Origin of the sequence: Inconstantimicrobium porci, from assembly GCF_009696465.1 — a bacterium.
GTDB lineage: Bacteria > Bacillota > Clostridia > Clostridiales > Clostridiaceae > Inconstantimicrobium > Inconstantimicrobium porci.
Genome location: NZ_VULX01000004.1, coordinates 1 through 57,671 on the forward strand (window position 1 = coordinate 1; position 57,671 = coordinate 57,671).

At 32.2% G+C, this 57,671-nt stretch carries 51 protein-coding genes and 1 other annotated feature (1 of these 52 running past the window's edge); of the genes, 33 read left to right on the forward strand and 18 right to left on the reverse strand.

All coding sequences use genetic code 11. The annotated features are described in order from the left end of the window. The first annotated feature begins 155 nt into the window (after positions 1 to 155). From FYJ33_RS04550 to FYJ33_RS04610, 13 genes are all read left to right on the forward strand, one after another. Entirely contained in the window at positions 156 to 1,862 is a 1,707-nt protein-coding gene (locus FYJ33_RS04550) for an ABC transporter ATP-binding protein (protein ID WP_154530587.1), read from the forward strand. Positions 1,863 to 2,093: 231 nt separating this feature from the next. Then, positions 2,094 to 3,830, forward strand: coding sequence for a ferredoxin hydrogenase (locus FYJ33_RS04555; RefSeq protein WP_154530588.1), 1,737 nt, complete (start codon positions 2,094 to 2,096; stop codon positions 3,828 to 3,830). A 202-nt stretch (positions 3,831 to 4,032) separates the two neighbouring features. Further along, the gene (yjeM, locus tag FYJ33_RS04560) at positions 4,033 to 5,520 is read left to right on the forward strand and encodes a glutamate/gamma-aminobutyrate family transporter YjeM (RefSeq protein ID WP_154530589.1); all 1,488 of its coding nucleotides are present in this window, start codon (positions 4,033 to 4,035) and stop codon (positions 5,518 to 5,520) included. A gap of 130 nt (positions 5,521 to 5,650) precedes the next feature. Beyond that, the gene (locus tag FYJ33_RS04565; RefSeq protein ID WP_154530590.1) at positions 5,651 to 6,517 is read left to right on the forward strand and encodes an SDR family oxidoreductase; all 867 of its coding nucleotides are present in this window, start codon (positions 5,651 to 5,653) and stop codon (positions 6,515 to 6,517) included. A gap of 327 nt (positions 6,518 to 6,844) precedes the next feature. Then, the gene (locus FYJ33_RS04570; RefSeq protein WP_328598655.1) at positions 6,845 to 7,618 is read left to right on the forward strand and encodes an SDR family NAD(P)-dependent oxidoreductase; all 774 of its coding nucleotides are present in this window, start codon (positions 6,845 to 6,847) and stop codon (positions 7,616 to 7,618) included. 20 nt (positions 7,619 to 7,638) lie between these two features. Continuing rightward, entirely contained in the window at positions 7,639 to 8,457 is an 819-nt protein-coding gene (locus FYJ33_RS04575) for a Cof-type HAD-IIB family hydrolase (RefSeq protein WP_154530591.1), read from the forward strand. Positions 8,458 to 8,646: 189 nt separating this feature from the next. Then, positions 8,647 to 8,967: a PadR family transcriptional regulator gene (locus FYJ33_RS04580; protein ID WP_154530592.1), complete on the forward strand. Its 321-nt coding sequence runs from the start codon at positions 8,647 to 8,649 to the stop codon at positions 8,965 to 8,967. Positions 8,968 to 8,974: 7 nt separating this feature from the next. Continuing rightward, complete coding sequence (locus tag FYJ33_RS04585) at positions 8,975 to 9,505, forward strand: DUF2812 domain-containing protein (RefSeq protein WP_154530593.1); 531 nt, start codon at positions 8,975 to 8,977, stop codon at positions 9,503 to 9,505. Between the two features lie 9 nt (positions 9,506 to 9,514). After that, positions 9,515 to 10,255 carry an ABC transporter ATP-binding protein gene (locus FYJ33_RS04590; RefSeq protein ID WP_154530594.1) on the forward strand — a complete coding sequence of 247 codons (741 nt, stop codon included), beginning with the start codon at positions 9,515 to 9,517 and terminating at the stop codon, positions 10,253 to 10,255. Beyond that, a complete protein-coding gene (locus tag FYJ33_RS04595; protein ID WP_154530595.1) occupies positions 10,255 to 11,442 on the forward strand; it encodes an ABC transporter permease in 1,188 nt (395 codons plus the stop codon). Before FYJ33_RS04590 ends, FYJ33_RS04595 begins: the two co-directional genes overlap by 1 nt. 52 nt (positions 11,443 to 11,494) lie before the next feature. Continuing rightward, positions 11,495 to 11,713, forward strand: a complete 219-nt coding sequence (locus FYJ33_RS04600) for a hypothetical protein (RefSeq protein ID WP_154530596.1) — start codon at positions 11,495 to 11,497, stop codon at positions 11,711 to 11,713. A gap of 672 nt (positions 11,714 to 12,385) precedes the next feature. Beyond that, positions 12,386 to 13,585 (forward strand): tyrosine--tRNA ligase, encoded by a 1,200-nt coding sequence (gene tyrS, locus FYJ33_RS04605; RefSeq protein ID WP_154530597.1) that lies wholly within the window; start codon positions 12,386 to 12,388, stop codon positions 13,583 to 13,585. 111 nt (positions 13,586 to 13,696) lie between these two features. Next, positions 13,697 to 14,491 (forward strand): HAD family hydrolase, encoded by a 795-nt coding sequence (locus FYJ33_RS04610; RefSeq protein WP_154530598.1) that lies wholly within the window; start codon positions 13,697 to 13,699, stop codon positions 14,489 to 14,491. A 204-nt stretch (positions 14,492 to 14,695) separates the two neighbouring features. Here the strand turns inward: FYJ33_RS04610 and FYJ33_RS04615 are convergent, their stop codons facing one another. Then, a complete protein-coding gene (locus FYJ33_RS04615) occupies positions 14,696 to 15,166 on the reverse strand; it encodes a hypothetical protein (RefSeq protein WP_154530599.1) in 471 nt (156 codons plus the stop codon). A gap of 134 nt (positions 15,167 to 15,300) precedes the next feature. On the opposite strand from FYJ33_RS04615, the gene FYJ33_RS04620 reads away from it, so the two are divergent. The 3 genes from FYJ33_RS04620 to carB all read left to right on the forward strand — a co-directional run bounded on the left by FYJ33_RS04620 (position 15,301) and on the right by carB (position 20,312). Beyond that, entirely contained in the window at positions 15,301 to 15,483 is a 183-nt protein-coding gene (locus FYJ33_RS04620; protein ID WP_154530600.1) for a hypothetical protein, read from the forward strand. Positions 15,484 to 16,046: 563 nt separating this feature from the next. Continuing rightward, positions 16,047 to 17,096, forward strand: coding sequence for a glutamine-hydrolyzing carbamoyl-phosphate synthase small subunit (gene carA / locus FYJ33_RS04625; RefSeq protein ID WP_154530601.1), 1,050 nt, complete (start codon positions 16,047 to 16,049; stop codon positions 17,094 to 17,096). Between the two features lie 12 nt (positions 17,097 to 17,108). Then, a complete protein-coding gene (gene carB / locus FYJ33_RS04630) occupies positions 17,109 to 20,312 on the forward strand; it encodes a carbamoyl-phosphate synthase large subunit (RefSeq protein ID WP_154530602.1) in 3,204 nt (1,067 codons plus the stop codon). A gap of 55 nt (positions 20,313 to 20,367) precedes the next feature. Here the strand turns inward: carB and FYJ33_RS04635 are convergent, their stop codons facing one another. From FYJ33_RS04635 to thiS, 9 genes are all read right to left on the reverse strand, one after another. After that, the gene (locus FYJ33_RS04635; RefSeq protein WP_154530711.1) at positions 20,368 to 21,063 is read right to left on the reverse strand and encodes an ABC transporter ATP-binding protein; all 696 of its coding nucleotides are present in this window, start codon (positions 21,061 to 21,063) and stop codon (positions 20,368 to 20,370) included. Continuing rightward, positions 21,063 to 22,322: an ABC transporter permease gene (locus FYJ33_RS04640; RefSeq protein ID WP_154530603.1), complete on the reverse strand. Its 1,260-nt coding sequence runs from the start codon at positions 22,320 to 22,322 to the stop codon at positions 21,063 to 21,065. The genes FYJ33_RS04635 and FYJ33_RS04640 overlap by 1 nt, the downstream gene beginning before the upstream one ends. 13 nt (positions 22,323 to 22,335) lie before the next feature. Continuing rightward, on the reverse strand, positions 22,336 to 23,469 hold the full coding sequence (locus tag FYJ33_RS04645) for an ABC transporter permease (RefSeq protein ID WP_206046613.1): 1,134 nt from the start codon (positions 23,467 to 23,469) through the stop codon (positions 22,336 to 22,338). Between the two features lie 58 nt (positions 23,470 to 23,527). Next, the gene (locus FYJ33_RS04650) at positions 23,528 to 23,860 is read right to left on the reverse strand and encodes a hypothetical protein (RefSeq protein ID WP_154530605.1); all 333 of its coding nucleotides are present in this window, start codon (positions 23,858 to 23,860) and stop codon (positions 23,528 to 23,530) included. 216 nt (positions 23,861 to 24,076) lie between these two features. Continuing rightward, complete coding sequence (locus FYJ33_RS04655; RefSeq protein WP_235900773.1) at positions 24,077 to 24,637, reverse strand: thiamine phosphate synthase; 561 nt, start codon at positions 24,635 to 24,637, stop codon at positions 24,077 to 24,079. Further along, positions 24,624 to 25,781, reverse strand: a complete 1,158-nt coding sequence (gene thiH, locus FYJ33_RS04660) for a 2-iminoacetate synthase ThiH (RefSeq protein WP_154530607.1) — start codon at positions 25,779 to 25,781, stop codon at positions 24,624 to 24,626. Before thiH ends, FYJ33_RS04655 begins: the two co-directional genes overlap by 14 nt. A gap of 13 nt (positions 25,782 to 25,794) precedes the next feature. Continuing rightward, entirely contained in the window at positions 25,795 to 26,571 is a 777-nt protein-coding gene (locus tag FYJ33_RS04665) for a thiazole synthase (RefSeq protein WP_154530608.1), read from the reverse strand. Positions 26,572 to 26,829: 258 nt separating this feature from the next. Next, positions 26,830 to 27,462, reverse strand: coding sequence for a sulfur carrier protein ThiS adenylyltransferase ThiF (thiF, locus tag FYJ33_RS04670; protein ID WP_268891444.1), 633 nt, complete (start codon positions 27,460 to 27,462; stop codon positions 26,830 to 26,832). Between the two features lies 1 nt (position 27,463). Continuing rightward, a complete protein-coding gene (gene thiS, locus FYJ33_RS04675; RefSeq protein ID WP_154530609.1) occupies positions 27,464 to 27,661 on the reverse strand; it encodes a sulfur carrier protein ThiS in 198 nt (65 codons plus the stop codon). 330 nt (positions 27,662 to 27,991) lie between these two features. On the opposite strand from thiS, the gene FYJ33_RS04680 reads away from it, so the two are divergent. Further along, a complete protein-coding gene (locus FYJ33_RS04680) occupies positions 27,992 to 28,267 on the forward strand; it encodes a YciI family protein (RefSeq protein WP_154530610.1) in 276 nt (91 codons plus the stop codon). Here the strand turns inward: FYJ33_RS04680 and FYJ33_RS04685 are convergent. Both FYJ33_RS04685 and FYJ33_RS04690 read right to left on the reverse strand, forming a co-directional pair. Further along, positions 28,264 to 29,382, reverse strand: coding sequence for an HD-GYP domain-containing protein (locus tag FYJ33_RS04685; protein ID WP_154530611.1), 1,119 nt, complete (start codon positions 29,380 to 29,382; stop codon positions 28,264 to 28,266). The genes FYJ33_RS04680 and FYJ33_RS04685 overlap by 4 nt on opposite strands. 128 nt (positions 29,383 to 29,510) lie before the next feature. After that, the gene (locus FYJ33_RS04690; protein WP_154530612.1) at positions 29,511 to 31,412 is read right to left on the reverse strand and encodes a type I glutamate--ammonia ligase; all 1,902 of its coding nucleotides are present in this window, start codon (positions 31,410 to 31,412) and stop codon (positions 29,511 to 29,513) included. A 257-nt stretch (positions 31,413 to 31,669) separates the two neighbouring features. Between FYJ33_RS04690 and murI the strand changes: the two genes are divergently transcribed. From murI to FYJ33_RS04720, 6 genes are all read left to right on the forward strand, one after another. Continuing rightward, positions 31,670 to 32,446 (forward strand): glutamate racemase, encoded by a 777-nt coding sequence (murI, locus tag FYJ33_RS04695; RefSeq protein WP_154530613.1) that lies wholly within the window; start codon positions 31,670 to 31,672, stop codon positions 32,444 to 32,446. Between the two features lie 62 nt (positions 32,447 to 32,508). Then, the gene (locus tag FYJ33_RS04700) at positions 32,509 to 33,021 is read left to right on the forward strand and encodes a peptidylprolyl isomerase (RefSeq protein WP_154530614.1); all 513 of its coding nucleotides are present in this window, start codon (positions 32,509 to 32,511) and stop codon (positions 33,019 to 33,021) included. A gap of 220 nt (positions 33,022 to 33,241) precedes the next feature. Continuing rightward, positions 33,242 to 33,601 (forward strand): DUF3783 domain-containing protein, encoded by a 360-nt coding sequence (locus FYJ33_RS04705; protein WP_154530615.1) that lies wholly within the window; start codon positions 33,242 to 33,244, stop codon positions 33,599 to 33,601. 5 nt (positions 33,602 to 33,606) lie between these two features. Then, positions 33,607 to 34,290: a helix-turn-helix domain-containing protein gene (locus FYJ33_RS04710; RefSeq protein WP_154530616.1), complete on the forward strand. Its 684-nt coding sequence runs from the start codon at positions 33,607 to 33,609 to the stop codon at positions 34,288 to 34,290. Positions 34,291 to 34,627: 337 nt separating this feature from the next. After that, entirely contained in the window at positions 34,628 to 38,167 is a 3,540-nt protein-coding gene (locus tag FYJ33_RS04715) for a S8 family peptidase (RefSeq protein ID WP_328598656.1), read from the forward strand. A 61-nt stretch (positions 38,168 to 38,228) separates the two neighbouring features. Next, on the forward strand, positions 38,229 to 39,548 hold the full coding sequence (locus tag FYJ33_RS04720) for a peptidoglycan-binding domain-containing protein (protein ID WP_154530617.1): 1,320 nt from the start codon (positions 38,229 to 38,231) through the stop codon (positions 39,546 to 39,548). Between the two features lie 330 nt (positions 39,549 to 39,878). Here FYJ33_RS04720 and FYJ33_RS04725 read toward each other — a convergent pair whose 3' ends face one another. Together FYJ33_RS04725 and FYJ33_RS04730 are read right to left on the reverse strand one after the other, a co-directional pair. Next, positions 39,879 to 40,799, reverse strand: coding sequence for a radical SAM protein (locus FYJ33_RS04725; protein WP_235900774.1), 921 nt, complete (start codon positions 40,797 to 40,799; stop codon positions 39,879 to 39,881). A 264-nt stretch (positions 40,800 to 41,063) separates the two neighbouring features. Beyond that, on the reverse strand, positions 41,064 to 42,134 hold the full coding sequence (locus FYJ33_RS04730; RefSeq protein ID WP_154530618.1) for a YkvI family membrane protein: 1,071 nt from the start codon (positions 42,132 to 42,134) through the stop codon (positions 41,064 to 41,066). A gap of 456 nt (positions 42,135 to 42,590) precedes the next feature. Here FYJ33_RS04730 and FYJ33_RS04735 point away from each other — a divergent pair, with 456 nt between their 5' ends. The 3 genes from FYJ33_RS04735 to FYJ33_RS16810 all read left to right on the forward strand — a co-directional run bounded on the left by FYJ33_RS04735 (position 42,591) and on the right by FYJ33_RS16810 (position 45,720). Next, entirely contained in the window at positions 42,591 to 43,535 is a 945-nt protein-coding gene (locus FYJ33_RS04735; protein WP_154530619.1) for a TIGR01212 family radical SAM protein, read from the forward strand. Positions 43,536 to 43,643: 108 nt separating this feature from the next. Then, positions 43,644 to 44,753, forward strand: coding sequence for an ABC transporter ATP-binding protein (locus FYJ33_RS04740; RefSeq protein WP_154530620.1), 1,110 nt, complete (start codon positions 43,644 to 43,646; stop codon positions 44,751 to 44,753). 13 nt (positions 44,754 to 44,766) lie between these two features. After that, entirely contained in the window at positions 44,767 to 45,720 is a 954-nt protein-coding gene (locus tag FYJ33_RS16810) for a PucR family transcriptional regulator (protein ID WP_154530621.1), read from the forward strand. Between the two features lie 95 nt (positions 45,721 to 45,815). Here FYJ33_RS16810 and FYJ33_RS04750 read toward each other — a convergent pair whose 3' ends face one another. The 3 genes from FYJ33_RS04750 to FYJ33_RS04760 all read right to left on the reverse strand — a co-directional run bounded on the left by FYJ33_RS04750 (position 45,816) and on the right by FYJ33_RS04760 (position 48,248). Next, entirely contained in the window at positions 45,816 to 46,529 is a 714-nt protein-coding gene (locus FYJ33_RS04750; RefSeq protein ID WP_154530622.1) for a hypothetical protein, read from the reverse strand. Positions 46,530 to 46,656: 127 nt separating this feature from the next. Continuing rightward, positions 46,657 to 47,832 carry a class I SAM-dependent rRNA methyltransferase gene (locus FYJ33_RS04755; protein ID WP_154530623.1) on the reverse strand — a complete coding sequence of 392 codons (1,176 nt, stop codon included), beginning with the start codon at positions 47,830 to 47,832 and terminating at the stop codon, positions 46,657 to 46,659. Between the two features lie 191 nt (positions 47,833 to 48,023). After that, a complete protein-coding gene (locus tag FYJ33_RS04760) occupies positions 48,024 to 48,248 on the reverse strand; it encodes a (2Fe-2S)-binding protein (RefSeq protein WP_154530624.1) in 225 nt (74 codons plus the stop codon). Positions 48,249 to 48,485: 237 nt separating this feature from the next. Continuing rightward, positions 48,486 to 48,756 (forward strand) — a binding site (T-box leader). Positions 48,757 to 48,838: 82 nt separating this feature from the next. Here FYJ33_RS04760 and ileS point away from each other — a divergent pair. From ileS to FYJ33_RS04780, 4 genes are all read left to right on the forward strand, one after another. Further along, positions 48,839 to 51,952, forward strand: coding sequence for an isoleucine--tRNA ligase (gene ileS, locus FYJ33_RS04765; protein WP_154530625.1), 3,114 nt, complete (start codon positions 48,839 to 48,841; stop codon positions 51,950 to 51,952). Positions 51,953 to 51,986: 34 nt separating this feature from the next. Next, on the forward strand, positions 51,987 to 52,289 hold the full coding sequence (locus FYJ33_RS04770; protein WP_154530626.1) for a GNAT family N-acetyltransferase: 303 nt from the start codon (positions 51,987 to 51,989) through the stop codon (positions 52,287 to 52,289). Positions 52,290 to 52,655: 366 nt separating this feature from the next. Beyond that, a complete protein-coding gene (locus tag FYJ33_RS04775) occupies positions 52,656 to 53,654 on the forward strand; it encodes a LacI family DNA-binding transcriptional regulator (protein ID WP_154530627.1) in 999 nt (332 codons plus the stop codon). 245 nt (positions 53,655 to 53,899) lie between these two features. Beyond that, entirely contained in the window at positions 53,900 to 55,270 is a 1,371-nt protein-coding gene (locus FYJ33_RS04780) for an MATE family efflux transporter (protein ID WP_154530628.1), read from the forward strand. Positions 55,271 to 55,549: 279 nt separating this feature from the next. Here the strand turns inward: FYJ33_RS04780 and FYJ33_RS04785 are convergent, their stop codons facing one another. Continuing rightward, on the reverse strand, positions 55,550 to 55,735 hold the full coding sequence (locus tag FYJ33_RS04785; RefSeq protein ID WP_154530629.1) for a hypothetical protein: 186 nt from the start codon (positions 55,733 to 55,735) through the stop codon (positions 55,550 to 55,552). Between the two features lie 344 nt (positions 55,736 to 56,079). Here FYJ33_RS04785 and FYJ33_RS04790 point away from each other — a divergent pair, with 344 nt between their 5' ends. The 3 genes from FYJ33_RS04790 to FYJ33_RS04800 form a co-directional block, all read left to right on the forward strand. After that, the gene (locus tag FYJ33_RS04790; RefSeq protein WP_154530630.1) at positions 56,080 to 56,655 is read left to right on the forward strand and encodes a nucleoside recognition domain-containing protein; all 576 of its coding nucleotides are present in this window, start codon (positions 56,080 to 56,082) and stop codon (positions 56,653 to 56,655) included. A 12-nt stretch (positions 56,656 to 56,667) separates the two neighbouring features. Beyond that, positions 56,668 to 57,198 (forward strand): spore maturation protein, encoded by a 531-nt coding sequence (locus FYJ33_RS04795; RefSeq protein WP_154530631.1) that lies wholly within the window; start codon positions 56,668 to 56,670, stop codon positions 57,196 to 57,198. A gap of 150 nt (positions 57,199 to 57,348) precedes the next feature. Then, on the forward strand, positions 57,349 to 57,671 hold the 5' end (the start) of the coding sequence (locus FYJ33_RS04800; RefSeq protein ID WP_154530632.1) for an ABC transporter ATP-binding protein. 403 nt of this gene lie beyond the right edge of the window; 323 of the gene's 726 nt are visible here — the first part of the coding sequence; its start codon is at positions 57,349 to 57,351; its stop codon lies off the right edge, out of view.

A 57,671-nucleotide genomic window follows, 5' to 3' on the forward strand; every position in this document is an offset into this window, starting at 1 on the left:
TTAGTATATCCATTAATATTAGTATTATCCAAACGGACATAGATAATTCAGGAAAATTTGAGTGATAAAGAAATCTTGGCTCTGTAGAGCCTTGATATATAAGGGCTAAGAATTATGCTTAACCCTAAAAATAAAAAATAGACGAGGTGATTATATTGTTAAGAAAGTTTATTGAATTCTACAAACCGTATATAAAGTTATTTACGCTTGATTTTATAGCGGCATTTCTTGCAGCAGGATGTGATCTTGTATATCCAATGATTACAAGAAACATAATTAATGATATCGTACCAAATAGAAAATTCAGATTTCTTATAATTTTTGCGGTAGCATTACTTATAATTTATATTGCAAAAGCAGGACTTAATTATTTTATGACTTATTATGGACATGCTGTTGGAGTAAGAATGCAGGCTGATATGAGACAGAAGATGTTTGATCATCTTGAAAACCTTCCATGTGAATATTTTGATAACAACAAGACTGGAGTAATAATGTCAAGAATGGTTAATGACCTTATGGAAGTTTCAGAGCTTGCTCATCATGGCCCAGAAGATATTTTTACTTCACTTGTTATGTTTATTGGTGCATTAATTATACTATGCACAATAAATGTGCCACTAACACTTATAATTTTTGCATTTATTCCTCTTCTTTTATGGTTTACGCTTAGCAGAAGAAAGAAGATGACAGATGCCTTTTTAAAGACTAAGGTTAAGATAGGTGAAGTAAATGCTACACTTGAGAATAGTCTTGCAGGTGTAAGAGTAACAAAGTCATTTGTTAATAAGGAACATGAAATGAAGAAGTTCAAGGTTAACAATATGAAATTTAAGGAAGCAAGAGAATATGCATATAAAACAATGGCGGAGTATTTCTCTGGAATGAACTTCTTTACTGATCTTTTAAGCCTTATTGTACTTGTAGTTGGTGGTGTTTTTACTTACAATGGGTCAATTACTATTGGTGATTTTACAGCATATATTCTTTATATAAGTCTTTTTACTAATCCGGTTAAGAAGCTTGTAAACTTTATGGAACAGTATCAGGCAGGAGCAACAGGCTTTAAGAGGTATATGGAGATAATGGATCAGATTCCTGAAAAGGATATTGAACATGGTAAGGAACTTAAAGATGTTAAGGGGAATATTGATATAGAAAATGTATCTTTCAGTTATGAAAATAATGAGAAAGTACTGCAGAACTTCAGTCTTTCAATACCAGCAGGTAAAATGGTTGCACTTGTAGGTCCTTCAGGTGGAGGAAAGACAACTATTTGTAATATGATTCCGAGATTTTATGAATATGATTCAGGAAATATATATATTGATGGTACAGAAATTCATGATGTTTCACTAAAATCTTTGAGAGATAACATAGGTATAGTTCAGCAGGATGTATTTTTATTCACAGGTACAATTAAAGATAATATAGCATATGGAAATCCTGATGCTACTGATGAAGATATTATGAGAGCGGCTAAGATGGCGAGCCTCCATGAATTTGTAATGACACTTAAAGATGGCTATGATACATACATTGGAGAAAGAGGAGTCAAGCTTTCAGGAGGACAAAAACAGAGAATATCTATTGCGAGAGTATTCCTTAAGAATCCGCCAATATTGATTCTTGATGAGGCAACTTCAGCTCTTGATAACATAACTGAGCATGAAATTCAGATGTCTTTAGAGAAGTTATGTGCTGACAGAACTACTCTTGTAGTAGCTCACAGGCTTTCAACAGTACAGCATGCTGACGAAATAGTTGTAGTTACAGACAAAGGTATAGAAGAAAGAGGAACACACGAAGAACTTATGAAGCAAAATGGAATATACGCAGGATTCCATGTAGTATATAAGTAATTTAAAATTTAAAATGTACAAGGTATAATTTGGCAAGAAATCCGCTAGACTTATGCTCGTGGATTTTTGCATTTTAATGAAGGATACCTTCAAGCCTCTGTGATTTAATCTATAATTTTAAAATCTAAAGTCTAAATTAATAAATGGTAAAGTTCGTGATTTATTTAACAAAATTTGTTATAATAGAAAAGAGTAGAAATTATGAGTAAAAAGTGTATATGAGGTGAGAATATGAAAAAAATAGTAATTGATGGGGATGTTATAGAGACAGATGAAAACATTTCAATTCTGGAACTTGCACGTAAAAACAACATAAGTATACCTTCTCTTTGTTTTTTAGAAGAATGCAATGGTGTTACTAAATGTGCAGTCTGCATAGTTGAAATATCATATGAAGGAAAAACTAAGCTGTCTACATCTTGTACAACAATGGCTGAAGATGGAATGGTAGTTACTACAAATTCTGAAAAAGTTCAGGAAATGGTCAAAAAAAGAATATCAACATTATTAGATAAACATGAATTTAAGTGTGGACAGTGTACTAGAAGAGAAAATTGTGAGTTCTTAAAGCTTGTTATAAAGACTAAGGCAAGAGCAAGCAAGCCATTTTTAGTACAGGATAAGACTCCATACATGGATACAAGAAGCGTATCAATTCAGATAGATAGAACTAAGTGTCTTGAATGTGGGAGATGTATAGATGCCTGTAAGAAAAAAACTGGTACATGCACTCTTCAATTTGAAAGAGTTGATGGCAAGAGAATTGTAACTCAGGTTGAAGGTAAAAAGTTTGAAGATACTAACTGTCTGCTTTGTGGGCAATGTGTTGCTGCATGTCCAGTTGCAGCTTTAACTGAAAAGACTGAATTAGATAAAGTAAAGGAAGCAATAGCTGATCCAAACAAGCATGTAGTAGTTGCTATGGCACCAGCAGTAAGAGCTTCTTTAGGCGAATTATTTAACATGGGATATGGAGAAGATGTTACTGGTAAAGCTTATACAGCGTTAAGAGAACTTGGCTTTGATAAGGTATTTGATATTAACTTTGGTGCAGATATGACAATCATGGAAGAAGCAACTGAACTTATCCATAGAATTCAGGAAGCTGGACCTTTCCCAATGTTCACTTCATGCTGTCCAGGATGGATAAGACAGGTGGAAAATTATTACCCACAGTACCTAAAGAATTTATCAACAGCTAAATCTCCACAGCAGATTTTTGGTGTGGCAACAAAAACATATTATCCAGCTATAGCAAATATAGATCCTAAAGATGTATATACAGTAACTATAATGCCATGTACAGCTAAAAAATATGAAGCAAATCTTTCATATAATGAAACTAATGGGCTAAGAGAGATAGATGCAGTTTTAACAACAAGAGAACTTGCAAAGATGATTAAGGATGCTAAGATTGCATTTGCAAAACTTGAGGATAGCGAAGCAGATCCAGCAATGGGAATGTATTCAGGGGCTGGAGTTATCTTCGGAGCAACAGGTGGAGTTATGGAGGCAGCACTAAGAACTGCTAAGGATTTTGTTGAAAACAAAGATCTTAAGGATATTGATTATACAGAAGTTAGAGGATTTAAAGGAGTAAAAGAGGCAACAGTTAAAATTGGTGACAATGAATATAATGTTGCAGTTATTAATGGAGCTAAAAATCTTTCTGAATTTATAGAGTCAGGAAAAATCAACGAAAAGCAATATCACTTTATAGAAGTAATGGCTTGTCCTGGAGGCTGCATAAATGGTGGTGGTCAGCCACATGTTTCTTCCGAGATAAGAACAAAAAATGATTATAAAAAACTTAGAGCTTCTGTATTATATAACCAGGATAGTTCAAGATCTGTGGCTAAGAGAAAATCTCATCAGAATCCAGCTATAATTAAGATGTATAATGATTATGTTGGAAAGCCTGGGGAAGGAAATGCACATGAACTTTTCCATCATATATATGAAAAATAGGAGATTATTATAATTTTATGCAATTAAGCATATAGTATTTTATTCACATTAAAGGGTAATATTAATTTTGTAATAAATTAATATTACCCTTTGTCTTCTCATAAGTGGCAATAATTATAATATATATAAAATAAAAACACGTGAAAAAAATGTTGAAGTTATGGTATAATTTAAAAAAATAAATAGAATGGGAGAAAATAGTATGAATAATGAACAAAAGACAAGTAAATTAACATTAATACCGTTAATACTTATGATCTTTACATCAGTATTTGGATTTGCTAATATGCCTAGAGCATTCTTCTTAATGGGATATTCAGCGATTCCATGGTATTTAATATCAGCTATACTATTCTTTATTCCTTATGCATTTATGCTTTCGGAATACGGAGCAGCATTTAAGGACGAAAAGGGTGGAATATATTCATGGATGGAGAAATCAGTTGGACCTAAATATGCATTCGTTGCTACATTTATGTGGTATGCATCATATGTAGTATGGATGGTTAATATATGTTCATCAATATGGGTTCCATTATCAAACGCTATATTTGGTAGTGATAAGACTGGAGAATGGGCATTTGGATTCCTTAATTCAACTCAGCTTTTAGGTGTTTTAGGTGTTTTATGGATTATATTTATAACAGTAGTTGCATCTAAAGGTCTTGATAAGATTAAGAAGATTACATCTGTTGCAGGTACAGCAGTATCATTATTAAACATAGTTCTTTTAATTGGAGCAATAGCAGTATTAATAGCAAATAAAGGTCAGGTTGCTGAACCAATAACTTTAAATGCATTTGTTAATTCACCAAATCCATCATATCAAAGTCTTATATCAGTAATATCTTTCATGGTATTTGCTATATTTGCTTTTGGTGGAATTGAAGCAGTAGGAGGTCTTGTTGACCAGACTGAGAATTCAGAAAAAACATTCCCTAGAGGAGTTACAATAGCAGCTATAGTAATATCTGTAGGATACTGCGTAGGAATTCTTATGGTTGGTTTATTTACTAACTGGAATGATATATTAGCAGGTAAGTCAGTAAATATGGCTAACGTTGCTTACGTTGTTATGAACAACCTTGGATATCAGGTAGGTACAGCACTTGGCTTATCACAAGCTGTAGCAGTATCAATTGGTACTTGGATAGCAAGATTTACAGGACTTTCAATGTTCCTAGCATTAACTGGAGCATTCTTTACACTTGCATATTCACCACTTAAGCAGCTTATTGAAGGAACTCCAAAAAAGATGTGGCCAGGAAAAATGGGTGAGATCGAAGATGGAATGCCTAAGAATGCTATGTGGATACAGTGTATAGTTGTTGCTGTAATAGTTCTGCTTGTATCATTTGGTGGAGAAGATGCTCAGGCTTTCTTTGGTAAGTTAGTTCTTATGACAAATGTTGCGATGACAATTCCTTATATGTTTATAGCAGCAGCATTTATTAAGTTTAAGAATAATGACAGCATTGCTAAACCATTTGAAATTTATAAGAACAAGAAGATAGCAGCTGCGCTTTCAATTTTAGTAACTGTAGTAGTAGGCTTTGCAAACTTCTTTACTATAATTGAACCAGCTGTTAATGGAAACATAGCAAACACTATTTGGATGATTGCAGGACCAGTTGTGTTCTCAATAGTAGCAATTGTTATTTTCAACAATTATGCAAAGAAAAACAAATAATTTTTAAATAAGAAGTTCCTCACAGTAATGTGGGGAGCTTTTTTTGCGCTCGAATATCACTTGGCTTTCTGCAAATACTAATAATAATTTAGAATTTAAAATTTATCATTAAAATAAGGAGTGATATAAGATGGATAGTTTTCCTAAGAGTTTTCCTGCTCAACATCAGGATAGTCAGCCAGGGATTGAGTTACAGATGATGCCTCAGCCTGTTTATATAAAAGATGGTTATAATAAAATTACTGATAGACTTAAAGATAAAGTTGCTGTAATTACAGGTGGTGACAGTGGTATTGGAAAAGCTGTATCATTTGCTTTTTCAAAGCAGGGGGCAAAAGTAAACATAGTTTGCACCGAAAAAGAAAAATGTGATGCAGAAGAAACAAAGAAGGAAATTGAACTTGAAGGCGGAACGTGTGATATATATTATGGAGATGTTAAAGATGAGCAGTTCTGTATAAGCGTAATAGAAGGAGTCATCAAGAAATATGCCACAATAGATGTTCTGGTAAATAATGCAGCTGTTCAGTATCCTCAGCAGAAGATTGAAGATATAACAACACAGCAGATGAAGGAAACTTTTGAAACAAATATATTCAGCTATTTCTATTTTACTAAAGCAGCTATGAAATATCTTAAGAAAGGTTCAAGTATAATCAATACAAGTTCAATAACTGCATTTAAAGGCAGCAAGGACCTTATTGATTATTCAGCTACAAAAGGAGCAATAGCTTCATTTACAAGATCACTGGCAACAAATCTTGCAGATAAGGGTATAAGAGTTAATGCTGTAGCACCTGGTCCTATATGGACTCCACTTATAGTATCTTCATTCGATTCAACAAAAGTGTCACAGTTTGGAACTGATAATCCAATGAAGAGGGCAGGTCAGCCAGTAGAAGTAGCAGGAGCATATGTATTTTTAGCTTCATATGATGCATCATACATAACTGGTCAGACAATACACGTAAACGGCGGAGAAATCATCAACGGGTAATAAATTTAGAATTTAAAAATTAAAATTTAAAATTGAGGAAGGAATCAGCATGCTGATTCCTTTATTTTATATGGAGGCGCTGCCTCCAAACCGCTTAATTCTCTAATTGATAATTAAGAAGAGTTTTAAAGAGGAGAATTCTCCTCTTTTTTCGAAACTCCCACGGAGTTTCATCCATAATTTTAAATTCTAAAATATAAATTTTAAATTACTTCTAAACATTTAAAAATATTGAAAAAGTATTTTTATGTTATACCGTAATTAATTGAAAAGGATAATGTATAATAATAAGTAGAGTGAAAAATTATTTATATGATGGGAGATAATATGATGCAGAGCTATACAATTGTAACTGGAGCAAGCTGTGGTATTGGATATGAAATAGCACAGCTTTTTGCTAAGGATAAGAATAATCTGATTTTAGTTGCACGAAATGAAGAAAAATTAAATGAGATAAAAAAAGACTTTGAGCAGAAGTATAAGATAAATGTAATAGTAATAAGGCTTGACCTTAGTGTGGATAATGATGTTGATTACCTATATGAATATGTGGAAAAAAATAAAATCGTTGTGGATAATTTAATTAATAATGCCGGCATAGGAAACTTTGGTGAATTTTATAAAGCAGACTGTACTAAAGATCTTGATATGATAAAGCTTAATGTTTATTCACTGACTAAACTTATGAAATTATTCCTACCTAACATGATAAAAAGAAATAAAGGAGGAATATTAAATGTTGCATCTACTGCTGCATTTGGTGTTGGACCTATGATGTCAGTATATTATGCAACAAAGAGTTATGTATTGTCATTAACTGAATCAGTAAGTGCAGAGGTTAAAGGCACAAACGTTAAGATTGCAGCTATATGTCCAGGACCTGTTGATACTGGATTCCAAGGAAAAGCAGGAGTTAAGAAAGCTAAGATTGCTAAGGGGTATATGATGAAGGCCGATGAGGTAGCTAGAGATGCATATAAGAAGTACAATAAGGGAAAAACTATAATTATTCCTGGGTATAAAAATAAAGTACTGGTACAGAGTTTTAGATTTTTACCAAGGAAGGTTATTGGTATGGCAGCACTTAGGTTAAATAAATAGTAAGAATAGGGGATGTTATTATGGGCTTATTTAGTGGATACTTATTAATTACTGACATGGACGGTACTCTTCTTGATGATGAGAGAAACATATCAAATGAAAACATACAGGCTATAAAGGAATTTATTGCTGAAGGCGGAAGTTTTACTATAGCTACGGGCAGAACTGTGGAATCAGCAAGACGTTATATAGATAGATATTTTAAAGATATACATATTGGAGCTCCTGTTGCTTTGTATAATGGTGGCAAGATATATGATTTCAGCAAAGAAGAAACTGTGTGGGAGACATATGTAAGCGGTCATAGTAAAGATGTCTATAAAAAAATAAAAAAAGACCATCCGGAGTTAGGACTAGAAATTTATTCAGATGAAGTAACATACATATATAATAGATGCAGGTTTACAGATAGATATAAGAATCTACATTACAAAGTTGAATATGATACTGACGACAGCATATTTGATAAGGACTGGACAAAAGCTCTTATTATCGGCGAAAAAGAAGATATGGATAAGTTTGAGGATGTAGCAAGAAATCATTACGATATAAGCAATATTGTAAGGAGTGCAGCTAATTACCTTGAAGTACTTCCAGATGGTACGTCTAAAGGATGCCAGATAGAAAAGATTTGTGAGATAACAGGTTTTGATCTTAATAAGACGATAGCCCTTGGTGATGAGATGAATGATCTTGATATGATCTTAAAGTGTAAATATGGATTTGCGGTGGCTAATGGAAATCCCCATCTTTTAGAAAAAGCAAAGCACAAGACAGTAAGCAATAATGAAAGTGCAATAAAAGCAGTAATAGAATACGTAAGAGAAAAAATAAAATAACTATAAAAACATATTACTTTTGAGATGTTTTTTATGTGATTAGAGCTACTATGTAGCTCTTTTTTTATTATATAACTATATTTCCATATAAATTTTTGCATGTAAGGCATTGACATTAGGAAAAATATACTATATTATATCATCATACGATATATCGCAACTCGATATATCAGATAAGGAAGTGTGAAAATGGCAGATAATTTAGAAAAACATATTCCACTAACCGAGAGCACATATTACATTTTATTATCATTGACTGAGGAGATGCATGGTTATGGAATTATGCAGAAGGTTGACGAGATGAGCAAGGGCAATGTAAAGCTTGGGCCAGGAACATTGTATGGCGCACTCTCTAAACTTCTTAAGCAGGGATTTATAAAAGAAATACAGGATGATACAAGAAGGAAGAATTATGTTCTTACAGAATGTGGAATGGAGCTTGTAAAAATGCAGCATGAAAGAATAAAGATTCTTTATGATAATGGTGTAAAAATCGTAGAGGAGAAGTGACAGGGAAATGGATGAAGGGATTACTGTAAAAAAGTTATTTTGGGCTTGGAATTATGAAAAAGAAGAAAAATGGCTTAGAGAAATGAGCAATAAAGGTTATGAATTTTCTTCATGGAGTATAGGAAAATATAGATTTAAGAAGACTGAACCTAAGGATATTATATATAAACTTGATTATAATCCATTGTGGTGCAGAAATAGTGGCGGTTATATGGAATTTATCAAAGAATGCGGTTGGGAATTCTGTGACAGCATGTGTGGATGGAATCTATACAAGTGTGATGCTGATAAGTGTCTATCTGAAGAAATTTATACAGGTAAAGATAAAATAAAGATAATGCATAGGATTGGAACTTATATAGTGGCCTTATCTTTGTTAGAGGGATTCTTCTTCTTCATGGGATTTATAAAACCAATGATTCAGGGAAAATGGCCAGGAGCGATCGATACAATATTATGGAGCTTTTTAATATTAGAATTTTTATTTATAGATATAAATCTCTATGCAGCTTATAGGAAAAAGAAAAAGGATTTATAGGAGGAATTTATGTTAGAGGTAAAAAATTTATGTAAGGAATTTAAAGAAAAAAAGGGAATTAAAAAGGCTGTTGATAATATCAGCTTTAAACTTGAAAAGGGAGAGATAGTTGGTTTACTTGGTGAAAATGGGGCAGGAAAGACAACTACAATGAGAATGATCTCTACGATGCTTAAGCCAAGCAGTGGAAGCATAAATGTTAATGGCTTTGATGCTGTTAAGAATTCGGCTGATGTAAGAAGAAATATTGGAATCTTATTTGGCGGTGATGTGGGGATATATGACAGACTTACTGCAAGAGAAAATATAAGATATTTTGCAGAACTTAATGACGTTAAAAAAGAAGAAATCAATAAGAGAATTGATGAAATGGCTAAGGATCTTGATATGGAAGAGTATATTGATAAGAGAGTGGGCAAGTTCTCAAGAGGTATGAAACAGAAGGTATCAATTGCTAGAAGTATAATCCATTATCCTGAAGTAATGCTTTTTGATGAGCCTACAACTGGTCTTGATGTTACTGCAGCAAGAACTATTCATGACTTTATAGAAAAATGTAAAAGCGAAGGTAAGACTATACTTCTTTCAAGCCATTCAATGAAGGAAGTTGAGAAACTTTGTGACAGAGTAATTATAATTCATAAAGGAAAACTTGTTGAAGAAGGCACTATTTCAGGATTAAAGGAAAAGTATAACAATAATGATCTTGAAGAAGTATTCGTACAGCTTATTAGTGGGGGGGTAAAATAATGAATCATTTTCTTACAATATTAAAAAAAGAATTACTAGATTTATTAAGAGATAAAAAGACAGTAGTTATGGGTATTCTTCTTCCTATAATTTTATATCCAATAATGATGATTGGTATGGACAAATTAGCTGAGAAAAGTTTTGATGTAAACAAGAAGAATTTCTCAATAGTTGTTCAAGATGATGGAAATTCACAAGTGAGAGAATTGCTTAAGGGTCAAAAAAATATAACTATAAAAGATGAAAAGGATGCAAAAAAAGCACTTAAAGATGGAGATATTTCTTTAATTGTTGAGGTTCCGAAGGATTTTGATGAGAGTGTAAAAAGCCAGAAGATATCAGAAGTTAAGCTTATTTATGATGATAAGTCTCAGGATTCTGCAATGTTAAATAGCATGATTCAGTCAGTTATGAATGAATATGGACAAAAGGTGGCTGAACAGAGATTAAAGGACAAGGGCATAGATACATCTATATTAACTCCATTTACTACTGAAAGTAGTGATATTTCTAAGACAGCATCAGGTAAAGATGATGCAGCATCTGGTATTGTTAAAGGTATGATGATGGTTCTTCCAACATTAGTAGTAATGCTTCTTTTAATGCCTACTATAGGTATAGCTGTAGATCTTTGTGCTGGAGAAAAAGAAAGACAGACTATGGAACCATTACTTTCAACAGCAGTAAATAGAACATCTATAGTATGGGCTAAAATAGCAGCACTTGCAGTTGTTGCAATAATAACATTAGTATGTACACTTGGTGCTATGTCAGTGTCTATCAAGACTATAGGAAATAATGCAGAGATGACGTTTGTAAATGCAAGATTTATTTTATCTACAGGAATAACATGTTTATTCTTAGTGCTAGCTTTTGGTGCACTTCAGATAGCAATAAGTATTTATGCAAGATCAATAAAAGAAGCAAATTCTTATTTATCAGGGGTAAGTGTACTATCAATGGTTCTATGCTATGTACCATTTATGATGGATGCTAAGAGTATACAAATGGTGTTCTTTAATATACCAGTTGTTAATACAACATGTCTTTTAAAAGAGCTTATGGCAGGTATATACAGAACAGATCATCTTCTTATAGTATTAGCTTGGAATGTAGTATATACAGTAGCAGCAGTATTATTTGCAAGATACATGTTCTCAAAAGAAGAAGTAATATTTAGATCATAGATCACATCACAAATTTTTGATTTGACTATTAATTTATTAAGGAGATACCTTTATGAGAAAAAAGTTTAATAAATATATGACAACAGGTTTGTTATTTAATGGTGCTTTTTTAATGACAAGAGAAATTGATGCAATTCCAGAAATAATAAAGGGGTTTTTTGCTGGATTTGCGATATCACTTATGTTATTTGGAATTTATGCTGATTGTCATGATGTATCAAAGTTTCAAAATAAGAAAAGACAGTTTATAAAAAGAATGTTTAATAGATAAATTTTTATTGTGGTATAAAGGAAGGCAATAGAAATAAAAGTAATTGACAAAATAAGTTTATTGGAATATACTAAATTAAAAATTAAGATTTATTAGAGCAAAGAAGAGAAATAGTAGAAGTATATTTCTTTTTAAGAGAGTTCCTGGCTGGTGTGAAGGAATAAAGAAGATATTTTGAATACATCTCAGAGCTAAACACCAAAATCGCAAGAAAGTAGGCTGTTTTCGGATTACCTGCACCCGTTATAGTGCTAGAGTATTTTTATTGCATAGGAAAGTACGTGAAAAATCTATTTTTATATTGTAATTAATTGAAGATAAAAGATTCATAGACCTATGTTAGAGAATATTAAGACGTACTTTCGTCCTTTAGTCATCCAAGGGTTTTAAGACTTATGCAGAGCCGACTTGGAGCTTGCCGACGGAGGATTCGAAATAAGTCTTAAAATCCTTTTTTGTACTCGATAAGGTTGGTTATGGTGACATAATCGATAAACTGAGGTGGTAACACGTGAGATTATACTCTCGTCCTCTGGAATATTTAATTCCGGAGGATGAGAGTTTTTTTGTTTTATAAAATCTTTTTAATTCATATCTTGTGCGCGCAATATTAAGGTATGTATTAAGGCCGGCCTAGAATTTTTATTACAATTAATTTTGGGAGGAATAAAAATGTTAAGTGTAAAAGAACAGTTAGAAATAATATCAAAGGGTACAGATGAAATAATAGGTATGGAAGACCTTGAAACAAAACTTAAGAAGAGTATTGAGGAAAGCAAACCTCTTACTATAAAGCTTGGACTTGATCCATCAGCACCGGACATCCATTTAGGTCACGCTGTTGTGCTTAGAAAGATTAAACAGATGCAGGACATGGGGCATAGAGCAGTAATCATACTTGGCGATTTTACTGGCATGATTGGAGATCCTACAGGAAAGAGCAAGACAAGAAAGCAGCTCTTACGAGAACAGGTGCTTGAAAATGCAAGGACTTACAAGGAACAGCTTCTAAGGGTTCTTGATCCAGAAAAGACTGAAGTTAAATTTAATAGTGAATGGCTTGCTAAGCTTAATTTTTCAGAAGTTTTATCTCTTGCTTCTAAGTGTACTGTAGCAAGAATGATGGAAAGAGAAGATTTTAAAAACAGATTTACAAATGGTCAGAGCATAGGGATCCATGAATTCTTTTACCCTATAATGCAGGCTTTTGATTCTATTCATCTTCATGCTGACATCGAGCTTGGAGGAAGAGATCAGAGATTTAATTTGCTTATGGGAAGAACGTTGCAGAAGGAGTTTGGTCAGGAGTCACAGGCTGTAGTAATGATGCCACTTTTAGAGGGTACTGATGGTGTAAACAAGATGAGTAAGAGTCTTGGTAATTACATTGGAATAGATGAAGATGCTGTAGCTATGTTCAATAAAGTAATGACTATACCTGATAATCTTATTATTAAATATTTTAATCTGGCCACAGATATGCATCCTAAGGATATCTCTAAAATTGAGGAAAGTCTTTCTATGGGCGAAAATCCAAAGAATATAAAAATGCAGCTTGCAAAGGAAATAACTACTTTATACCATGGAGAAACTGAAGCTAAGAAAGCAGAGGAAAACTTTATACAAGTTTTTGCTGAGAGACAGAAACCTCAGGAAATAAGAGCGGTAAGTATTGAAGAAACAGATGACATTCTTTCTGCTATGGTTAAAGGAAAGCTTTGTGCGAGTAGAAGTGAAGCAAGAAGACTTGTTTTAGGAGGTGCTGTAAAGATTAATGATCAGAAGACAACAGACTTTAAAACAGCAGTAAAAAATAATGATATTATTAATGTAGGAAAATTTAAGTTTATTAAGTTAGTTCATAGAGCATAATGCTCTATGCAATATGCGTTGATTTAGGTTTTTGTTGTTTATTTTTTTTATATAATTAAAATATAAAAGATATTTAATTAATACTAAAGAAGGATGAGGATGAGTTAATTTATGAGAAAAGCTGTGTTTTTTGATATAGACGGAACACTTATTGACTGTTTAAACGGCATGAATGATATGTCTGATGAGGTGAAAAAAGCGATAAGAGAGCTGCAGACACAAGGAAATTATGCCTTTATTGCATCTGGAAGACCATATGCATTTTTAAGTGAAGAAATCTTAAAATTTGGTTTTGATGGTTTTGTGCTTGCAAATGGCGCTGAGATAATCATGGACAATAAAATTATCTATGCAGGTGAATTTGATAAAGAGTTTGTAAAGGAAGTTACAGATGAATTTGACAGCTTAGGAATCCAGTACATTTTAGAAGGGGAGCACTATTCATATATAAAGAGAGAGCATAAAGATATGTGGGATTTCTATATGAATATAGGAATCTCCTCTAAATTAATTATGAGTGATTTTGATGTGGACAAACTACATGTTCTTAAAGCAGAAACATTATGTAGTAATAAGGAAATAGAAGATAAGTGTATAGAGATAATGGATAGAAATCCTCAGTATGGTTATTTTCACAGTATTGGAGCTAACACTTTTGAGATATATAATAAGGAAAATACAAAGGCTTCTGCAATAATAAAATTGCTTGAATATCTTGATATATCAAGAGAAAACAGCTTTGCATTTGGAGATGGGACAAACGATATTGAAATGCTGTCAGAAGTGGGATGTGGAATAGCAATGGGAAATGCATCGGATTATGTTAAAAGCTTTGCCCATAAAGTCACAGACACAGTTTATGAAGATGGAGCAGCGAAAGGAATATACAAGTATATATTGGATTAGAAAGACTATTAGTTTCAAGTTAAATAACCCGATAAAAGAAAATTTGTAGATTAGATCAGAAATCAGAACGAAGAGAGCAGAGAAAAGGATGAAACTCCCTAGAGGAGTTTCGAGCCAAGGTATAAGCGAACAAATTCCTTTCTCTCTGATCTCATATCTCTAATCTATCAAATACTGTTTATAGGGCTCATTTTTTATTTTAGATTAATATGAAATGTAGCATTCAATCTTGCTTAGGTCTACTCCGAAGTAGATCCACTTAAAGGCTATAAATCTCCAGCCACTTAGTGATTTTTCGTCACAACTTGTGATGTATGCCCAATATGACCTGCCATTTAGCTGCCATACGTAAGTGAATTTATTGAAACAGTCTTTCATGTTTTCTGTAGTAATATCCTTAACTACACTATTTCCGCTGTTGCTTATTTCTGTTTTTGAAGGTATAAATGGAGGTGGAGATGATTGTGGAGGAATATTAGCAGCAGGAGGAGGTATAACTAAAGTATCCTGATTACCTTCTGATCTATTTGCTGTGAAGTCATCATCATCCATGTATATTGGTGAATAAGTATATGGAATATCTACTTCATATTCGCCTACAGCATCAAAGCCGGTACTATCATTAAAAAATCTGAATTTATTGTTGGAATTTAACTCATTATTTTCATCCAGCATAAAAAACCTTCCTATAATATTTATCTTTATATAATTATGAGGGAATAAGAAAAAGTTGCATGATTTTTATTTATTGAAAATGAAAATTAAGGTTATACTAAATAATAATATTTGAGATAAAAGGAGAGTAATTTATGGATAAGTGGGAATACAAAGTCAAGACTATTAAGCTTGAAGAGATCAATGAAAAAGAAATTGAAGATCTTTTTAATGTAATGGGTGAAGATAATTATGAACTTATATCATCAAATGTAGTTGAATATGATGGTAGTCATACCATGATAAACATCTTTAAGAGAAGGTACAATTATCTATAGAAGCATTGACAAAAAACCGGTTATATATAATAATAAAATAGGCTTCAATAGGACAAAGCGAAGCGAAAGAGGGTAAATATTCTAGTAATGTAATTCCACAGGTTATTTTGCTGAATATTTAAGCTTTTAATAAGAAATCCGCAGTTATTACTGCGGATTTCGGAAGTAGTATCCTTCGTTAAAAAGATACATATTGTAAATTTAATAAAAGTTTCAAGGAAAAAAGTAGTGTATGTCTGATTTTAAGCATACACTACTTTTTTATATTTGTGACTTGACTTAAACATATTTTTACAATATAATTTGATACAAAGAATATTTGGAGCTAAAATGCACTTTAAATTGGTCCCGTGAGGCCAGAAAGGGGTATATGCTATGACATACTTAGCAGTAATATCTGGAAAGATTATAAATTTGTTTAATAATATAATTATATATAAAGAACACTAGGGATTAATTTTTTTATCGATTAATTAACCCCTTAGTGTTCTTTTTCAATATTTATAAGCATTAAACATATTTATGAGTGTATTTTGCTTTATAGTTTAAAAGGAGTGACTACTATGAAAGCAAAACTTATTTTAGAAAATGGCATAGAATTCGAAGGAAAGGCATTCGGATATCTTAAAGAATCAGTTGGCGAAGTTGTTTTTAATACTGGAATGACTGGTTACCAGGAAGTTCTAACAGACCCATCTTACTATGGACAGATAGTTACTATGACTTATCCCCTTATAGGTAACTATGGAATAAATCTTGAAGATGGTGAGTCAGACAAGCCTAAAGTTAGAGGGTTTATCGTAAGAGAAAAATGTGATGAACCAAGTAATTTCAGATGTGAATTTTCACTTGAAGATTACATGAAGCAGAATAAAATTACTGGACTTTATGGCATTGATACAAGAGCACTTACAAAGATTCTTAGAGATAACGGTACTATGAAAGGTATCATAGCACTTGAAGATATGTCTAAAGAAGAAGTTAAGATGAAGCTTGACAGATTTTCAAACAGGGGCGCTGTAAAGGAAGTAACTACTGATAAAATATATAAAGTTAATGGTAGTGGCAAGAAAGTTGCCATTATGGACTTTGGTATAAAGAAGAACATAGTAGATAACTTCTCAAAACGAGGATGCAGCGTAACGGTGTTCCCAGCAGATGCAACAGCAGAAGATATCTTAAGTATTGATCCTGACCTTGTATTCTTGTCAAATGGACCAGGAGATCCACAGGATGTTAAATCAGGAATAGAAACTGTTAAAAATCTTGTAGGAAAGAAGCCGATAGTTGGAATATGTCTTGGACATCAGCTGTTAGCACTTGCTCTTGGCGGAGATACTGCAAAACTTAAATTTGGACATAGAGGATGCAATCATCCAGTTAAAGATTTAGTGCATGATACTGTTCACATAACATCACAGAATCATGGATATTATGTAAGCAGACTTCCTGAAGGCATGGAAATTAGTCATGTAAATGTTAATGATGGTACTGTAGAAGGAATGAGACATAAAACTTTACCGATGTTTTCAGTTCAGTTTCACCCTGAAGCATGTCCAGGACCACAAGATAGTAACTACATTTTTGATGAATTCATGAAATATGCACTTTAGGAGGATGAGAGTATGTCATTAAATAAAGATATTAAAAAGGTATTAGTAATAGGATCAGGTCCAATAGTAATAGGACAGGCTGCAGAATTTGATTATTCAGGAACTCAGGCATGTGAGTCATTAAAAGAGGAAGGAATAGAGGTTGTACTTGTAAACTCAAATCCGGCAACTATAATGACTGATAAGGAAGTAGCAGATAAGGTATATATAGAACCTTTAACATGCGAGTTTGTAGAAAAAGTAATAGCAAAGGAGAGACCAGATAGTCTTCTTGCAGGCATGGGTGGACAGACAGGACTTAATCTTGCAGTTGAACTTTATGATAAAGGAATTCTAGACAAATATAACGTGAAAGTAATCGGTACTTCAATAGCTTCTATAAAAGAAGGAGAAGACAGAGAGCTTTTCAGAGATATGATGAATAGAATTAACCAACCTGTTATAAAAAGTGACATAATAACTGATATGGAATCAGGATTAAAGTATGCTAAGGAACTTGGATATCCTGTTATTGTAAGACCAGCATATACTTTAGGAGGAACTGGTGGTGGTATAGCTGAAAATGAAGAGGAACTTAAAGTTATACTTGAATCAGGACTTCAGTTAAGTTCAATTGGACAGGTACTTCTTGAAAAGAGCGTTAAGGGTTGGAAAGAAATAGAGTATGAAGTTATGAGAGATTCAAAGGGTACATGTATTACAGTATGTAATATGGAAAACATTGATCCAGTTGGAATTCATACAGGAGATAGTATAGTTGTAGCACCAAGCCAGACTTTATCTGATAAGGAATACCAGATGCTTAGAAGTGCATCAATTGACATTATTAATGCAATCGGAATTGAAGGTGGATGTAATGTACAGTTTGCATTAAATCCTGATTCTTTTGAATATGCTGTTATTGAAATTAATCCTAGAGTGTCTCGTTCATCAGCACTTGCTTCAAAAGCAACTGGTTATCCAATAGCCAAGGTGGCAGCAAAGATAGCACTTGGATATGGACTTGATGAAATTAAAAATGCAGTAACACAGAAAACTTATGCATGCTTTGAACCAACTCTTGATTATGTAGTGTGCAAGATTCCAAAGTGGCCATTTGATAAATTCACAGGAGCTGATAGAGAACTTGGAACTAAGATGATGGCGACTGGAGAAGTAATGGCTATAGGAAGCAACTTTGAAGCAGCCTTCTTAAAGGGAGTTCGTTCACTAGAAATAGGAAAATACTCTTTAGAGCATCCAAAGTTTAGAGAATTAAGTATTAAGGAACTTAAGAGAAGAGTAATGTCTCCAGATGATGAGAGAATATTTGCTCTTGCAGAAATGTTAAGACGTGATTACAGAGAAGAAAAAGTTGCAAAGATTACAGGAATAGATATGTTCTTTATCAAGAAGTTTAAGTGGATAGTACAGCAGGAACAGAAGCTTAGATTAAGTCATCTTGATGAAGTTAATAAGGACTGGCTATTAACTCTTAAGAAAAAAGGATTTTCAGATAAAGCTATAGCAGATATGCTCAGAGTCAGCCCAGATGAAGTGTATAGATTAAGAAGTCTCTGGAATATAAAAGTTGTCTACAAAATGGTTGATACATGTGGTGGAGAATTTGAAGCTTTATCACCATACTATTACTCAACTTATGATGAATATGATGAAGTTGAAGTATCAAATAAGAAGAAGGTTATGGTTTTAGGATCAGGACCAATAAGAATTGGACAAGGAATTGAGTTTGACTATGCTTCAGTACATTGCGTAATGGCATTAAGAAAACAAGGAATAGAAACTATAATAGTTAATAACAATCCTGAAACTGTAAGTACAGACTTTAATATATCAGATAAGTTATATTTTGAACCTTTAACTGAAGAAGATGTTTTAAACATAATTGAAAAGGAAAAGCCAGATGGAGTAATACTTCAGTTTGGAGGTCAGACTTCTATAAAGCTTGCTGAATTCTTAAAGGAAAAGAATGTACCAACTTTGGGAACAACTGCTGATCAGATTGATATGGCAGAAGATAGAGAAAAATTTGATGATCTTCTTGAGAGATTAGGAATCTCAAGACCAAAGGGTAAAGGAATCTGGAGCGTTGAAGAAGGACTTAAGGAAGCAGAAAGACTTGGCTTCCCAGTGCTTGTAAGACCTTCATATGTACTTGGTGGCCAGGGAATGGAAATAACTCATGATGAAGAAGAGTTAACATTCTACTTAAGCAATGCATTTGAAAAAGACCATAAGAACCCAATACTTATAGATAAGTATTTAATGGGAAGAGAAATAGAAGTAGATGCAATATCTGATGGCGAAGATGTGCTTGTACCAGGAATAATGGAACATCTTGAAAGAGCAGGAGTTCATTCTGGAGATAGTATAACAATGTATCCAAGCCAGCATATAAGTGATGCTATGAAACAAAGAATACTTGATTACACTAGAAAGCTTGCACTAGGAATAGGCATTAAGGGCATGATAAATATTCAGTTCATAGAATTTGAGGGTAATCTTTATGTAATAGAAGTTAACCCAAGAGCTTCAAGAACTGTGCCTTATATAAGCAAGGTAAGTAAAGTTCCAATAGTTGATATAGCTACAAGAGTAATGCTTGGAGAAAAGCTTAAAGATATTGGATACGGTACAGGCTTATACAAAGAACCACAGTATGTATCAGTTAAGGTTCCTGTATTCTCAACTCAGAAGCTTCCAAACGTAGAAGTATCTCTAGGACCTGAAATGAGATCTACAGGTGAAGTACTAGGAGTAGGAAGAAACATACTAGAAGCTCTATACAAAGGTTTTGTAGGAGCAAATATGTATGATTCTCCTAAGAAGAAAGTTCTTACTACAATCAACAAGCATGATAAAAAAGAATTCCTTAATATAATATCTCCACTTAAGGATCTTGGTTATGAATTCATGGCAACAAAGGGAACTGCTGAAGTGTTAGAATCAATTGGAATCAATGCTAAGGTAGTAAGAAGACTTAATGAAGAACATCCTAATATCATGGATGTTATCAAGCATGGTGAAGTTGATCTTGTAATCAATACACCAACAAAGGCTAACGACTCAAAGACAGATGGCTTCCACATGAGAAGAGCAGCAATCGAAAGAAATATCGGAGTAATGACTGCATTAGACACAGTAAGAGCACTTGTGGAAGTAAAGAAAAACAAGATAGAAGATACAGAAATACCTGTTTTTGATCTTGCAAAATAAAAATATAAAATAAATAAAAAAGGAGCACTTTGTTTTATGTCAAAGTGCTCCTTTTTTACTGATGTATATGTTCATTTATTATATCACTGATTATTTGGCCATCTTTTATTGTTAAAATACGTTTGCAATAAGATGCTATTAATGGGTCATGAGTAATAATAATAATCGTTTTACCTTGATTATTTAGCTTAGTAAGAATATTCATAATATCTTTGCCTGTTTTTTGATCTAAGGCACCAGTTGGTTCATCTGCCAAAATTATTTTGGCGTCACTACATAATGCTCTTGCGATAGCAGCTCTCTGTTGCTGTCCACCTGATAGTTGATTAGGCTTCTTTTTATATTGTTCCTCTATGTGAAGTTCTTTTAGACAGTTCATTACAAGCCCTTTCTTTTTCCTTTTTGTTATCTTTCTAAAGCTTAAAGGAAGTTCAACGTTGTCATAAATAGTGTAATCTTTCATCAAAGCAAAATGCTGAAAGATAAAACTTATACTTTGATTACGAATAATACTTAGTTCCTTATTATTCATAAGACTTATATCGTTATCTTTTAAATAGTATTTCCCTGAAGTTTGATTATCCATACATCCTATTATATTGAGTAATGTGGATTTTCCAGAACCTGAGGGACCCATAATAGCTAAATATTCACCTTTATCTATATTTAGAGAGATATTTTTTAAGGCTTCAGTTTTATAATCATTTTTTCCATATACTTTAGATATATTTTGTAATTTGATTAAGGGCATCATTCCTTACCTCCTATTAATTCTTTAGGACTCAACTTAGAAATTTTTCTAAGTGGAAGTATAGATGAGAGTATAGAGAATACTAATAAGAATATAATTATAAAAGCAGTTGTGTTTAAATCAAATAATTGCATTGTAGATATTCCAATAGATGATTCTCCCCTTAATTTATATAAGGCTATAAGAGAGATTAAAAAAGCAGGTATCATAAGGGTAATAATTTCTCCAATAATTAATGTTTTTATATATTTTGTGCTTCCACCACATACAATTCGTATTCCTATTTCTGACTTTTTGGAATTGATAGAATAGTACATTATTAGAGATAATCCTAAACATGATACTATTGTAAAGAAAACTGCTATGAGAGTAGTAATAAAAATTCCTTGCTTATTCATAGTTCTTATTTGCTGAATCTGATCATTTAAGCTTGTACACTCTATATCTAGATTAAACTTTCTACCTAATGTGCAGATGTTGCTTTTAACATTGCTATCAGAAATACCCTTGTCGTTAATGAAAAAATAAGACTGAGACTTTATCGCTTGATTTAATCCGGATTTTTCTATAATGTATGGAGTTATTATTTTATCATTTAATGAAATAAGTTTATTGGATACTGGATAGGAGTTTTCAAACCATTTGAGATTATCATTGAAGAAACCTACTACTTTATATTTTCTATTATCTAAGCGACTTGTATATATTTGATTTAAATTTATAATTCCTTTATATACTTCACTTACAACCATAGGAATTACAGAATTATTCTTGTAAATGAAATCTTCTTCTTTTAGAGCTTGTCCATCCTTGATTTGTACATTCATTTTTTTATAAATTGAATAATCTACTGTGTAGAGTTCTATTGATGATGGATATTGTTCTTTGAATGTTCCTTTCGTGAATTTTAGTCTCAAATTTTTAAACTTATTATTATTTGACAATTCATCATATTCTGTATTTGTCAGATGGTATGACCCTATATTAGATGAACCTAAATACTTACAGAGGTTATCATCAAGTTTACTAAATGAATCTGCAAATTGCTGAGAGTCAGAACTATTATTAAAACTAATTTGATATATATTTTTGTACTCGTTACCGAGTACAGATTCCATTTGTTTTTGAGGGTAATCTAGCATTCGTATACTGTCATAACTATATACTAGAATAATTACTGTTATTGCTACCTGTATAATTATAAGGATACTGCTTAATTTCTTTTTAAATAATCCTTTAAGGATAGTTTTTATTAACATTATAAATACCTCCCTACATATTAAGCGCTTCTATAGGGCTTACTTTTATGGCTTTTATTGATGGAACAATTACTGTTACTAAAGCTGATGATATTGATATTAAAATTGCACTTATAAAATTAGGTATAGATAATGCAAGGTGACATCCAAAAATATTCTCTGTAAATAAGCTCAATATAAATTGGAAACTTAAACTTAATAATGCGGTTATAAGTGTTATAGACATAAATTCTATAAATAAGGTGACAGATATTTGAAAATCAGTGATTCCAAAAGATTTTTTTATTCCGATTTCTTGTTTCCTTTCATTTATCCAGAAAGAAGATATACTAATCATATTTACTATAGAAAAAATAAGTATTAATCCGGCAATTTTTAATATTTGATCGTTGCTTCCTATTGTGTCTAACAGTACATTTTTTGATTCTTCTGCTCTAGAGGCTTTAGTACTAGAGTCAGGATCTAATTTTTTTAGATTATTATCTATAGATTTTAAATCTGATGCTTCCATTCCATTTTCACTTATAAGAAGTAGATCTGATGATCTCATTTTAAAGTAATCTATTTTGCTGTTGTCTGGAATAGAAGTTATGGGAATAAAAATTGTTTTATCCCACGCGGATGATTTTAGATTATGTCCTATGACTCCAATAACTTTATATTCTTCGTTACCTAGTTTTATTTTTTGTATACCATTATTTTTATACGAAGATGATTCCAGCTGCTTTCCTATAACAGCGACCTTTTCTTTATTTAGTATTTCTCTTGAATTATAGTACCTTCCTTTCATTATTGGAAAGTTTGATATTTCATCAGACTTAGAATATTCTGCAACAATTTCATATTGAGTACTTTTATTATTAACATAAGTAGATATATTGTTAATTCTAACTTTGCTTTTATTTGAGATATTATTAAATGAGTCTATAAAATCATCGAATTTTATGCCTTTAGATAATGATACGTTTATATTAAGGCTATCTTTGTAGATTCCATTGTTTTTTTCAATTATAGAATTTCGCACATTAATTATATTGCTTAATCCGATAGATATAATTAATGTAGAAATAAAAAAGCCTATTATAAAAAACATTACTGTAACTGGATGAGCTTTAATCTGTTTAATAAATAATCGTATTATATTCATATATATCTCCATATTTATAGTACAATGCTAATCTTAAATTAGCCCTGTACAATTTTTTTTAGTTATCTGATAAAGTATGATATGTTATAGCTTTATATTTATTTGAAGCTGATGCTATTGCATGTGAGCTATTAAATCTTTTTGCTACGGCTGTTACATTACTTTCAGCCCACTGATAGCCATCATCAAAACTTCTTTTATTTGTTCCTTCTGCCTCTAAATAACTTGTTACCTTAAGACTGCTATCACCTTTAGAAGTTCTATCGGTTCTAGCTTTTCCGTAATCATTAGACCCAAAATTCCATGTAGTCTTTAATGTACCTACTGCAGCAAAACTACCATAAGAAAAACTTCCAGTAGATAATTCGTTAGCATATACACCTGAAGCCATTACACCTGGTATTAATAATGATGATATTAATGTTTTTTTAATTTTTTTTATTCATAATAAAAACCTCCAATAAAAATATACTGTAAGCTTACAACATCATTATAGACAACTTTTTAAAAAAAGTAAATATATTACAAATAAAAAGTAAGAAAAATTTTACATATTTAATAAAGAAATAATGAGTATATTTAAGTTATTATTATTTAAGCTTACAATTTATGGAGTCATTGCTTCTGACATTATAGCGATTCCTGTACATCCTGAGTCTATTGCTGACTTTTCATTATTTTTGTGTATGCCGCCAAGTCCGTATACTGGAATGCTGACTGAAGAAGCAACGTCTTTTACAAACTGCAGACCTCTTGGTGCTAAGTCTTTTTTACAGTCTGTCTTAAATATGTGACCGGCTGTAATATATGTAGCACCTAGTTTCTCTGCCTCTTCAGCTTCTGCTGCTGAATGGACTGATGAACCTATAATCTTAAAGCTGGAAAGCTTGTCCTTATATTTCTCTAACAGATGTAAAGGCAGGTGAATATTTGGACAGTTTAGTTTTATTGCTGTATCTATAAATGTATGTAGTATGCATGTCTTGTTATATTTGTTGCATATTTTTAAGACTTTTTCTGCAAGAACAGTATATTCATCTTCACTCATATCTTTTTCACGCAGTATTATAGCTTCAGTATTTGTCTTACACAGTTTTTCTATGCGGAGAAGAAAATCTTCTCTGCATAGATGTCTGTTTGTTATGGCTAAAGTTTTATACGTAAACATAATCATTCATAACGGGCTGAAGTCCGTCCTCTTTTATAGCAGATGCTACTTCGTCAACAGAGCGAGGATCAGATATTTCAAACTGAACATCACCATGATCTTTAATGCCATCAGCATGTTCTCCTATGCCGGTATTAACTCCTGCAGATATTTTTGTGGCAGCAATTTTGATTATATTATTACGGAATCTTGCTTTTTCTCTAGTGGAAACTGTAATGCTGGCAAAAGGCATGAATAGGCGATAAGCACATATAACCTGTACTAACTGTTTTTCATGAACATCTTTTGGATTGATTTTGTCGTTATTGATTATTGGACATAATCTTGGACATGAGAATGCAATATCAGCATGAGGATATTTACGCTGAAGAAGATAAGCATGCATTCCTGTTGCAAAAGCATCCTTTCTGAAGTCATCAAGACCTAAAAGAGCGGCAAAACCTACACCTCTCATTCCTCCAAGTATAGCTCTTTCTTGAGCGTTGAAGCGATAAGGGAAGATTCTCTTATGACCTTCAAGATGAAGAGTTTCATATTTATCTGAATTATAAGTTTCTTGGAATACAGTAACAAAGTCAGCTCCACATTCATGAAGATATCTATATTCATCTGAGTTCATAGGGTATACTTCGATTCCTATAAGTTTAAAATATTTTTTAGCTATTTTACAGGCTTCACCAATGTATTCAACATCAGACATGTTCCTACTTTCACCTGTAAGCAGAAGAATTTCCTCAAGGCCTGTCTTAGATATTGCAGCCATTTCCTTATCTATTTCTTCTAAAGTAAGTTTTGCACGCTTTATTTTGTTATGTGAGTTAAAACCACAGTAGATACAGTAATTTTCGCAATAATTTGCGATGTACAAAGGTGTAAACATGCAGATTGAGTTACCAAAATGTTTTCTTGTTTCTTTCTGAGCTCTTTGTGCGATTTCTTCAATGAAGTCAAGAGCTGCAGGAGATAAAAGAGCTTTAAAATCTTCAACTGTTATTGTATCATGGCTTAAGGCGTTTCTTACATCCACAGCTGTGTATTTATCATAATCATAGTTGTTTTTTGCACTGATAACCTTGTCCATAATATCTGAATTTTCAAGTACCTCCATATCGGGAAGGTACTTCATGTGATCGATTCTTTCCATGGCGCTAATCCTCCTAATCTGCTATAAATCCAGTTAATGGTGATGATGCAGAAGCACCTTTATCAAGAACTCTGCCTAGTCCTGAAAGATAAGCAAGACGTCCTGCTTCAATAGCCTTTTTGAAAGCTTCTGCCATCATAGGAATGTCTCCTGATGTTGCTATAGCAGTATTAGCCATAACTGCAGAAGCACCCATTTCCATAGCTTCACAAGCCTGAGATGGACAACCAATTCCTGCATCAACGATAATCGGAAGATCAATTTCGCTTATAAGTATCTTTATGAAGTCTTTTGTACATAGACCTTTATTTGATCCTATTGGGGCACCAAGAGGCATGATTGCAGCAGCACCAGCTTTTACTAGGTCACGTGCAACATTAAGATCTGGGTACATGTATGGAAGAACTGTAAAGCCTTCTTTTGTGAGAATTTCGGTAGCTTTAATTGTTTCGTAATTGTCAGGAAGAAGATATTTTGAATCATGCATTATTTCAATTTTAATCATATCTCCACATCCTAGTTCTCTTGCAAGACGAGCAATTCTTACAGCTTCTTCAGCGTTTCTTGCTCCAGATGTATTAGGAAGAAGAGTAACGTTATCTGGAATATGTTCAATAATGTTGTTATTACCGTTACTGTTGGCTCTTCTGACAGCTAAAGTTACTATTTCAGCACCTGCATTATTAGCAGCAGCATTTATAAGGTCAACACTGTATTTGCCAGATCCAAGAATAAACCTTGAGTTAAATTCATGTTTTCCAATGATTAATTTATCATTTTTATTATTCATTTTTATATCTCCAATCATTATTAATTTAGAATTTAAAATTTATAATGTATAATTCAGGCTGAAATCAGCTTACTGATTTCCACATCTTAATGGAGGCAAATCCTCCAAACTTCCTAATTATATAACTAAGTAATTAGAGATGTTTTAAAGAGGAGAGATCTCCTCTTTTTAGAACTCAGCCGAAGGCAGAGTTCAATCCAAAATTATAAATTATAGATTTTATATTATACATTTTTATGTTATTTGCTAAAATTTTGATTAAACATCTTCGATGCCAAGAATTAGTCGTAGTATCATATTTGCCTGATGATTTGCACAGATTCCTACTCTTGGAGCCATTAGGCTTAAACCACTTTCTATGCCAGATGTTTCATCACCACATAGATAAAAGTTTTTCATTACTTTTCGTGTTTTTATTGTATTGCTGCTTTTATAACCAGCCATTCCTGAAGCAGATACAAGTTTTTTATCTGGATAATGCTCAAGTATATAATTAACAAGCATAGCTTTATTATCTGCTTTATCAAAGGCTTCACATATTATATTGAAGTTCTTGAAAATAGATGGAATATTCTCTTCAGTTACCTTTGTACAGCATGTAGTTATTTTTAAATAAGGATTTATTGATAGAAGTATATCTTTTAGTGCTTCTGTTTTATAAAGACCTAGACTGCTCATTGTATAAGCTTGTCTGTTAAGATTACTCGGTTCTACAACGTCAAAATCTACAAGGCATAGATGTCCTATACCAGCTTTAGTAAGAGCTACAGCAATATTAGAACCTAAACCTCCAAGGCCTGCAATTATAACGCTAGCTGAACTTATTTTGTCATGTACTTCTTTTGTATGTCTTTCAATAAGCATTTCATTCCATTGTTCTTTGCTTAACAATTTAACCGCCTCCTACAAAGTGAACTATTTCTATACAGTCTCTATCACATAGAATAGTATTGCTATATTCTGTTTTAGGAACTATTTTACCATTACGTTCTACAGCAATTCTTGAAATAACATAATTTTTCTCATTAAGATATATAATTAGTGGTTTGTTATCAAATCCATCTATATTTTCACCGTTTATGCTGACCATTACTTCACCTCCTTTTTCTAATAAACTTTTATAGATAAAAAAAACACACAAAGAAGTTATACCCGCGGTGGTATACCCCTTCATGTGTTTTCACAATCTATGATTAGTCTTTGACGTAAGACTAATGGTTACGTATTAAATTTTCTATTTCATAAATTATTATACTATATTTAAAAATTATTTCAATACTTACAAATAAAAACATTGTTGACAATTAAACATATGTTCTATACAATAAGAACATACAAACAAGTGTTCGAAAATAATAGGAATAATATGGGAAGCATAAACATATAAATAATTAAAAAATAAATTTTGGAGGATGAATTTATGACAAAGAGTGCAGGTATATTTGTTAAAATTAATTATAAAATGGATATGGAAAGCAGAAACAGAATAAAAGAAAAAAAGATGAATTACAAAAATAATAATTCATCAAAATATCTTCTATGTGGTGGAACTTACAATAAAAATGGTGGAACATTTATCTTTCAGGCTGATAGCCTTGAAGAAGCTCAACTTATTGTAAGTGATAATCCATTCGTTGATACATCAAGTTATTCATTTGAGATATTAAGTAAAAATAATATTAAGCTTTGCTGTTAAGCTAAGTTATATTCAATATTTGATATTACAAGTGATAAAGATTCACCAAGGTCTATAATAGAACCTTCTTTTCCTTTTTCTTCACTCTTAATAACCTTAACAATAGGTCTTAGAGGATAGTCACAAGGAGTTCCTTGTACAATGGCAATATCACCATTGCTGAGTTTAACCATTGTTCCTTCTGGATAAGGTACAATGACTTTTGAAAAAATATTTACAATATCGAAACGAAACATTTTATCAGCATTTCCAAGTATATATTCAAATGCATCATTAGGACACATAGGCTTTTTATAAGGTCTGTCTGAAGTTAATGCATCGTATACGTCAGCTATTGAAACTACATTGGCAAGAAGATTAATTTGATCAGCACTAATTCCATCAGGATATCCTGTTCCATCATATTTTTCATGATGCTCAAGAATTATTATTTTTGAAACAGAAGAAATAAAGCTGAATTTTGATACATATTCATATCCTCGCTTAGGATGTTTCTTTATTTCATCATATTCCTCAGGAGTAAGTTTTCCTGGTTTTAATAATATTTCTTTAGGAACAAAAATCTTGCCAATATCATGAAGGAGTGCGCCTAGAGCTAGGTCCAGCAGACGGCTTTTGTTTAGCTTTAAACCCATTCCAATAACAATTGATAATACGGCAACATTTACACTATGCTGGTAAGTATAATTATCCATAGTTTTTATATCAACAAGATTTACAAGCACATTTTTGTTTGATAATATGTTATCAAGAAGTTCGTGGGCAACATTATATAATTCTTTTATAATAGAATCCTGTTTTTTTATTATTTCATTACTTTTATAGGATGATGCACATAAATAAGGTTCTAAATATAATTTTTCAAGGTTCATGAAAGAGTCGTGAACTTTTTTTATTGATTTCTGTCTGAGTTCTGGCTTTATAATATCCTGAATTTCACTTGAACTATATTCATCAATTACATAAATACTATATATATTTATTTCCCTCAATTTTTTAATTACACGTTTTGTTAATAATGCACCTGCTTTTAGTAACGGTTTACCCTCATGGTCATAAATGGTTTTGGCCAGATACGTATCTGGTCTTACACATCCTATAGGTATCAATCTCATAAAGTTACATCTCCTTGACATAAATAGCTTTGTAGTTAATTATAAATAAAATTCATATAAATAGAAAGATAAATAATAGGAGCTGTACTATGAGATTTTAATAATACAGCTCCTATTTTAAAACTCTATTAAAAATCTAAAAGATTTTTCTTGTAATCTGAATAAAGATCTCTTAATAACTCCATTTTTTTATAAAGATCTTTCTGAAGAACTGAAGCAGTTTCAAAATCATTTTCTTTTATACTTCTCTTAATTTTAGTAAATAAGCTGTTTGTAGTATTAGTGTCCTTCATTAGATAATTTCTTAAGTCATTGATTTTTAACCAGTTTGATACGTCAAGATCAAGAACTTTGTCTGATGAATGAAGGCATTTACAGCTTCTTACTTCATCTATATAGTTATTAATCATTCTTCCTGAAAGTTCAGTAGCCCATCTTGTTAATGTAGCAATTTTAAAACTGTTTAATATGCTGTCCGTAAAAACATCATTCAATTTTAACACATTTAGCTTATCATTGTAAATATCGAATGCTTTTATATTTTCATAAACAGTTTCTGGTGCAGTTCCAAAAAAATGTTCTCTTTCTTCGTCTGTAAAATCTTCAAATACATCTTTTTCAGTTCTGTATGCACGATCTTTTTCAAGATACTGTGAATCTTCACCAGGTTGTTTTGAAAGTTCAGCTAAAAGGTCAGCCTCAGTTTTGTTGTTGTCTGCAGCATAAAGTATACCATCAAGCATTGATTGATAACATGCAGCAAGCACAAGATAAGTATTTGAATATGGGTTTGGAGATCTAAGCTCAAATCTTGTTGCCATTGGATTGTTAAGATCCCTTATAAGTCCTACAAGTATTGTTCTGTTTCTTGATGGAACTTCAGGGCTTTCACCAAGAGAAGTAACTACGCATATAGGAGCTTCAAAGCCAGGTTTAAGTCTTTTTAATGAATCATTAGTTGCAGATACAAATGGGTTTATGATTTCATAATTTTTAAGCAGTCCCATTATTGAAGCATAGCCGATTGTACTTAAGTATCCTTTTTCATTTGATGCAAATAAGTTTACACGTTTGCCATTCTTGAGTTTTGCGCTAATACCAAAGTGCGTATGTTTTCCGCTTCCAGCAACTCCCGAAATAGGCTTAGCAAGGAAGTTAACATATAATCCATGTCTTCTAAATGTTTCCTTTACGATAGATCTTATAAAAAGTTCATTATCAGCAGCTTGGGCAGCATCTGTATATTTCCAGTCAATCTCAAGTTGTTCCATAACGTGATTGTAATTACCACTGTTATCAAGTTTACCGTTTATTCCTCCAACTTCTTTATGTCCCATTTCTGGTTCAAAGCCATAAGCATCAAGCAAAAGCAGTGTTTCTTCAAGAGCAGTTCTTACGATACCTTTAGTTCTCTGCCAGTACTGTTCTTTTAATGTTTGTGAGAATGATAATTCTTCAACATGCGCTTTATCATTAGGAGTTTTTACCCAGAATTCAAGCTCTGTTGCAGCTGTAAGCTGTAATGATTCGATATCTTCATATTTAAATGGGTAGTCATTCAATAATGAATTTTTTTCTTTAAACAAAGTTAGAATGTTATCAGAAATATTCTTTATAGCATTTGATAATATATTTCTTGAGCAGACAGGAAGGTCGTTATGGTAAAGGTAGCAAGGAATTCTAAGTGTACCTATAGGCTTGTTTATTATTGGGTCAACGAAATCATAATTATAGTCTATGAACCAGACTGATTCATTATCTGTGATCATGTCCACTTTTGCATTATTTAAAGTTGCGATTTCGGGAAGCACAACTGAAGAACCGTCTGTCTGTACAGCTGTTCCATTTATAAATGTATCCATATCATCTATAAACAATTTTATAGGGATTTTTTCATCGGTATCATTTCCTGCAAGATCTACGCCTACAAGAGAAACGAATTTAATTTCAGGGTGATTGTTTAATATTTCTTTAAGGTCGGTAACGTTATGTTTTTCTTTTTTAATTGTAAAAAGTAAATTTTCAAACATAATGATTAGAACTACCAAAACACAGATTTTTAATATATTATGTATTTTATAGTTCTGATTCACATCCTTTCATAGTAAAATAAAGAATCAAATAAAAAATAAATAAAAATTATAAATTAGAATATGTAATTATGTATAGTATTATTATATACATAAATGGTTACAATTGAAAATAAATGATAGAATATATTGTATAATATTTATGAGAGGATAAATGAATAATGGAAATAGTTATAAAATATATGGAGTTGATATAGATGAGAAAGTTATATAAAGATATGCCTATCGGTTTTTTTGATTCAGGCGTTGGTGGATTAAGCGTTATGAGGAAGGCAGTAGTGATGCTTCCTAATGAAAGTCTTGTTTACTTTGGAGATTCTAAGAACGCACCATATGGAGTTAAGAGCAAAGAGGAAGTTCAAAAACTCTCATTTAATGCTGCAAAGTTTCTTATAGCAAAGGGAGCTAAGGCTATTGTTGTAGCTTGCAACACTGCAACATCTGCGGCTATAAAGGAATTAAGAAGAGAATATAGTGATATGCCTATAATAGGAATAGAGCCCGCAGTAAAACCTGCTGTGGAATTCCATAAGGAGGGCATTGTAGTAATAATGGCTACAAAACTTACATTATCACAGAAGAAATTTGAAGATTTATATAATGAAAATGATAATATTAAGATGGTTCCAATGGCATGTTCAAAGCTTGTTGAACTTGTAGAAAAAGGAATAACATCAGGAGAGGAACTTAAGAAGTATCTTACATATAAGTTCAAAGATCTTAATCCAGCAGATATTGAAACTGTTGTTTTAGGATGTACTCATTATCCATTTGTAAAGAATACTCTTCAGAAGATACTTGGAGATGATGTAAACATAATTGATGGAAGTGAAGGTACAGTTAAGCAGCTTAAGAGAAAGCTTGCAGAAAAGGATCTCTTAAAGACTAAAGGAGAAAGAACAATTAAAATATATAATTCATTAGAGTCTAAAGAGATAATTGATTTAAGTTATAAATTAATAGCAGAAAAATAGAATATATATGATATAATTCTATCTATTAAAATAAATACGCATTACAAAGGAGATTATGATTTATGAACCCAATAGTTACTTTTAAAATGAAAGACGGAGGAGTTATAAAGGCTGAACTTTACCCTGAAATAGCACCAAATACAGTTAAGAATTTTGTAAGCCTTGTTAAACATGGATTTTACGATGGACTTATATTCCACAGAGTTATACCAGGATTTATGATTCAAGGAGGTTGTCCGGATGGAACAGGAATGGGTGGACCTGGATATTCAATAAAGGGAGAATTCACTAGAAATGCATTTAAGAATGATTTAAAACATACAAAAGGTGTTCTTTCAATGGCAAGAACTATGGCATTTGATTCAGCAGGAAGCCAATTCTTCATAATGACAGCAGATGCTCCACATCTTGACGGACAGTATGCTTCATTCGGAAAAGTTATTGAAGGAATGGATGTTGCAGAAAGAATAGTTAACGTAGACAGAGACTACAATGATAAGCCATTAGCAGATCAGGTTATGGAAAGTGTTACTGTAGAAAACGCAGATAACATGGAAGAACCAGAGACAATTTAAAATTTAGATTTTAAAATTTAAAATTGAAAGAAGAAATCATCAGGCTGATTTCTTAAGAATTATATGGAGGCTTTGCCTCCAAACCTCTGAATTATTTAATTTTAAATTAAGTGGAGATTTAAAGAGGAGAATCTCCTCTTTTTTTGAACTCCCGTTGGGGAGTTCAATCCATAATTCTAAATTTTACAATTTAAATTCTAAATTAAAAAGGAGTGATTCTGTGTTAAGTGATTATAAAACATTATTAGTATACGGACTTACAAAAGAGGAAATACAGAAGATTGCTTTGAAAACTGAGAGAGTTACTGAAGTAACAGCAGATATGGGGAATACAAAAATTATAGATATATTGAACAGAGTTAAAAAGAATGTATCTGAAACTGAACTGCCTGATGAAAAAGTAATAATCTTTAACAAATACACTGATTCTGAAATTCAGAAGAAGGTTAAATTTATAAGAAACAGAATTGATAATCCAGTTCTTGCTGTAGTTACACCTACATCTATAAACTGGACTTTTAAAGACCTGCTTGAGCATTTAATTGCTGAAAGAGAGTTTTACAAGAATCAAGAGGGGTGAAAGAAATGAGCAGAGTTGGGGAAAAAATTAAAGAAGCAAGAACAAGTGCTAATATAACTCAGAAAGCATTAGCTAAGAAACTTGGAGTTGCTGAAAAGTATATAAATGAAGTTGAAATAGGAAGAAGAATAATTAATGAAGACTTCATCCAAAGAATAGAGAAGGTACTTAAAGTAAGCTTAAATGATGTAAATATGGTTGTTACAGATGAAGCACTTAATAAGGAAAAAGAAGAGCTTAGAGTATTTGAGCATGAATCAAAGAAGACAAAGAAACCTGAAGTCAATGAAATGTGGAATCAGGCTTTTGCTTCGGTTTTAAAAAATGTGCCAATATACGATGAAAGCTTAAAAAAGACAATAGGAACTAAACCTTTAGCCGTTCATGATAACAAGATAGAAGGAATATCACAGGATAAAGTATTCTATATGAGTGTTGAAAGCGATGAAATGGCAAGCTTTAGAATCCAAAAGAATGATCTTCTTTTATGTGGAAGCGTAAAGGAATTTAGCGTAAACGGTATATATGTTTTAAAAGCAGATGATAAAGTAGTAGTAAGACAGGTCAAGAGACTTGATTCTACAAAAGTACTTTTACTAAGCAATAAAGGTGCTGTAAGAACTGAAACAGCTAATGTAAAAGAAATTCAGTTCTTAGCAAAAGCTATAAAAGTAGAATTTAATCTGTAATTACAAATATAGAACATAATATTTTATGAAAAAAGCAGTTGTAGCATTAATTTGCTGTAGCTGCTTTTTTAAAATTAAGAATTAAGGTTTCAGAATGATGAATTATGGATGAAACTCCTTAAGGGAGTTTCAAGATAAGAGGACAAATTCCTCTTAAAATCTCTTTAGATAATAAAAGTCAGAGGTTTGGAGGTGAAACCTCCATTAAGATTTAGAAATCAACTAGCGAAGCTATGTCAATTTTATCCTCAATTCATCATTCTTCATTCTGCTTTCATAAATTTATTCTAAATTGTATGTTTTATAAATATATAATTATTATATAAATATTGCGGAAGTGATTATTATCGAGAATGCATTTGGTGGACTTATTAATTTATTCTTTAATGCACCTCCAGGAATAAGAGAAAAAATAACTAAGTATTCTGGGCAGGAATATATTGAAGCGGGAAAAATAGAAGTAATAGTACTATTCGGAGAAAACAGGGATATTGTAAAACAGGATGTAGAAAAAATAGGTGCTCGGTTTGAAGATTTAAATTATGGATTTGGAATAATTACTATAAATGCAGATGAAATAGAAAAGCTTAATAGTGTGCGAGGAATATTATATGCAGAACTTCCTAAAACGCTATTTACATCAGATCTTCCTGCCAACAGAGCGTCATGTATACCACAGCTTTGGTCAGGAATGGGGCTTTCAGGTGAAGGTGTACTTGTTGGTTTTATAGATACAGGCATTGATTATACGCATCCTGCTTTTAAAGATGAGGCAGGAAATACAAGAATTGATTATATCTATGATCTTAGTGCAAATGGAGTAGTATATACAAAACAAGATATTAATAATGCTTTAGCAAGTGATGATCCGCTTCAAATAGTTCCAGAGCAGGATTTTGCAGGACATGGTACGCATGTAGCAGGTATAGCATGTGGTGGAGGAAATATTCCTGAAAGCAGAAAAGGAGTGGCTTTTAATAGTTCTATAGCCATGGTTAAGACTACAAGGTACGGTAACTTAAATTATGCATTGAGCACACAGCTTATGAGAGGTATTAAGTTTCTTGTAGATAAGGCTACACAGGATGTAAAACCGCTTGTTATTAATATAAGTATGAGCACAAATGATGGTGCACATAATGGTACAAGTCTGCTTGAACAGTATATACAGGTTGTAAGTACATTAGAGCGTGTAACAATTATTGTAGCAACTGGTAATGAAGGTGATGCAGGTCATCACAGCGGAGGCAAAGTAAAAAAAGAAGAAAGAGTAGAATTCAGCATTGCAGCAGGTGAACCAGCGCTTGTACTACAGCTGTATAAACCGCTTATTCCTGATATGACAATAGAGATAATAAATCCGCTTGGGGCATCCAGCGGTATTATTAATCTTTTAGAAGGATACAGGCAGTTCAGGGTAGGATTAAGCGATGTCTATGTATATAATACAGGCCCTAAACCTTTTGATATAAACGGAGAGGTTATCATTACTCTTTTTCCTCCTGGAACAGATACATTCTCTGGAGGTTTATGGGCAATAATTTTTAGAACTGATTCTGATTATGAAGATGAGTATAATCTATGGATGCCTACAAGTGAGGAACTTGATCCGGGAACTAAGTTTCTTCAGCCAAATGTTTATAACACAATAGGTATACCAGCTACAGTAACTGGTGTAATAGCTGTTGGTAGCTATAATTATTTGAATAATACTATATCAACATTTTCAGGTGTAGGAAATAATTCTACTACACAGTTTAATATTAAGCCTACAGTAGTTGCACCTGGTGAAAACATAATTTCAGCTACGCCTGGAGGTGGATATGATTCTAAAACTGGAACGTCTATGGCTGCACCATTTGTATCAGGGTCAGCTGCATTATTAATGCAATGGGGAATAGTTCAGGGGAATGATCCATTTTTATATGGACAGAGGCTGAAGTTTTATCTGGCAAAGGGAGCAAGGAGAAACAGGACAGATATAGTTTATCCAGATCCAAGATGGGGATATGGAGAGTTATGTGCGAGCTCAGCTTTAGATGATTTAAAATTTAATTTGCCAAGAAGTATTGTAAGTAATTCAGGTATGGTGAGACAGGAGTCAAGATATTTAAGCGAAGATTATCAATCAATACTTGTGGAATTTACTACAGCAATTGATGAAGTGTTAAAAAAGTATCCTGATGTAGAGTTATATAAACTTACATCTAAGTATGGAATACTTACTGCACCAAGAGGTGAGGCAATAAAACTAGTAGAATACGAAGATGACATAGTAACATATGAACTTGGAGCTGTATATACACTTACTGATATATCACCATTAGATGCTGCAAATGTAGAGGTGGTTAAATTAAATCCTTATTTAAACCTTACAGGCAGAGGTGTATTGGTAGGACTTATTGATACAGGAATAGATTATCTGAATGAAGAATTTATAAATGAAGATAATACATCAAGGATAGTGGCATTATGGGATCAGACAATAAACGATCCTTCAAGACAGCCTAAAGGATCTCCAGTTGTATATGGAAGTGAGTATAGCAGTGAAGATATAAATAAAGCAATAGAAGCAAAGAATAAAGGAGAGGATCCTTATAATATTGTAGCTAGTAAAGACACATCAGGACATGGTACAGCAATGGCATCTCTTGTAGGTGCTAAAGGTAAAAATCCTCTTTTAACTGGAGTAGCACCTGATTGTGAGTTTATTATAGTAAAGCTTAAAGAAATAAAAAAATTTATGATAGAAGAATTTGCTTTATATGGAGGTACTGAAGGAAGATATGAAACTTCAGATATAATGTTTGCAGTAAGGTTTTTAACATATACAGCTTCTAGATTAAAGAAACCTATAGTCTTATATTCACCACTAGGAACTAATTATGGACCTCATGATGGAAATGGTATCTTGGAAGGGTCTCTTGAGATAACAGCACAGAATACAGGTGTTATTCCTGTTGCATCTGTAGGAAATCAGGGCGACTCAGATACACATACATCAGGAGTTATACAGAATACTGGTGAATCTAAGACTATAGAAGTTAAAATTGGACGACTACAGCAAAATTTGATATTTAATATATGGATAGACAAACCTAATAAAGTTTCAGTAACAGTAATTTCACCTTCTGGAGAAAACACTCCAAATGTTAAGGCCAGATTTCATGAAAGTGTAAGCCATAAATTTATTTATGAAGGAACTAATATGACTATAACTATAGATGCTCCTGAAGAAGCTACTGGAGATGAAAGAATAGAGGTTAAGGCATTTGGTATTAGAGAAGGTATATGGCAGGTTAGGTTGACTGGTGATTATATAGTAGATTGTAAGTACGATGCATGGCTTCCTCAGTTGTCTTTATTAGCTCCAGATACAAAATTCTTGAATTCAGATCCATTTACAACTCTTACAAGTCCATCTACAGCACATAGTATAATAAGTGCAGCTTATTATAATCAGAATAATAATTTTATAGTACCATCTTCAGGAAGAGGATATACAAGGGATGGAAGGATAAAGCCTGATCTTGCAGCAGGTGGGATAAATGCAGATGTAGCAGCAGTAGGAGGAGGCGTTGTTAAGCAGTCTGGAGCAAGTGTTGCTGGTGCTATAGTTGCAGGATGCTGTGCACTTATGCTGCAATGGGGAATTGTAGATAAAAATGATAAAAACATGTATATGACAAAATTAAAAACTTATCTTATAAGAGGAACTACAAAGAGAAAAGGAGATACCTATCCCAATAGGGAAACAGGATATGGATTTATTAATATGGAAGAATTGTTTAACAGTCTTAGATGTTTAAGAGGAGTCCACGGCAGTATATATAAAGAGTATACTATAGGAAATTTATTTATACGCATTCCTGAATAATATTCACAGACATAATATCATATTCATAATGTATAAAGTAAAAATATATAAGGAGAAAGCTATGGCAATAGGAAGATTAAAGTGCCAGTGTTTTGTAAGAAATACTTTTGAACCAGTAGATAGCGCTGTCATTACAATAACGAGAAGATCGGTTGAAGGACAGGTTATTGATACTAAAGATGTACAGTTAACAACTGATTCATCTGGGTTAAGTGAAGTAATAGAAATTGAGACACCTCCTAGAGAATATTCTGAGACACCAAGTGATAGGGTTCCATATTCATTATGTGATCTTAGAGTACAAAGGCAGGGGTTTGAGGATATAATAATTAACGGATGTCAAGTATATCCTGATAGGACTGCTTATCAAATATGTAGATTTAGAAATAGCACATCTACAAGGCAGAGCGAGTTGATTAATATACTTCCTAATACTCTTGTAGGAAATTATCCTAGTAAGATACCTGAAGACCCTAATAAGATTTTACCTCCACCAACATCTGGCGTAGTACTTCAAAAACCGGTAGTACCAGAATTTATAGTAGTACATGATGGAACTCCTAATAATACTAGTGGAAACAATTATACTGTTGATTTTAAAGAGTATGTAAAGAATGTTGCAAGCAGTGAGATATTCCCTACATGGCCTGATAATACTATAAGAGCTAATGTGTTCTGTATAGTATCATTTGCCCTTAACAGAGTATATACTGAATGGTATCGAGCTAAAGGAAAGCCATTTCAGATTACAAATTCCACTGCATATGACCAGGCATTTAACTATGGAAGAAATATATTTGATAATATAAGTGCTATTGTTGATGAAATTTTTTCAACATATATAAGAAGACCAGGAAAAAAGCAGCCTCTTTTCACTCAATACTGTGACGGTAAGAATGTTTCATGTCCAGGATGGTTGACTCAGTGGGGAAGCAAGTATCTAGGTGATCAAGGGAAAACTCCATTTGAAATATTAAAGAGTTTTTATGGTAATGATATAGAACTGGTTACTGCAGAGAAGGTAGAAGGAATACCAAGTTCTTATCCAGGATATATTTTAACTATAGGCTCAAGCGGTGTGCCAGTAAGACAGTTACAGGAATATTTAAACACAATATCAAATAATTATCCATTGATACCAAAGGTAGCTGTAGATGGAGTATATAATAAACAGACAGCAGAGTCTGTTGATATATTCCAGAGTATTTTCTCTCTTCCAAGAACAGGTGATGTTGATTATGCTACATGGTATCAGATTTCAGCTATATATGTAGGAGTGAGCAAGATAGCTGAACTAAGGTCAGAACCAGTAGAAGAAGAGGAACATTATAGATATGACAAGTATTTAGGAATAGAACTTCCTAGCTATTTCTACGAATAATGCATAAATCATAACGCATAATTCATAATTAAGGACAAAGTTCATTTCGCTGCGCTTAACGAATTTTAAATTAGAATGATATTAATTAGATTAGAGATAAGAAGTAAGAGAGTAGAGAAAAGGATGAAACTCCTTCGGGGAGTTTCAAGATAAGAGGACGAATTCCTCTTAAGAACTCTTTATTAATCAAGGATATAGAGGTTTGGAAGCAAAAAGCCTCCATTTAAGCTTAGAAATTAGTACGAGAAACGAACTAATTTCATCCGATACTCTTATCTCTGCTCTCCAATCTTTTTAAATCTAAGACTATGCATTATGAAAAATGAGTTATCAATCATGATCTACTCCCTCAAAATTAAATGGTGGAATAAATGATATGTCGTTTGTTCCATTTTCTTGTATGAAGCCGTTTTTAACTCCAATGCTTAGAGCATAGTCTATAAGGCTATCATAATGCTTTGGATTAAGGCTTTTATTTATTTCTGGGTAATTACATGCTTTGTGCATTGGAATATACTGATTCATAATGCTTATGTAAACTGAATCTTTGAAGTTATTGTAAATACAGTCTATTACCTTTTTTGAATCAAAAAGAAGTCCTGGCAGCATAAGATGTCGTACAATAACACCTTTTATCATTATTCCATCTTCATTAAATTGAGGCTTACCTGCCTGATTAACCATTTCTCTTATAACTTCAACTACATTTTTGCTGTAATTAGGAGCAAAAGAATATTTAGCTGCATATTTATCATTAAAGTATTTAAAATCTGGTAGATAAACATCCACTATACCATTTAAAAGTTTTATAGTTTCAACTGTATCATAGCCATTTGTGTTGTAGACTACTGGAAGATTAAGTCCTTTTGACTTGGCAATTTTTAATGCTTCTATTATTTGTGGTACAAAATGAGTAGGTGTAACAAGGTTGATGTTGTTTGCACCTTGATCCTGAAGCTCTAAGAATATTTCACTTAATCTTTCTATAGAAATAATTTTACCTTTATTCTCCTGGCTTATTTCATGGTTTTGGCAAAATACACATCTAAAATTGCAGTTTGAAAAAAATACAGCACCTGATCCTTTTGTACCTGAAATGCATGGCTCTTCCCATTTATGAAGGGCAGCTCTTGCAATAACTATATCTGAAGTAGAACGGCATACGCCGGTTTTACCTTCTAATCTATTTACTCCGCAGTCTCTTATGCAGAGTCTGCACTCTTTTAATAATTCCAATTCATTTGATTCCAAAGAAAACACCTCACTGTTAAATATTATACCATAGAGGAAGAGGCAATATTTGAATTAGAATTGAGATTAAATAGTGAAGATTCTGTAAGAATGTATAATGTAAAATATAGGAAGAAACTCCTTTGCGGGAGTTTCGAAAAAAGAGGAGAATTCTCCTCTTTAAAACTTTTTTTATTTATAATTAGGTAGTTTGGAGGGTATCCCTCCATTTTTTAAAATTCATAAGCTTTGCGTCGAATTTTGTCCTTAATTATGCGTTATGAACTATGCATTGATTTTAAGTTCTTTTCTGTGTTTAAAGTAATAGTAGGCGCATTGTACTATAAAGATTAAGCTGAGTAATCCAAAGATAGGATACAGTGTTGATATAAGGTTTGAGAAGCCTATCTGTGAAATTGGCAGATCAATTAGTATAACAAGGAATATTGCTTTTTTATAGCTTATATTAAGAGCAGTATCTAGTGACCTGCTTATAGAATAAACATCTGATACTTCTGTGGAAAACATTTCACACCATATAATTATAAGAAGTATTGCCTGGATTAGTTTTCCAAATCTGTCGGCCACATAAAGTAGAGGAATCTCGCACTTGAAAATATGAGGCTGATTAACAAGCAACATTGAATTAATCATTATACATAGTAATGTAAGGCCGATGGCACCAAGTATTATTCCATACTTCATGCTTTTGCTATCTTTTATTTTTGTGCTTAATGGGACAATAACACCACTACAGCATGTTATGTTGAAACCTATATAGATAATTGTTGACCATGTAAGACCATTTGGCTTTAATGGGGGTAGTGATTTCATATTCTCTAAAGTCATGGATTTAGAATCAAGAAGTAAATATAGAGTAAAGATGCTGAAGATGACTATTAAAAGTGATGGTACTATTACTGAGTTTATTTCAATAAGTCCTGATGTATCCTTTAATAATGTAATAAGAGCAATAACAGCCATTATTAATGTTCCTACAATCTTTGGTATGCCAAAAAACTGATTAAGAAGTGCACCGCTGCCAGCTAGTATTATTGAAGAAGATGAAATTAAATATAAGGTAATTAATGTACCTGTTATTTTGCTGAAAAAGTTTGGGCTTACTGTATACATAAGATCGCTATAAGAATTAAGATTATTAGCAGCACTTATCTTAGAAATAAGTGAGCATATTAGTATATAAAATATACCACAAGCTATGATGCCAATGTAGCTTTTATATCCGTATGAAGTGAAAAATTGAGAGGTTTCCTTACCTGATGCTAGGCCTGCTCCTACAATTGTGCCTATAAAAACAGCCGCTATCTGAAAAACTGTATTAACTTTCTTATCCAAAAAAATCAACTCCTAGTTGTAATATCATACTAAAATATATTTATTGTTTAGCTATTTTATTCATGTTCTAAAATTTACATTCTTTATTTTTTATGTTTTATTATATAATAAAGGTAAAAGATTTAAGGAATACAAAACATATATATGATTAAGATAATGCTCGATAAGTGAGAATTTGTAGAGTAGAGATTAGAACTAAGAGAGCAGAGAAAAGGATGAAACTCCTACGGAGTTTCGAATTAAGAGGATAAATTTCTCTTAAAAACTCTTTAGGTAATGTGATTTTAGAGGTTTGGAGGTGAAACCTCCATTAAAATTAGAAATTTACAAGCACAGCGAGTAAATTTCAACCTGTTCTCATATCTCTAATCTTTTTCAAACTTTAGTTTGTAGAGATGATTTGTATATTATGATGAAATTAAATCGAACTATTAATATAAAGGTAACGGTGATTTTATGAATTTTGATAAATGGGGTGGCAAGAGATATTACACCCTTAATAGTTTTTTAAGACATAAATTTGGAGAAAAGGTATTTAAGATTTCTATAGATGGTGGTTTTACATGTCCTAATAGAGATGGAAAGGTTGCTAAAGGTGGATGCATATTCTGTAGTGAACATGGTTCTGGAGATTTTGCCGGCAGCAGACTTTTATCTATTTCAGATCAGTTTGACAATGTAAAAGACATGATGGAGAAAAAGTGGCACAGTGGTAAGTATATTGCTTATTTTCAGGCATATACAAATACCTACGCACCAGTAGATGAACTTAGGAGAAAATATGAAGAAGCCATAAGCAAGGAAGGCGTTGTGGCACTTGCAATAGCAACAAGACCTGACTGTGTCTCTGAAGAAGTGCTTGACCTTCTTGAAGAAATGAGCAAAAAGCTTTATATATGGGTAGAGCTTGGACTTCAGACCAGTAATGACAAGACTGCAGAGATTATCAATAGGGGATATAAGCTTGAAGTTTTTGATGATGCAGTAAAGAGGCTTAGAAGTAGAAATATAGATGTTGTTGCTCATGCAATATTTGGTCTTCCAGGAGAAACTGAAGATGATATGATTGCGACTGTTGATCATTTAGCGCATAGCGATATTCAGGGAATAAAGCTTCATCTTCTTCATTTAATGAAACATACAAGACTTGTGAAATTATATGAAGAAGGAAAGCTTCAATTTTTAGAAAAGGATCAGTATGTAAATCTAATATGTAAGGCTATAACAAGGATACCAGACCACATTGTTATACATAGACTTACAGGTGATGCACCTAGACAATCGCTTATTGGACCGATGTGGAGTCTTAAAAAGTGGGAAGTTCTAAATGCAATTGATGATTGCATGGAAAAGAATAACTATTACCAAGGTTTGGACTTTCATACAAATAACTATAAATAGATTTGTTAAATTTGCGTATGGAATAACCCTTATTAAACGGTTACAATTTAAGTATACAAAAGATATAACAACTTAAATTTAATAAATGGGATACGGGGAGGAAAAAATATGGCAAATTTATCATTAAAACATATTTATAAAGTTTATCCAGGAGATGTAACAGCTGTTACAGATTTTAATTTGGATATAGCAGATAAGGAGTTTATTGTATTCGTTGGACCATCTGGATGTGGTAAGTCAACTACTCTAAGAATGGTTGCTGGACTTGAAGAAATATCAAAAGGTGAATTATGGATCGGAGACAAGATGGTTAACGATGTAGCACCTAAAGATAGAGATATAGCAATGGTTTTCCAGAGTTATGCGTTATATCCACACATGAGTGTTTACGATAACATGGCATTTGGATTAAAATTAAGAAAAGTTCCAAAAGAAGAAATAGATAAGAAAGTTAAAGAAGCAGCTAAGATGCTTGATATAGAACATTTATTAGACAGAAAGCCAAAGGCTTTATCTGGTGGACAAAGACAAAGAGTTGCTTTAGGAAGAGCAATCGTCAGAGAACCAAAGGTATTCTTAATGGATGAACCTTTATCAAACCTAGATGCAAAACTAAGAGTTCAAATGAGAACTGTTATATCTAAACTTCATAAAAAATTACAGACAACATTCATATATGTTACTCATGACCAGATTGAAGCTATGACAATGGGTACTAGAATAGTTGTTATGAAGGATGGTGTTGTTCAACAGGTTGCAGCTCCACAAGAAATTTACGAACATCCAATAAATGTATTTGTTGCAGGATTTATAGGAAGCCCTCAGATGAACTTTGTAGATTCTAAGCTTGTAGAAAAGGATGGAAAGGTGTATGCTGATTTTATGGGTGAAGAAATTCTTCTACCAGCTGACAAAGCAGCTATAATTAAATCTAAAGGATATGTTGGAAAAGACGTATTACTAGGAATCAGACCAGAAAACTTAGTTGGAGAACAAGAATTAACTGAAGCTCATAAAGATTCAACAGTTTCAGCTAAAGTTGAAGTTACTGAATTAATGGGAGCTGAAAGCTACATTTACTTAAATAAGAACGGAAAACAGTTAATATTAAGAACTAATGGAAGTACAAAACTTCAGGTTGGAGATAACACTAAAGTTGGATTAAATATGGACAAGTGCCACGTATTTGATAAGGAAACTGAATTAGCTGTATTTTAGGAGGAAGTAGACGGTGTACAATTTTAAAGAATACTTGCTAGATTTAAGCAGAAACAGCAATGTGAATTTCAAATTGATTTCAGAAGATGGCGAAGTTTTATTCGATTCAATAAAGAATGAAAACTTTGATGATTTGAAATGCGTTGATTTAATGCTTGAAGGAAGTAGAGCAAGCTTATATGTAAAAAAGGAATTTGAAATATGTGCATCTATTCTGAAATATTCTATTGAAAGTAAATACAAAGAAATCTTCTCTCTTAGAGAGAAGATCTTTGTTGATATGTTAGAAGGAAAGAGCATTACATCAGAGTCACTGTATAGTGCTCTTCCTTTTTTATCTTCAAAGTGTACTTTGTTCTTAATTTCTGTTAACAAGAATAAATATGAAGTTTTAAATATTCTTAAAGAATATTATGAGAAAGAAGATATAGTTATTTTTGTATATGGTGATTACATAGCTATCGTTGGTACATTTGAGGATCCAGATGAGCATGCTGTAAGTATCAAAGAAATGATAGAATCAAATGCTTTTTCATCATGCTATATAAGTTATGTGAATTTTGAAGGTGATACAACTGCATTTGTGAAATCATTTAAAAGTGCGCAGTCATATATAGAAATAGGTAAAAGGTATAATCTTCAGAATAGAATTTATAACAATGAGAGTCTTCTTTTTGAGAAGACAATATATAATGTGAGTTTTGATGTTAAAGAAGAAATTTATAATAAGTTTAAGGACAAGCTGTCAAAACTTGATAACGAAATGATCAATACAGTTGAAGAATTTCTAAATGCCGGACTTAATATAAGTGAAACAGCTAAAAAACTTTATATACATAGAAATACTCTGATATACAGACTTGATAAGATTTTAAAAGATACAGGGTATGATATAAGAGATTTTAGGCAGGCCGCTATTTTTACAATAGCGCTGCTAATATGGAAAGAAAAAAACAACATTCATTAAAATAAAAGGGGATGTTACACAATTAATTAGTTGTGTAACATCCCCTTTGTTAGTTTGTGATAATGCTTATTGTTCTTTTATAATAAAAATGCTTCTTAATGGGTCTGAAAATATTCTGAGCATCTCTCTACCCATATTTTCTGGTGTTCTTCTGGACTGACAAGTCTTTCTGATAAGTCTTTGATAGAATTTATTCCTGCTTCTCTACACCATCTTAAACATTCTTTATAGAATTTCATCATACTGTCAGCTGGTTTGTCTTCATAACCATAGACATAATCAAGCTTTTTCAAATATGCAACGGTAAGTCTTGAATAGCCATCAATAACTACAGGCAGACCATTAATATAGATAAATCCTACAATTATATCTTTAGGTGATTTAATCCATGAAGCTGCATTTTTAACTTTTTCAATATTTACTGTAAGTTGTTCGGGAATAATGCTGTTTATGTTTAACTTTACAATACTGGTAGCACGTTTATTTTTATAAATCCACCTTTTATATTTCTTAAATCCATAATTGTACAATATTGAACTGCTTATTATGTCATCACCTGCAATTATTTCTGTAATGTAAGGATTCCAGTAAAATAATTCGTTGATAAATGCAGCGAACAACTTACTTTTATCTTCTATGCAGTGATGAAAAGAAATGTTGAGTATCTGCGTTACAGTGTTAAATATGCTGTATTCAAAAATTCCCATGACAACGTCATTTTCCTTTGCAATAAAGGCAGTGTTGTGAATTGAACTTTCCTTGAATTTAAGATATTTAAAATCATCATCAGTGACTCTTTCTACTTCCATAGTTTTATGACCCCTTTTTAAAATATATATTAGTATATATTTATAGATATTATATCGAAGTAAATAACTAAAATATAAAAAAACACATCCTGAAAATTACAGAATGTGTTTTGAAAAATCTATATTTTTAGATTACCTGGAATATTATAAACTTTAAGTAGTAAGATTCGTCTGCAGTCCATAATATTGGGTGGTCAGCAGCCTGAGTCCTGAATTCAATCTGTCTTAATTGTCTGTGTGCATCACTTGCTGCTTTAAAGATAGTTTCTTTAAAGTGTTTTTCACTCATGTAGTGTGAGCATGAACATGTTATGAAGAAACCGCCTTTTTTAACAAGTCTTATTCCTCTTATATTAATTTCTTTGTATCCTTTTGTAGCATTCTTAATTGTATTTTTAGATTTTGTGAATGCTGGAGGATCAAGTATAACTACGTCATACTGTCTGCCTTCTTTTGCCCACTGAGGAAGTACATTAAATGCATTGTGGCATTCGAATTTAACTGTATCTTGTAAGCCATTTAGTTCTGCATTCTTGTTGGCAAAATCAACTGCGTGCTGAGAAACATCAACACCAAGTACAGATTTTGCGCCAGCAATTCCTGCGTTTAATGCGAATGAGCCAGTGTGAGTAAAACAGTCAAGAACATCTGCACCTTTACAAAGTTTTTGAATTGCTTTTCTGTTTTCCTTCTGGTCTAAGAAGAAGCCAGTCTTTTGTCCGTCTTTTATATCAACGTAGTATTTAACGCCATTTTCCTCAATCTGAACCATTGTGTCAAATTCATCTGTAAGGAAGCCCTTTCTTTGCTGAAGGCCTTCAAGTTCTCTTGTTGCAAGGTCACTTCTCTCATATACACCTTTTGCGCCGTATTCTTCTACAAGAATTTTAGTGACAATGTCCCTGTAACGTTCCATTCCTAGAGTAGAAATCTGTACTACATAATAATCTTCAAACTTATCTACTGTAAGCCCTGGAAGAAAATCTGCTTCCCCGAATATAAATCTGCAGCTTGAAGTGTCTATTACCTTTTTTCTGTAATCCCATGCAAGTTTGAATCTCTTTCTGAAGAATTCTTCATTTATCTCTTCATTTATATCTCTTGTCATGATTCTTACTGTTATTTTTGATTGGTCATTTACATAGCCTCTGCCTATAAATACATTTTTAAAATCATATACATCAACGATATCGCCGTTCTCGTAGTCACCATCATATGCTTCTATTTCGTCCACATATATCCATGGTCTACCAGCTTGAGCTTTTCTTCCTGCACCTTTAAATAAAAAGAATTTACTTGTCATATTGTGCCTCCTAATTTTAAACTAAATAAATTATATCACAAATACAGTGTTTGGAAATAGAGAGCTTGTACACCGAAATATATTTAAAATAAAAAGTATGCGAAAAGAGCATGCTAAGGGGATAACATGCTCTTCAAACTATTTCAATTATGGGATATAGGGAAAATTAAATAGGGTTTAAGGGGATTATTTTAAGACCATTCGTTATTTTTATAGCTTTCAATAAGTTCACTGATCTTATATGAACATCTTGATCCTTTGCAGCTGCCACTTAATGCACCAGTTGCTTCTCTGACTTCGTCTAGAGTTAAAGCGCCTTTACGTATGGCGTTTTTTATTGTGGATCTATTGATCGCTCTGCATAAACAAACCTTAGTTAGTTTATCCATTATTTCTGGATTAACATTATTATTCATAACGAAATCCTCCTAAAAATAACTCGAATATCCCTATGGGGAAATCCTATGAACTTATTTAAACATATTTCGACAAGAAAGTCAACAAGCAATAGCAATTATTCTTGAAAAAATTTAATTTAATATAATCAAATTAATTATACATAAATAATAAGTGCATTAAATTATAAAGATATATAATAATATGTATTGAAAATATTTGACAATAAAAATACAGTATTATATAATTTAATAAATGAAAAAACTATGATTAGGAAAAGTACTTAAACTTAATCTTATAGAGAGCAGTTGGTTGGTGTAAAGCTGTAGTTTGATTTAAGGAAAATCACCTATGAGTTGGAGGCTGAAAGAGTTCAATTAAGCTTATCTCGTAATTCTGCGTTAAAGAATAGAGCATTATAATGTGCTTGAATGGAGTTCTGTATAGTTTCGATGCATGATAAAATGTCGAAGGATAAAACAGACTATAATCTATAGGTGGTATAGCGAATATAACTTCGTCCTTGTTAGGATGAAGTTTTTTTATTTTAGCAAGAAAAATCAATTATATATGATTGAGATATTTCTTAAATATGAAAGGAGAAAGGGTAATGTATAAAAAATATGATGCCTCAGAAGGTTTCGTAAAATTAGAACAAGACGTTTTAAAAGAATGGAAAGAACATGATGTAATAAAGAAAAGCCTTAATGCCAACCCAGATGGCGAGAGCTTTACTTTTTTTGATGGACCTCCAACAGCAAATGGTAAGCCACACGTTGGTCATATATTAACAAGAGTTATGAAAGACTTAATCCCAAGATATAAAGTAATGCAGGGATATAATGTTATAAGAAAAGCAGGATGGGATACTCACGGATTACCTGTTGAACTTGAAATAGAAAAGAAACTTGGAATTTCAGGAAAACAGCAGATAGAAGAACACGGAGTTGAAAAATTCGTTAAAGAATGTAAGGAAAGTGTATTTACATATGTACATATGTGGGAAGAAATGTCTGATAAGATAGGATACTGGGTAGACATGGAAAATCCATATATTACTTATGATAATAACTATATTGAATCTGTATGGTGGGCTTTAAAGCAAATGTGGGATAAAGGTCTTCTATATGAAGGACACAAGGTTATGCCTTACTGCCCAAGATGTGGAACTGCTCTTTCTTCACATGAAGTTGCACAAGGATACAAAGATGTTAAAGATTTAACTGCAACAGTTAAATTTAAGGTTAAGGGAGAAGACAACAAGTATATACTTGCTTGGACAACTACACCTTGGACTTTACCTTCAAACTTAGCTTTAGCAGTAAATAAGACTTATACTTATGCTGAAGTAAAAGTTAAAGATAATGATGAAGTATATGTTGTTGCTAAGGATCTTGCAGAAAAAGTTCTTGGCGAAGATATTGAAATAGTAAGAGAATTCAAGGGTGAAGAACTTCTTGGAGTTAAATATGAACAACTTATGCCTTTTGCAAAAGTTGAGGGAAAAGCATTTGAAGTAATTCATGGTGATTATGTAACATTAACAGATGGTACTGGTATAGTTCATATTGCACCAGCTTACGGTGAAGACGATAATATTGTTGCTAAGAAGAACGGCATAACATTCATTAACCTTGTTGATAAAGAAGGTAAGTTTGTTGATGAAGTTACTCCTTGGGCAGGAAAATTCGTTAAGAAATGTGATGAAAGTATCTGCAAGTGGCTTGAAGAAAACAATAAGCTTATCAAAGCTGAAAGACATCTTCACTCATATCCACATTGCTGGAGATGCGATACACCACTTCTTTATTATCCAAAGGAAAGCTGGTTCGTTAAGACTACAGCTTTAAGAGATCAGTTAATGAAAAACAATAATGGAATCAACTGGATGCCTGATAATATAAAGACAGGAAGATTTGGAAAGTTCATTGAAAATGTTATTGACTGGGGTATATCAAGAGATAGATACTGGGGTACACCACTTCCAATATGGAACTGTGAATGTGGTCATCAAGAATGTATTGGAAGTATTGAAGAATTAAAACAAAAAGGAATAGATGTTCCTGCTGATATAGAATTACACAAACCATATATAGATAATGTTCATTTAAAATGTCCACATTGTGGAAAGGAAATGGTTAGAACTCACGAAGTTATAGACTGCTGGTTTGATTCAGGATCTATGCCATTTGCACAGCATCATTATCCATTTGAAAACAAGGAAGTATTTGAAAAGAACTTCCCAGCACAGTTCATATCAGAAGCTGTTGACCAGACAAGAGGATGGTTTTACACATTACTTGCTGTTTCAACTGCATTATTTGATAAAGCACCATTTGAAAACTGTATAGTTTTAGGTCACGTTCTTGATAAGAAGGGCTTAAAGATGTCTAAGTCAAAGGGAAATGTTGTTGCACCAAACGATGTTCTTGATACTGTAGGAGCAGATGCTACAAGATGGCATTTCTATACTTCAAGTGCACCATGGCTTCCAACAAGATTCTCTAAGGAAGATGTTGCTGATACTCAGAGAAGATTCTTAAGTACATTATGGAATGTATATTCATTCTATGTTCTATATGCTGATCTTGATAAGTTTGATGCTACTAAGTACCAGGGCTTTAAGTCAGATAATGCTATGGATAAGTGGATATTATCTAAGTTAAATACATTAATTAAGACTGTTTCTGATTGTCTTGATAATTACAAGATAACTCAAGCTGCTTTATCAATTGAAGATTTTGTTGATACTTTATCTAACTGGTATGTAAGAAGAAACAGAGCAAGATTCTGGACTACAGAACTTGACGATAGTAAGATAGGAGCTTACACAACTTTATATACAGTACTTGTTACTTTATCAAAGGTTGCAGCACCATTCATACCATTTATGACAGAAAGCATTTATCAGAGTCTTGTTAAGTCATTAGATAATAACGCTCCAGAAAGTGTTCATTTATGTACATGGCCAGTAGCTCACGAAGAGCTTATAAACAAAGATCTTGAAAAGGAAATGGATTTAGCTTACGCAATCTGTAAACTTGGAAGAAGCGCAAGAAATGCTGCTAATATCAAGAACAGACAGCCATTAAGCAAGATTTCAGTTTCTGTAGATACTCTTCCTAAGTATTATGAAGATATCGTAATGGATGAACTTAATGTTAAGTCATTAGAAGTTGGAGCTGACTTATCTGAACATGTTAACTTTGAAATTAAGCCTAACCTCCCTGTGCTTGGAAGAGCTTATGGTAAGTTAATACCAGGAATAAGAAAAGCTTTATCAGAAATGAATCAGATGACTTTAGCTCAGGATATCAATAATGGTAAGACTGTAACAATAGAAGTTCAGGGAACTAAGATCGATTTAACTAAGGAAAGTCTTCTTGTAACAATGCAAGGTAAAGAAGGATATGCTTTCGCTGGAGAAGGCGAGCTTGGAGTTGTCCTAGATACTCATATTACTCCAGAACTTAAGGAAGAAGGATACGTAAGAGAAATTCTTTCTAAGGTTCAGAATATGAGAAAAGAAAGTGGATTCGAAGTCTTAGATAGAATCAATCTTTATGTTGCAGGCAACGATATGCTTATCGATGTTATCAAGAAGTATGAAGAATCACTTAAGAATGATACTTTAACAGATACTATATTCTTCAATGAGGATGCAGATTACACTGAATACTCAATCAACGGAGAAGACTTAAAGATAGCTGTTAAGAAAAACTAGTTTGTAAATATACTAATGAAAAAGCCGGAGGGAATTGCCTCTGGCTTTTTTCTATAATAAGATAGATAAACTGAAAAAGATTAAAGATATGAGAGCAGAGATAAGAGAACAGGATGAAAATGCTATATACTTAGGAATATTTGCGACCGAAGAGGACAAGCTTATTGGATTTATAGCACTGCATAGTTTTAATTATATTAATAAGAAGCTAAAGATAGGTTATGTGTTAAATAAAAAATATCGAAAAAGAGGATTTATGGTTACAATGAGGGAAGATTATAAATTGAATGGTACATTATTTAAAATTAACAGTTATTTAAAAATGTATTTAATATAAACATTTTATGCTTATGGCTGACTAAAGAAGGATATTAGTGCTTCTCAGCGTAGTCTTGTTTTTTCGGAAGAAAAGTGACGGCTTCTGGCTTGCTTCTAGAGTTTCTTGAGGATAGATTTTTTGTATAAAGTAACTAAAAATGATTAAGATATATATAGATAGATTAGAATTTTTGAAATTTACAGTCTGTTAATTGAAAATAACAAAAAATAACATTATACTAAATTTAGAAAACGTTTAATAAGCAAGATAAAACATAATTTCATCTTAATTCTACAAGGATTGACGGAAAATATTGCTTAAAGTTAATTTAATGTATATAATAAATACTTATTGAAACAATTTCAAAAGTTAGGAGTTGATTAAATGGCGGTATCAATTAAAGATGTTGCTAGGGAAGCTGGAGTTTCTATCGCAACAGTATCAAGAGTGCTTAATGATATAGATGTTGTAAACGAAGAGACTAAGAAAAAGGTTTTAGATGCAATTAAAGATTTAGGCTATAGACCTAACATAGTAGCTAGAAGTTTAAAAACTCAGAGAACTAAAACTATAGGAATACTTGTACCAGATATATCAAGCCAGGTTTATCCTGAAATAGTTAGAGGTGCAGAAGATGTTGCTAATATCTATGATTATAATATAATTCTTTGTAATTCTGATTATGATATGGATAAAGAAAAAGAATATTTAAGAGTCCTAAAAGAAAAAATGGTTGATGGACTTTTATATATGAGTATTTCATTAGAAGAAAAAACTATAAATCTTGTTAATGATCTTGATTTGAAAACTGTACTTGTAGAAACTAAAGATGAGAAGGGCATATTCCCAAGTGTAACAATTGATGATATACAGGCATTATATGATTCAACGAAGTACCTTATAGATAAGGGAGCTAAAAAGATTGCATTTATAGGAACAAAGCAGGAAGAAGTAAATGCAGTTACTAAGAGATATAAGGGATATGAAAAAGCATTATTAGAGAACGGACTTGAATTAGACGAAGACTTAAGATATTTTGATGGATTTAAAGTTAAGACTGGATATAACGGAATAGAAAAGTTTCTTGAAAGTAAAAAAGATTTTGATGCAGTAGTATGTTCATCAGATGAAATCGCTATGGGAGCTATAAATGCATTAAGAGATCATGGAAAGAGAGTTCCAGAAGACGTAAGTGTAATAGGATTCTCAAATATAAATATGTCTGAAGTATTCTATCCAAAGATAACTACAGTTGCTGAACCAATGTATGATATGGGTTCAATTGCAATGAGAATGCTTATAAAACTTGTTAATAAGAAAGAAGTAGAACAGCAGCATTATATTCTTGATCATAAGATTGTTGAAAGAAACAGCTGTAAATAATCTTAATTAATTTATAAAAAGTCTGTCATTGATTATGGCGGACTTTTTCAATGCATAAGAAATTGCATCGAGATATGTCTTAGAAATCTTTATAATTGATAATTAATTTTGTGTATGTTACGATATGTAGTATGTAAAGTTGAAGAAGAGTAATGATAAGTATTTCCTTGAATAAATTCATAGAAATATTTTTTTTTATAAACTTTAAAGCGATGGGATTATTTGCGTAAAGTATAGGAGGAGCTATGGATAGACAGAAGGCGTTAGGAGAGCAGAAAGTAACAAGTTTATTATTAAAGTTTTCAATACCTGCTATTGTTGGAATGCTTGTAAATGCATTGTACAATATTATTGACAGAATATTTATAGGTCATATACTGGGGGTAGGAAATCTAGCAATAACAGGTGTTGGTATTACATTACCGTTATCTACAATAATTCTTGCATTTGGTATGTTAGTAGGTATAGGTACTGCTTCAATTATTTCTATAAGATTAGGTCAAGGTAAGAGGCAGGAAGCAGAAAATATTTTAGGTAATGCAATAACGCTTATAATAATCTTAAGTGTAGCTATAACAATAATAGGCCTTTTATTTGGAAGACCTATATTGGGGCTTTTTGGAGCAAGTGATAAGACAATTGGTTATGCACAGGATTATATGCAGATTATTTTTGCAGGTACAATATTCAACATTCTTAGTTTTGGACTTAATCATTCAATAAGAGCAGATGGCAGTCCCGCTATTGCCATGGCATCAATGCTTATAGGTGCAATTACTAATATTGTGTTAGACCCTGTGTTTATTTTTGTATTAGGAATGGGAGTTAAAGGTGGAGCTATTGCAACTATAATTGCTCAATTCTGTTCCGCTGTATGGGGATTATATTATTTCACAAAAGGAAAAAGCAGTTTAAAGATAAGAGTTAAGAATTTAAAATTAAAGTTAAAGCTTGTACTTAGCATATTTGAAATTGGTATATCACCATTTAGTATGCAACTGGCGGCTAGTCTTGTGCAGGTTATTTCTAATAATGCGCTACTTAAATATGGTGGTGATAATGCTGTTGGAGGTATGACTATTATCAATAGTATATCAACAATATTCCTGATGCCAATATTCGGACTTAACCAGGGAATGCAGCCAATCATAGGTTATAACTATGGTGCCAAGAAGTATGATAGAGTAAAGCAAGCTGTTAAATATCCGCAGATTGCAGCAACTATGTTAGTTGTAGCAGGATTCTTAGCAGTAGAATTTATACCGGATGTACTGATTAAGTTCTTTAATTCAGATCCGTCACTGCTTGAAATGACTGAAAACGGAATAAGAATATATCTTGCATCATTCCCGCTAATAGGTGTGCAGATAATAGAAACAAATTACTTCCAGTGTATAGGAAAGGCAAAAATATCAATGTTTTTAAGTCTATTAAGACAGGTGTTCTTGTTAGTACCATGTATACTGATACTTCCTAGATTTTTTGAGTTAAATGGTGTATGGCTGGCAGGTCCAGTAAGTGATACACTTGCATTTATAATAACAATAACAATATTCATAAAACAGATTAGAAAATTAGGAAAAGAAAGTGAAACAAAAGAACTAAAAATAAGTTAAAATATGTATAAAATAAACGCTTTAGTTAATAATGCTAATGAGGGGATGAAATCCCCATTTGCATCAATAAACCATATTATTCACTTCAAAAAAGGAGTAGTCACATTTATTGTGACCACTCCTTTTTTGTACATGAAATTAAAGAGTTTATAGAATAATTTAAAATATGTAATGATGCAATTTTGTGCTTTAGTAATCTAGGGTTTGCAAGATATATGTAGAAGCGACCTGTAGCGTGTTAGCGACAAAGACCTCGGAATATGTCTTGCGAACTTTTTTCTATAAAATTCCTTCTGATTTTAATATTTCTTCAACTTTTTGAACCTTTTCTGTAAGTGTTACGAATTTTGCTTTAAGCATTTCTTTTTCCAGACTATTTGAATCTATAACTTTCTCTATATCTTCGATTGCTTTTAAAGCATCTTCTATATCTTGTTGAGCTATTTTTAAGTTATTTTCTTTCATATCAAGGTTCTCCTTTTCATCTTTAAAATAAGTAGATACTTTTATGGTATCATGACTAAATATTGTTTTCAAGGCATATAAATTAATGATTAATATAAATAAAAAAGAACTATAGCATTAACGTTGATTTATCCAAGCCTCTAAATTTGCATATTATAGTGGTTTGTAGGCAGGCCTCCATTAAAACTTTTTATTTCATGTGATGGTCTCATGAAATATTTCCTTACCTTGTACCTGTGACTTTTGACCTCTTCTGCACAGCATACTTTATAGGTATAAGTTATATAAATTAGTTAAATGATACCTTAGATACATAATTAAAAAAATAAAAAGGAGAATACAGTATGATTAATTATATATGGTTTTTTTTGCTTTTTTTCGGCATATGTTTTGGGATTTTTACAGGAAAAGGAGAAGTAATTTCAACGGGAATAATAGATTCAGCTCAGTCTACCACAAATCTGATTATAGGACTTGTGGGGATAATGTGCTTTTGGTGTGGAATTATGAAAGTTGCTGAAAAGAGTGGTTTTACTGAAATACTTGCAAAGCTCCTTAGACCTATCCTAAGAAGATTGTTTAAAATAGCTGGTAAGGATGATAAAGCTCTTGGAGCAATAGTTATGAATCTTACTGCCAATATGCTTGGACTTTCTAATGCGGCTACCCCATTTGGCATAAAGTCTATGGAAGAAATGGACAGGCTAAATGATGAGAAAGGTGTTGCATCAAATGATATGGCGCTTTTTCTTGTGATGAATGCTTCATGTATTCAGCTGGTTCCTTCTACAATCATTTCAATACGAGCTTCAGCAGGCTCTAAAAATCCGGCAGCTATAATAATACCAGCCATATTATCAACTACTATAGCGGCGATTGTCGGAATCATTATCTGCAAAATAGTTGAAAAATATTTTTAGAAAGGAGTAGTCATGTTTAATTATCTGTTGAAAAGTATAATACCAATCATCGCAGGTATAGTAATAACATATGGAATGATCAGAGGCAGAAAAGTTTATGAATGGTTTATCGAAGGAGCAAAAGAAGGTCTGATGGTATGCCTGAGTATTTTTCCATATCTCTTAGCAATGATAATTGTCATCAGGATTTTCAGGGATTCAGGACTGCTTAACATTATAAATAATTTTTTAAGGCCGATAACTTCATTTATTGGACTTCCTTCTGAACTTGTGCCACTTGTCGCTATCAAGCCCCTTTCTGGAAGCGGAGCACTTGGAGTACTTACAGATATCTTAAAGCAGTATGGACCAGATAGCCATATAGGACTGCTGGCTTCAGTCATAATGGGCACAACAGAGACTATTTTCTATACAATAACTGTTTATTTTGGAGCTGTGAAGATAAAAAAGATACGTCATACTTTGCTGGCAGCAGTAAGTGCAGATGTATTTGCCATAATAAGTGCTATATTTTTTGTCAATCTATTTTTTGGAAAATGTTAAGTAAAACATTAAGAATTCTTAAAGTTTAAAAAAAATATATGGAATTTCTGCTCTTATATAGTAAAATATATTTATAATTCTAAATAGAAAATTGAAAAATTAAAATATGTTTACTGGTTTCTATTAAAGAAATAAAGGGGGAAAATAATAATGATAGAAATATCAAATGTAACTAAGGTCTATAACAAGACATATAAAGCTGTTGATAATATAAGTATGGATATTAGAGACGGTGAGATATTTGGACTTCTTGGACCAAATGGTGCTGGAAAGACTACTACAATAAAAATGCTTACAGGAATTATCGATATTACTGAAGGTGAAATAAAGCTTAATGGAAAAAGCATAAAGGACAACTCTCTTGAAGCAAAGAAGTTGTTTGGATTTGTTCCAGACAGTCCAGATATGTTCTTAAGATTAAAGGGAATTGAATATCTTAATTTCATGGCAGATGTTTATCAGGTTTCAAAAGA

What these genes read in the sequence shown, in the direction of transcription:
- FYJ33_RS04555 (WP_154530588.1), top strand. Translation starts at nt 2,094, where the DNA reads ATGAAAAAAATAGTAATTGATGGGGATGTTATAGAGACAGATGAAAAC.
- yjeM (WP_154530589.1), top strand. Translation starts at nt 4,033, where the DNA reads ATGAATAATGAACAAAAGACAAGTAAATTAACATTAATACCGTTAATA.
- FYJ33_RS04565 (WP_154530590.1), top strand. Translation starts at nt 5,651, where the DNA reads ATGGATAGTTTTCCTAAGAGTTTTCCTGCTCAACATCAGGATAGTCAG.
- FYJ33_RS04570 (WP_328598655.1), top strand. Translation starts at nt 6,845, where the DNA reads ATGATGCAGAGCTATACAATTGTAACTGGAGCAAGCTGTGGTATTGGA.
- FYJ33_RS04575 (WP_154530591.1), top strand. Translation starts at nt 7,639, where the DNA reads ATGGGCTTATTTAGTGGATACTTATTAATTACTGACATGGACGGTACT.
- FYJ33_RS04580 (WP_154530592.1), top strand. Translation starts at nt 8,647, where the DNA reads ATGGCAGATAATTTAGAAAAACATATTCCACTAACCGAGAGCACATAT.
- FYJ33_RS04585 (WP_154530593.1), top strand. Translation starts at nt 8,975, where the DNA reads ATGGATGAAGGGATTACTGTAAAAAAGTTATTTTGGGCTTGGAATTAT.
- FYJ33_RS04590 (WP_154530594.1), top strand. Translation starts at nt 9,515, where the DNA reads ATGTTAGAGGTAAAAAATTTATGTAAGGAATTTAAAGAAAAAAAGGGA.
- FYJ33_RS04595 (WP_154530595.1), top strand. Translation starts at nt 10,255, where the DNA reads ATGAATCATTTTCTTACAATATTAAAAAAAGAATTACTAGATTTATTA.
- FYJ33_RS04600 (WP_154530596.1), top strand. Translation starts at nt 11,495, where the DNA reads ATGAGAAAAAAGTTTAATAAATATATGACAACAGGTTTGTTATTTAAT.
- tyrS (WP_154530597.1), top strand. Translation starts at nt 12,386, where the DNA reads ATGTTAAGTGTAAAAGAACAGTTAGAAATAATATCAAAGGGTACAGAT.
- FYJ33_RS04610 (WP_154530598.1), top strand. Translation starts at nt 13,697, where the DNA reads ATGAGAAAAGCTGTGTTTTTTGATATAGACGGAACACTTATTGACTGT.
- FYJ33_RS04615 (WP_154530599.1), bottom strand. Translation starts at nt 15,166, where the DNA reads ATGCTGGATGAAAATAATGAGTTAAATTCCAACAATAAATTCAGATTT.
- FYJ33_RS04620 (WP_154530600.1), top strand. Translation starts at nt 15,301, where the DNA reads ATGGATAAGTGGGAATACAAAGTCAAGACTATTAAGCTTGAAGAGATC.
- carA (WP_154530601.1), top strand. Translation starts at nt 16,047, where the DNA reads ATGAAAGCAAAACTTATTTTAGAAAATGGCATAGAATTCGAAGGAAAG.
- carB (WP_154530602.1), top strand. Translation starts at nt 17,109, where the DNA reads ATGTCATTAAATAAAGATATTAAAAAGGTATTAGTAATAGGATCAGGT.
- FYJ33_RS04635 (WP_154530711.1), bottom strand. Translation starts at nt 21,063, where the DNA reads ATGCCCTTAATCAAATTACAAAATATATCTAAAGTATATGGAAAAAAT.
- FYJ33_RS04640 (WP_154530603.1), bottom strand. Translation starts at nt 22,322, where the DNA reads ATGTTAATAAAAACTATCCTTAAAGGATTATTTAAAAAGAAATTAAGC.
- FYJ33_RS04645 (WP_206046613.1), bottom strand. Translation starts at nt 23,469, where the DNA reads ATGAATATAATACGATTATTTATTAAACAGATTAAAGCTCATCCAGTT.
- FYJ33_RS04650 (WP_154530605.1), bottom strand. Translation starts at nt 23,860, where the DNA reads ATGGCTTCAGGTGTATATGCTAACGAATTATCTACTGGAAGTTTTTCT.
- FYJ33_RS04655 (WP_235900773.1), bottom strand. Translation starts at nt 24,637, where the DNA reads ATGTTTACGTATAAAACTTTAGCCATAACAAACAGACATCTATGCAGA.
- thiH (WP_154530607.1), bottom strand. Translation starts at nt 25,781, where the DNA reads ATGGAAAGAATCGATCACATGAAGTACCTTCCCGATATGGAGGTACTT.
- FYJ33_RS04665 (WP_154530608.1), bottom strand. Translation starts at nt 26,571, where the DNA reads ATGAATAATAAAAATGATAAATTAATCATTGGAAAACATGAATTTAAC.
- thiS (WP_154530609.1), bottom strand. Translation starts at nt 27,661, where the DNA reads ATGGTCAGCATAAACGGTGAAAATATAGATGGATTTGATAACAAACCA.
- FYJ33_RS04680 (WP_154530610.1), top strand. Translation starts at nt 27,992, where the DNA reads ATGACAAAGAGTGCAGGTATATTTGTTAAAATTAATTATAAAATGGAT.
- FYJ33_RS04685 (WP_154530611.1), bottom strand. Translation starts at nt 29,382, where the DNA reads ATGAGATTGATACCTATAGGATGTGTAAGACCAGATACGTATCTGGCC.
- FYJ33_RS04690 (WP_154530612.1), bottom strand. Translation starts at nt 31,412, where the DNA reads ATGTTTGAAAATTTACTTTTTACAATTAAAAAAGAAAAACATAACGTT.
- murI (WP_154530613.1), top strand. Translation starts at nt 31,670, where the DNA reads ATGAGAAAGTTATATAAAGATATGCCTATCGGTTTTTTTGATTCAGGC.
- FYJ33_RS04700 (WP_154530614.1), top strand. Translation starts at nt 32,509, where the DNA reads ATGAACCCAATAGTTACTTTTAAAATGAAAGACGGAGGAGTTATAAAG.
- FYJ33_RS04710 (WP_154530616.1), top strand. Translation starts at nt 33,607, where the DNA reads ATGAGCAGAGTTGGGGAAAAAATTAAAGAAGCAAGAACAAGTGCTAAT.
- FYJ33_RS04720 (WP_154530617.1), top strand. Translation starts at nt 38,229, where the DNA reads ATGGCAATAGGAAGATTAAAGTGCCAGTGTTTTGTAAGAAATACTTTT.
- FYJ33_RS04735 (WP_154530619.1), top strand. Translation starts at nt 42,591, where the DNA reads ATGAATTTTGATAAATGGGGTGGCAAGAGATATTACACCCTTAATAGT.
- FYJ33_RS04740 (WP_154530620.1), top strand. Translation starts at nt 43,644, where the DNA reads ATGGCAAATTTATCATTAAAACATATTTATAAAGTTTATCCAGGAGAT.
- FYJ33_RS04750 (WP_154530622.1), bottom strand. Translation starts at nt 46,529, where the DNA reads ATGGAAGTAGAAAGAGTCACTGATGATGATTTTAAATATCTTAAATTC.
- FYJ33_RS04755 (WP_154530623.1), bottom strand. Translation starts at nt 47,832, where the DNA reads ATGACAAGTAAATTCTTTTTATTTAAAGGTGCAGGAAGAAAAGCTCAA.
- FYJ33_RS04760 (WP_154530624.1), bottom strand. Translation starts at nt 48,248, where the DNA reads ATGAATAATAATGTTAATCCAGAAATAATGGATAAACTAACTAAGGTT.
- ileS (WP_154530625.1), top strand. Translation starts at nt 48,839, where the DNA reads ATGTATAAAAAATATGATGCCTCAGAAGGTTTCGTAAAATTAGAACAA.
- FYJ33_RS04775 (WP_154530627.1), top strand. Translation starts at nt 52,656, where the DNA reads ATGGCGGTATCAATTAAAGATGTTGCTAGGGAAGCTGGAGTTTCTATC.
- FYJ33_RS04780 (WP_154530628.1), top strand. Translation starts at nt 53,900, where the DNA reads ATGGATAGACAGAAGGCGTTAGGAGAGCAGAAAGTAACAAGTTTATTA.
- FYJ33_RS04785 (WP_154530629.1), bottom strand. Translation starts at nt 55,735, where the DNA reads ATGAAAGAAAATAACTTAAAAATAGCTCAACAAGATATAGAAGATGCT.
- FYJ33_RS04790 (WP_154530630.1), top strand. Translation starts at nt 56,080, where the DNA reads ATGATTAATTATATATGGTTTTTTTTGCTTTTTTTCGGCATATGTTTT.
- FYJ33_RS04795 (WP_154530631.1), top strand. Translation starts at nt 56,668, where the DNA reads ATGTTTAATTATCTGTTGAAAAGTATAATACCAATCATCGCAGGTATA.